Raw genomic sequence first — 57,671 nt, forward strand, 5'->3', positions numbered from 1 at the left:
ACAGGGCATTCATGGCGTTTAACCTTCACTTTTTTTTGGCGAAAGATCTGATCACCAAACGTCATGAATGTTCCCTTCTTTTTTATCTCACTGATTTACCGTAATTATTTGTGGGGATACCTCAGACCCTGACCCCTTTATTCCGCAAAAGGCGAGAGATAGATCGACTCAAACCACGCAGCGAGCCATGGGGAGTCTTTTAAATAAATCAAACAAAAAGTTGCGACTATATGGGCAACAATGACAAGCATATACGGGGGCCAATACCGACTAGCCTTGCGTCTATCAAAAAACATCAAGCCAATAAGTAGACTGATAATAAAGACATGGCTGATAAGAAATTGCACCTCAAAATCAAACCATTCCGCCAGGTGCAAGTCAAACCATGCCATTAAGGCAAAAGTGGCGCGATCTGTCGCGGGCGATAACACCCAGAACACTGTACTTATCATCCATCGACTATGCCGTTCTATTGTGGCTCGTTCAACCACGGCCATCGCAATAGCAAACACAAAGCCTGCAATATAAATAAAGTCAGTCAAACTGAGCGAATACCGATAAGCATAAATAATGTCATAGGCAGGATCTAAATCTTTAATATGACCACGCACAACAGCTAATGCCGATGCCGCAACGAATCCAGCTATTAGTAAACCCAGCAGGCCAAACGTACGGTGTGTTTTTCGGTTACCCTTCGCGATAAGGTAAGGCTGGATGATTAGAATTAAATACCATAGTGTCGCGCTCAGCGCATGAAAGTGCCAGCCGAGCGGTGCAGAACTAAAGTCGGACCAATAAGAGTTGTAAAATCCAATCAGCGTTATTGCAAATGGAACCATTAACCATAGGTGTATATTATGGTATTCATTTAGCCTGTTCGGCTTTTTTGTAGAGTCTTTCATGGGCTGACCTTTCTGAGTAAGGAAAATCTTATCTGTTTAAAAATCCCTTAACCTCTGCCCCCGTCATTCCAAAGACGTATTTAAGGAATTAGTATGGACTCATCCCCCAGATGCTGGCCCTTTTATTCCACAAATAATTAATGCAAAGATGCACAGCTGCCAGTCTGTAGGGCGTTCACAAGCAAATTGGCTAGGATCATATGGACAGTATTAGCCACACGAACCCCCTTTAGCCCCAAACTTACCTAAGCAGCTTAATGAGTATATCCAAATTTAGTATAACTACACTGATTGAACCAATAATACGTTAAACGGGGACGTTTTATCAGGAACCTCAGTTGTACAGCAGCCTCCGAGACACTGTGACTGTAAAAGCTGATTAGACTTTTTGACTCTCATGAAGGCGCGCCATCATTAATTTAGGAATGGAGTGAGATTACTTTTATAAAATTTGCTTTAGAAAAGTACTCTGACCCTTTATTCTCTTTATTCTCTGTTGTTTTTTTCGTTATCATTCAATCGACTAATTCTTGAATTGTCAGAATTGTTGTTCTACTTTCAATGTATTGCCGTAAACCAATAACGTTATTCATAAATGTGTTAGTTGAATAGGAGAAATAGTGGTGAGGGATATATCGCACAACTCAGTAACAGCTACATTCAATCGTATCGTTAAATTGAGATTATTAGTATGTTGTATGATGACAACACTACCTTTAATTGGCTGCGGTGGTGGCAGTTCTGATTCTCCAACTCCAGCTCCTACGCCCTCTCCCACGCCGACAACGCCTTCCTCAGATACCATATCCTCTTTTTTTTCAGATGTTTCTGACACGTTACCCAGTGGATTGGATCGTCGTTGTATGGACGGTGAAGCTGTAGACATTGATAACGATGGCGATCTGGACTTAGTTTTGGCCATCGAGTTTGGAACAAATATTATTTTGATTAATGACGGAAGTGCCCAGTTTAGCTTCAAAGAGGGGGTACCTGTTACCCGGCGAGACAGTGAAGATATCGCAGCTGCTGATTTTGATGGTGATGGGGATATTGATATTTTCTTTGCAACAGAAGACGATGTTGATGATGAACTGTGGATCAACAACGGCAATGGCGCATTTAGTCTCTCACAAAATCAGCTGCCTTCAGGTGTAATATCAAATTCTGCTCTTGCTTTAGATGTTAATAATGACGGAACGATGGACCTCGTTCTTGGTAACGCTGGCAATAATTTTGTTTGGTTAAACGACGGCAAGGCCTTTTTTACATCATCAAGCATAAATGCAGGCGGCGGAGTCACTCAGGATATCAAAGCAGGTGACATCGACGGGGATGGCGATCAGGATTTAATTGTAGGTAATGAAAAGTTCAACCAACTGTTAATTAACAACGGCGATGGCACGTTTAGTGATGAGTCAGATGCCCGCCTGCCGCTCATAAATTCAGAAACACGTGATATTGAGTTAGGAGATATCGACAATGACGGCGATCTAGATATGTACGTTTCCAACGTATCCTTTTTCCAAGATAATAGCTCCAAAAATTACTTACTACTAAATGATGGCGCAGGCGTTTTTACCGAAGTCGAGACCCCTCCTTTACATGGGAATAACGTAGATTCAAGTTTTGTAGACCTTAATCGAGACGGTTTACTTGATATTATCACTGTAACCGCGGGTCTCAACGACGAAATTGGGAATAGTATGACATTGGAAAATCTAGGCGATACAAAATTTGAAAACAGTGGGTTTGACGCCATAGGAAATGGTTTCGATATCGTTGTTGCTGATTTTAACGGAGACGAAAAAGTAGATATGTATTTCTGCAATCGTATTGGTTCAGCGAATAGCAATAACAATGGTGGAGGTGAAGATCAGCTTTTCATTGGTAAATAGCGTTTTTGACTTACAAATTTCTATTCATTGATTTCAGCTGAAAAAGCTGCGGTATTGATTCATACATATTTATCATAGTACCGTTTTAATATTGGGCATACTTCACGGTCATAAGCTACATCAAGGTGCTTTGCCAGTGCATATTCCACCATATAAAGATACGCTTCACAGGATATACTACTATCAGGACTATGCCCTACATGGGGCGCACTCGACAACATAACGAGCTTATTTTAGGAAACCAGCCTCACAGCAAAATTTCGAACATATTCAATAGCGACTTTTATATCTTTTTCACCCGCTCTTAAATAAGCGGCCATATTGATTTAAAACGAGGACGTTTCATCAACGAACTAAGTTCTACCGCAGTCTTCGCGACATTGTGCCTGTAAAGGCTGGTTAGATTTCTTGACTCTCATGAGGGCGCGCCATCATTAAATTAGAATTGGAGTGAGAGTACTTTTATAAAATTTCCTTAACAAAGGTACTCTGATCTCTTTATTCCACTACCTTGGACTCAGAGCTATCGCATGCCGTATACGGTTTACCATGCGGCAGAAGAAAACCGCACTCAAATGGTACAGCTCACTAGTAGACGGGCCAGGTCCGGTGGCACATGAATGCAAATTCGTGGGGATCCCTCAGACTCTGCCTTCTTTATTCCACACACAAAATCAGGACATTTGTTCTTTGCGCGCAAAAATCGGCTCAAGATCGCTCATATCGAGAGGTTTCACCAAATAATGATCAAAGCCTGCTTCCATGCCCATTTGTTTGTCTTTGGCCTGTCCCCAACCTGTCTGCGCAACAAATAGGGTATCTTTGAACACCGGGTTAGCACGAAGTGTGCGGCAAACTTCATAGCCGCTAATATCGGGTAGCCCAATGTCCAGCACTACAATGTTCGGCTGAAAACATTTAGCCTTTGCTAGCGCCTCCTCACCCGTGAATGCACTTTGGGTTTGATGGCCCAGCAATTCGGCAATCATGCACATGGAGTGAGCAGAAGGTTCATTGTCGTCTACCACGAGAACTTTGAGGCGTTTGAGAGGTGCAGCAGGCGCCTTTCTTTGCTTCTCTAGGTTCGGGCTCTGCTTTTGGTGAAGTCGGGGTAGCGTGACAACAAACTCGCTCCCTTTGCCTCGCCCTGGGCTTTTTGCAAAAACACTTCCCTGGTGCAGTTCGACTAATTTTTTTACTAGCGTGAGACCAATACCTAAACCCCCTCGCGAGTAGGTTGCCACGGAATCTGCTTGTACAAACATGTCAAAGATGGAGGTTAACTCGTTTTCGTCCAATCCCAATCCAGCATCCTGGATGCTGATGGTTACTTCATCCGCATCGGCTTTGACAATTATATCAATTCTGCCTCCTGACTCACTGTACTTGGCCGCATTATTTAACAGATTTAAAAACACTTGGGGTAGTCTGGTTGTGTCAGCATTTACCATAAGGGTGTCGTGCGGCATATCTAGGTTCAAACGATGTCGCTGCTGATCGATAAAAGGTTTGGCACTTTCTATTGCGGAATCGAGTAACACCTTTAAAGGCACTGCTTGCTGTTGAAGGTTCACTTTACCACGCGTTATTCGGGAGACGTCCATCAGATCATCAATGAGGCGTGTCATCTGACCTAACTGCGTAGCCATCATCTTGCGCACCTTGAGTAAAATTTGCGGATTATCTTCGGTGTGCTTTAGTAGTTCGATACAATTCCCGATAGGAGCAAGGGGATTGCGCAGTTCGTGCGCAAGAATTGCCAGAAACTCGTCCTTACGTTTGTCTGCCAGCCGCAAAGCTTCTTCGGCTTTACGGGCTGCAGCGAGTGTTGACGCCAATCGATTACGGGCTTTTTCGAGTGACTGTGCTAGAAGGTTGGCCGACATTTCTTTTTCGCGCGCCAACCTGGTCTGTGCGATTAGGGCTGTGGATTGACTTTCGGCCCTTAACGCATGAGCCAATAAAGGACAGAGCTGAAACAGTTCGTCACTGTTGTCGATAACGCATTGCTCGCTCACGAACACAATGATGATGTCGTTCAGGTCACTGATACCAAGTACCTGGACTGGCAGGGGAGAATCAGAGAACTGCAGGTGTGCTGTGGCGCGACTATTGTGGATACAATTCTCAAGAAAATGTTGCCATGCTTTGCCGTCTTTCAGATTTTGGGAAAAGCCGGGTGCCGGCAGAAAAAGCCCTACCTGATCATCGCGAAAAAAAATTATCAGGTCATCGGCTTGATAGAACTTCGCAAGTTGGCGCGCTGCATTCTGCCTTTCCGACGGTATCGCCAGCGCGGCAATCAGCTGAAGTTTGCGGTGGGGTTGCATAGATTTCATTCCGGAAAAATGCCGATCACGGCAGTACAATTGTGAAAGCCGCCAAACTGCCCCTCTGCCCGCGCTATTTGACCATAAGTATTGCAACCTACATAGGTAGCCGGGGATAGTAAATCGTCCAGTTTACCCAGTTCCAAACCAAAATCTTGGCCCGTGCGCAGCCGGGTCGCTACACAGTCAAAGAAAATGGCGGTTTTAGGCCGGTGATCTTCTAGTTGTGCTAATGCAGTTTTTGTGGCTTGAGCAGCTGCTTCCGCAGAGCACACGCAGGAGGTGCGCATGATGTAAATAATACTGCCGCTGGGTATTTCTGCGGCACAGAAAACCTCTCCCTTCGTATTTGTAGTTAAAGGCACCCGCAGACGGTACGCCCCTTGGTCTTCAATGCCAATTACGTTTGACAAAAAGAACGCCGTGGGTTTTTCAAGGTCAAGAATTTGTCCAGTGGCCTCTGCGTGAGCTTGGAACGCCTCGATGGCTGGCACAGCGTTCACGCTGATCAGCCGCTTTCCGTCCACTTCTGTAACCCGCATAGCTGCGCTCGCAGGTTCCCAACCGTGTTGCACGCCGATGCCAATCGGTTTGTTCGATAATATTTCAAGCGCTACGGCTGCATCTGTTATGGCGTCCTCACCGTAAAAGATATGCGTGCGTTTAAATTGGGCATCATCACCAGCCCCTCCACCGAATAGCTGGTACATTCCTGAGGTGGATAATGTGATCTCTTCAATGAGCGAATCGGCAAAACCGGCCAAGGCATCAGTTAACACCATAGCTGTGCGATAGGCATAGGTCTGATCATCGAGACCGTTGAAGCTATCAGTAATACTTTGCGCCGCCTGCTTGCGGTCCGAGCTTAAATTACGTGCAACGCCCACTGAAAAGACCATATCCGATGACTTGAAAGCCAAAGCACAGGCTGACCCTTCTTGAGGAGTAGCGGAAGAAAATTCGCCGGCAGAGGAGCAACCGAGCATGTGCGCAGGGTTGCATTGAGCGGCAATATTTCGAAGCAAAAGCTTAAAGTCATACAAAGGAGACGCGAAAACGATTAGCGCGTCTGGATTGCCGCTGATTTTCGCTTTGATTTCACAGCCCAGCTTTTTCCCCGCAAGAGTACTGTCTGTCTCATTCGTGTGAACTACGGCAACTTCGGTCATAACGATCCTTAGATGTACAATGGTACAGTCCGGTTAAATAAACATAGGTACAGGAGTGCGTTTGTGAATAATTTTTTTATGCGCTCACTTTTCGATTTCAAACCTCATGGCCACATTATCGTAAAGCAACCACTTACACAATAAAGTGATGCCTGCCACTGCTATCCGCCATAGCGACAGGTTGGTGCTCACGGGCACTGCCCAGTGTTTTGGGTAATTCCACTAAACAGAAACCTATCATTCGAGTGGCCGATCTTCGCCGCGGAGGTGTATTGCTAAACAAAGCACCGGGTGAGGACATGATTACAATGCCTTTTTTTACTTCATTACATCTCCCTCTTCAGCCGATGTAACTTAGTTTAGTTTTCTGACGATTTCTTTACTACAAAAAGGCGAGCTTTTCAGCTCGCCTTATAAACATAACTTCAAGTTTCCAACTTCAATTGCAGTTTCCAACTAGATTGGATCGGTTTCCAACTTCAATTGTCTTGATCAATAAGTGTGATTAAGCATTTAAAAAATAGACATTTAAAAATTTAAGTTGCTGATTTTTATATATTTTTCAAACTACTATTCAAAGCAAAATAGTATTTAAATTTTAGACATTTTAACTACCTGAAAAATAAGCAAATTATTTCTTGGCTTTTCTAGGCCAATAAATAGCTTGAACCCGTTCAGGAAGCAGCTGATACAACAATTCTTGTTCATGCTTATACAGCCAATAGTAGCTCGGTCTGACTTTTTTTCTAATATCATTGCGAGTAGAGTCTGGGTGTTCATCTATAAAATCTGAGATTCGTTTCGTATGAAACCTTTGCTTTTCAATATACCAGATTCGCTTTCTTAGCTCTGGAAGCCAAACATGTTTAGTTAAAACTTTCTCAACTGCTCCTACTGACACATTGAACTCATCGGCAATATCCTGTGTTTTAACACCAACAACTAACTTACGCCAAATAGCTCTCTCAACAAGTTCAGTGACTTTTGACGGCCTTAAATCAATGTTTAAGTTATTCTGCTGAGCTTTTATCTTCATGGTGCTTACTGTTGTTCCTAGAAAATGGGCCGTACTTCTTAAACTATTTCCTTCTGAAATCATTTTTAGCCCTTCGTGCCAATTAACACTTTTTAGAGTCTGTTGTTGGTCAGTAACAGGAGATTTTTCTTTGCTTTCTTCGATATTTGCACTTTGCTTAAAATCACCCCAAGAATCAAAAAGCGCAGATATAAAAACAAAATGTTTAATTGGTTGGTGGTTGCAAGTTGCTCTGTAGAACATACTTTCAGACAGTTTTCCATTTAAAGCTGCATCAAAGACAAGAGGGTATGGATAGTCAAGTTCAGACATACCATCCAAGTGTTTTATTAAATATTCCTTCAGTTGCTTTTGCTTTATTCTCCCTGACTGAGTTAATAATTCCATCTCACCGAGTCTTTTATAATAAGCTTGGTAAGTATCACCTTTGTGCCACTTTACATCATTATCAAATATCTCGCTTTGTATTAACTTGCTAAGTCTTATTTCAAACAAGGAGGATGGATGAATGCATCCAGATAAAGGCGGCAATTGTGGTGTTTTAGTATTACGTTTAACACTTAGTAAATGTATACCGTGTGATTCACATGCGGTAACACCCACAAGCTGATGACTTCTGTGCCAGTATGAAGTCCCAAACTGTTGAGCATCCTCTTCGGCACAAAGTGGACAATATTTTAGTAGTTGACCGGGAGTAATTCTGTTTGCAACAGCGCCAATTCGACTCTGCAAACTTGAGGTATCGCCTCTCTTAAGTCGCTCACAAATCTCCTCATACATGATTTGATCCATGAATGGTTGAAAGTAATGGGCGTTAGTGAAACAAAAAATAAGTTGATCCAAAGTCACCCCAGATAGTTCGGATAACTTTTGTAAATACGGGGGAAATTCGTTAGCTGGGCGATTATCCCTGATGCCTAATTTTCTTAATGTATCTCTTTTAAAGTCAGCATGGGCTGCAAAAAAATGGAAGCGACAAACCCAGCTATAAACAGTCTCATCTGGGAATGGAGAAGGAAATAGCTGGTTCATCATTTAAGGTAACGCCTGTTAAGTTGTTAGTTCATCAGGAAAAAGCCAATAACCTAGCAATATCCAGTGTATCGGAGATCTAATTTTGTAGGGGTTGTTGATCCCCCTATACAAGTTTCCTATTACCTTGGGATTGCCTTTGTTTGAAGCCCTCGCATAATCGGTATACAAATAGGCCAGCAATTCTCTTGGCAGTTCATTTTCTAACTTAAACGTTAACTCATCGATATGTTGCTTAAATTGATAATTAGCAATGTTATTCATACCTAGAGCAGTCGTTATTCGATTCTTTATTTCAATAAAAGGTAACGAATTTTTCATCAATTTTTCTTGAATGGAATATAAAAAGTTCTGCCATTTACCTAGCTCTGGTGTTTCCGCCTCTAGCAAGTTACACCACTTTTTCACTTGGTGCGGTAACACCCCTGTTTTTAAATCTACAACTGGATACTTTGCCTTTTCTAACATTGTGTTGTGCTTGTAACACTTATACACGCTTGGGATTTGATGCTGTGTATGCCAATAGCTAGTACCAAAACTATCTATATTCTCCTTTCTACATGTAGGACAACTATGCCAACTTCGGTCAAACTGAAATAACGTTTTTTCTCCGTTACTGTGGTGTAAATCAAGAAAACTATTCTTAAGTAGCTTTTTATGATCAAGCTCGTGAGCGACAGATATTTGCCATAAAGGAAATAAAGTGTGCTCTCGTAACAGGCTATCGGTTTGACCAAACCACTGTAAAAAACTTTTAACCGAAGGATGGATAACTTCATAAGCTTTAAATGTTTCAGAATCGATCTGATTACTAGTTAGGTAATGCTTAAATTCAGGGTAAGCACGAAATTGTGAACTCCTTACAAACCATGAAATATAGTGCTCATTTGGGAAGATATTTAACGAGGCCAAACTCATATTGGCACCCTCAAATATCCATCCTCTTCGATTAAATCAGTTGCTTCTAACTCAGCTTTCTTGAATAGCTTATCCAGAACTTTTTCTTCTGCCTTTGTAGGTTTATATTCAGGCAAGTACTTTTCTACGTGTTCATAAAGAGATTTTGCTTCAGCCTTACTTAAATTTGAGTTGTCACCAATTTTTATAAGTTTTTTAACCAGCTTTTGTACTTCTTTATCAATATATTGACCAGCACTCATCAAATCATCGAATGCGGCAACATTCCCGTGCCTTAGCGCTATTATCCCTGTTTTCATAATTGAAAAGCGTTTTTCAAACACGGTATCTAAAAGATCCAGAGAAAATTTAGCTTCACCACTTCTCCATCCCAATACATTAGCTTGTTCAATTAGGAAAAATAAGCAGTGTGGTATCCCTCTCGTCAATTCATAAATTTTCTTTTTATATCGTACTGTTAACTTCTCAAACTCAGGCAAAAGTTGATAACTCCATGCATATTCCACTAATGTATTCCAGTCAGTATCGTCTATTGGATAATTTTTCCAATCGTATGGAATACCTAAACGTCTAGCATTTGAAAACTCGCTGTCAGTAAGTTTATTTGCTTTTGAAGTACCAATTTTCAATGTAGGAACCTTGGCTTCGTTAGTCAGCTTGTCGAAAAACTTAAAAATTAGGTTTTTTTCATTTGCAACAGCGGTACATATATTTTGCATTTCATCAAAAATGATCATCCCAACCAAAAGCGTTGTGCAAACTGTTACCAAACCTTTAATACATGTGCTTCTAGTTTTGTCACGATACATTAAGTGATAGCTATCTTCCCCTTTCAACCCCAAAATTCCATCAATTTGCTCAAACAAATCCAGACAAATATCTTTGGTATTAGAATCACCGGGAATATTAACCTTAAGATATACAATCTGAACCCTTTCTTCATTCATTGAACCATCAGCAGGATGAATAAGGACTTGATCGATTAAACCTAAAACTGAATCAACTAGAGTCGTTTTACCTAAGCCTGAATAACCAGTGAATTTGAGAGATGGTGCGGTAGTGCGAGTCCTGTTATAAGTGGCTGTCGCAATTTTTTGTTGCCACTTTATAACATCATCATTTAAAGGGTTTCTGTTTTTATAACCAACCTTAATGGTTCCCAGTAAATCACAGTACACGTCATAATATATGGAAGTTGTACAAACGGAATCCATGATATTTGATGCCATCCCTTCTAGTGTCTCTGTACTAAATTTAGATAAATCTTCAGGTGCATAAGCTTCGTCTTGGACTCTTTCCCAAAAATCATCAGGATTAAGCCTTAACGGCAAACACTCAATAAATGGATTACCCTTATAGTCTGGATTATCCGAAGGTGTATATTTTGCAATTTTGTATGTCATATATTTATCCTCTTCTCCGTTTACTCATTTTTCTCTTTGTGGCAAATAGAGTTGCCGTCTCTTTAGTTAGGCTATTTTTGTTCTGAACTTGCTTCGAAGAAGATTTGTCGTCTATATCTTTCTCCTCGTGATAGTTTTGGTTAGTGGTTTTGTTTAATTGGATTTGAGATTCTGCAATTTCTCTATCTATTGCCTGTTCACGATTAAATGACAAGTCTTGGCTATTTGCCGAGTTAACAGTAATCTGGTCTTGCTCTTTTCTTGCGTCAACGACTTTGGCCTTTGCGTATCCCGCCGTTTTACTTTGCTCCTCATGGTACTGTTCCATTTGCACTTCATCTTCGTTCGCTTCTTCGATCTTTTTGTCTTGAATACACTCAGCACTCCACCATTTAAAACTGGCGTCATCTGCGTGTAAAACGGCTTCCTGAAAACCAAAGTCAGTAACAATCCATATTCGACTCATTGAATAGCGCATGAATTTACAGTCGTATGTCTTACCGACTTCCTTCTCATAAACGAAATTATTCAAAGCCCAGTCACAGGTGTAGTGCAAGCCCTGAGATGTTCTGCGCTTTTTAAAGGTTCTAATATATCGGCCCTGAAGGAATAAACCGTCTCGCTTGACAGTTACTTGAGCACTTTCAAGCAATTGCATGAACAGTTCATCTTCATCCACTGATTGTAAATCACCAGCCCTATGAACTAAGCCCCAAAGCCATTTTTGGTTAGGAATATTCTTTACGCCATCTTCTTTCATCTCTTTACTTAGAGGTAACGTTTTTAGCGGGTAAAATTTATTAAAGCGCGTTATAAAATCTATTAGTATTTGATATAGTTCTCTTATGTTAAGAACAGCGTTGCGTCTGACTCTTCTCGCTAGGTAATTCCTAACGTACTTTTTACTAATAGCACCCGGAATTCGCCCAAATAAAAACTCTTCCAAGGTTTTATGCCTGCGCTCTACTAGCCCTTTTTCCTGTGAATTTCCCTCTTTGTTGAATAGCACTTCGATATTTGCATCTGCGCTAAAAGCATCTGTTAAAGCTGAAGCAAACTCGGCATTATCTACATGGATCCTTGCAGGCTTGCTTTCAGGTAACCAAGGTTCATTTAGCTCTACCCCAATTTCTTTGCAGAACTTTTCTTTGTTTCTACAAGATATGAAAATTATTTCTCTTGCTGTGTGAGCTGATGGCTTAGCAAACGTCAGCAATAAACCTACCCATGCGCGTGAGAACATATCTATTACAGAGTAACAAGTTGGTCTGCCTAACCTTCTATTTCTGTCAAACTCATCAACAAGCTCTATAGCTAAAGGAGTTTCGTCAACCTGATAATCACTCCCCGGCGCATCGCCAAATATTTCGTGAATTTCACCACTAAGTCCTTTAATATTTTTGTTATATTCATCAAAAAGACCTTGTGCTTTCAGCACTCGGTGACGATTAGCACTTGTTAAACTATATGCATATTGCAAGAACTGATGTTTACTTAAAAATAGCTCACCTTTTCTTTTCTCATATTTCAAAAACTCCCCCGTAAATTGATCATAAACTGGGTCACATTGATGCTTGTTTTTGTATTCAATCCAACAATCAGTAATTGGAATGGGAAAGTCACACTCGTGAAATTCTCGGACAATAGACTTGATGTGTTTATTGTCTAGTTCATCTCTCATCCTACCGTTACAGACATTGCCCTCTTGACGCTTAGGCCCTGTTTTATTCGAGTAATTTTTATCCTTACCTTTTCCTGTTCCCGGTTTTCTAAGAAAACAGTTTTTATTGCTTCTGCACTTTAAATAACGATAGAGCCACTGATATACCTGATATCTAGTCGTTTTTTTTAACCCATTTTCTTTCGCAAATTCGAGACAATTTTTGACCAAACCTTTTCCATAACTCCCCTTGCGTAAAAACAGGCTTAAATTTTCAACAAGTGGTTTGATCACCTCAAATTTTATATCTCTCTGAGCACGCGCTTCATCATCAAGGGACTCCTCAACCTTTTTCCAATACTCTGTTTTTTCAAAAGCTCCCTTTTTAACCTTCCCTTCAATTAGCTCTTCTAACAGCAATCTATAGGACATTGCTTTTGGCTTAGTTTTTTCACCTAGGCTAATGACAAATACTTCATCTTCCTTGGGATCAATTAAGATAACGATAGAAGCTTCCTTTAATTCAGAATCTTGCTCAGGCACAATCAGGTCTTTAATCATTATATTTTGAGTAAGTTCAGTCATGAGCAACCACCTTAATGCCAAAGTCAGACACCAAGCTCTCAAACCTAAGCGGGATATTTAAATTTGCTTTAATCAATTTGTGCCAAAGACAATGATTGAATAACGAAACACTTTGTTGGTATTCAATCCCCATAGATTCTGAGGTTGCGGTGAGCAAAAAACTTAATCGTCTTTCACTAGTATTTCTTAGACAAAGTGAAAATGATTTCAGCCAGCGTTTTCGAATTAGCTCTAGTTCAAATGAAATTTTTAAACTCTTAGCAAGCTTTACCAAATTTCTTGCAAAGATAGATTTTTTGTAAGTTGAGCTATAAATTAAATGATATTTGATCCCTTGCGATTCCCAAAAAGCCCTCTGGATCTTTTCTTTATTTTCTAGATTCTTTTTTTGTCGGTCTGTTAATGATTTAATTTTCTCATCATCTTTAATCGAGTAAACAACTTCATTTCCATCGAATTTTCCACAGTAAAAATCGGTTGTCATAACGGCATCTACGTTTGTGCCGGGATATTTGGGATGCCTGATCTTCAACCTCTTAGCAATCGCAATGGATCTTTCAATAGGCAGAAGCGGATATTGCTCTTTCGACCATAAGATTCGGTCATCGAACATTAAAATATAAGCATACAATCTCTCATTGTTTGAGAGAACACGTTTGTCTTGGCCATTATTTTCATAGTCAGGGACTCGGCCTTTACTCCCTTCCGACTTGATATCTCTGGGATCAATAAAGGGGATGTACTTTGAACCTTTTGCGTTAGCCCCTTCCCATTGTTCAATTCTTCTATTGCGTTTTGCAACAGTAATGTTTTTGGTAGATTTTCCTCTTGCCATATTAATTAACCATATAAATGAAAACTGTGTAAAGTTTTCGCCCTTGACACCTCTCACCCCCGTAGTGAGTTAATGCAAGATCAATTCTTGATCATTTTAAACGACTTGTCAAATTCTCACTGCAAAAGTGAGTTTAAGGTGATAACATATAGATATTAATCAAAGGTGCGTGTCGATGACTGAAGAAAAATCAATAATAAAAGTTAGGACGGGTTGGACTTTTAGTAAGTCAATAGAGAGTAGTGACAAAGGTGAATATCAAGTCATACAGCTTAGAGATGTTCAAGATCTCTCGCTTGCGGGATTAGACTGGGCGAATATTACTAGAACCAATATCGATTCAACTCGCACAATAAAAACATTGCAAGATAATGAGGTTTTACTTGTTGCCAAAGGACACACTAAAACCGCACTTCTGTTGAAAAACTTACCCGACAATGTTGTAGCTAATCAGCACTTTTTGATTGTCACAGTTAATGACACTTCAAAACTATTGCCTGAGTATTTAGAAGTATTTTTAAACAGTACGTCTGTTCAAAATTGGTTTACGGTCAATAGCAGCGGGAGCTATCAGAGTACGCTTACCAAAAAAAGACTTCTCGAACTCAAATTGCCAACTGAACTGCCAATTGAACACCAGCAGATGCTAGTTGATTTAGACACCAGTATTAAGAAAGAAAAGTATTTACAACAGTTACTGATAAAACAAAGAGAACAAGAGATGGATAAATTTTCAGAAGCTATCTGGAGTTCACTAAAATGAATAATGATGTAATCGAAAGCCTTGTATCTACCGTCATTCAGTCCTACAAGTATGTTGGGTTTACCAACGATACAATCCATGAGCGAGATCTTTATCTTACTCTTCTCACTTGTGTATTAGTAAAGTCTCCACACTTGGATAACTTAATAACAGAATTCAAACAGAAAAAGTCGAACCATGAGTTTTTGGCAACAGTTAGAAAGTATTCAACCAATGAGTTACTAACTCCTGCTCTAAGAGCTTTTTTAAATGAACTTGTAGAGTTAACCAATAACAGCGATGGAGCACTTGTATTTCACGAAGTTTTTCAATTAAGTGATAATTCAGACATCCAAAAGTTTTCTCGGCAGGATAGTGTCACGCTTTACACTAGAGTTCTTCAACGACTTCAAGCGATGAACTTACCAGATCATTTTGCAGCGGACTTCTCATATCAAGCACTGCCTTTTAGTTTCGCCGAGTTATATTCCAAGCTATTGCAACCACAACCCAAAAGCCGTGTTTATGATCCATATGCAGTAACTGGAGAATCTATAGTTGATTTTGCCCTGCAAAACCAGAGTGTATGTATAACTACAGAAAGCGTGAATCAATCTTCACGTTATATTAGGCATCAACTTCTTATAGCGGGAGTTCCAGAACTAAACACCATGAACTCGTTTGCTCTTGATCCCGCAACTAATATCAAAAAAGGTGAATTTGATTATGCTATTACGCTGCTTCAGCCAAGCATTTATTCCGAAATAGAAGATATTAGGGGCGATAACAGCAAAGCTCTAAAAGGAAACTATGAAGAAAACCGAATTCCTAAAGCTGTTTTGAAGTCTCGCTTTTGGGAGCACGCGTTAATTCATCACATGCTTTATTCGCTAAATGACTCTGGTAAGGCCGTTATTATTACTGGCAAAGGACCACTTAGCAGGCACTCTGACTTTCATTCAAGAAAACAATTAGTAGATAACAATCAAATTGATGCTGTTATTCAACTTCCACCTAAACTGCTTGATGCGCGAACAGTTCCTTTATTCGCTATTGTCCTTAATAAGAAAAGGTCTAAGAACGACAAAATTACCTTCATTGACGCTGGAAATTGCTATACCCTAGATGCAGGTATTAACACTCTGACATCCATTGACGACATCACCGAAGCCTATCGAAACCAGAGCAGTCAATCAATAAAACTTGAATTAGTGACACCAGATATAGTTATCAAAAATGGGTATTCTCTTAACGTTGATACCTATGTAGCTCATGACAAACGCCATTATGAAGATATTGATGAAGACGCTGTGCAGCAAGCGCTGTTGAAACAACAGCGGCAAACCGATCTGATCATCCGAAAACTAAACTCCGCCTTTGCAATTGGCTAAATCATTTTGCAAAGACGCAACTAGTTCAACAGCAAGTAACATAGATGAATAAACCATGTGAAGGTTCATTTTTTCACCTTCTTGATGTTGCCCAAAATCACCAAATGGATACAGGGCGTTAATTGCAACATAAGTTGATTGGGAAACAACTTTTGCAAGAGGGTTTGATCGTTCTGGTGTCGTAAGAACTTTTAACAAAGAAAGTCGTTTACCACCTTGCGGGAAACTGGTTTTAAAATCTTGCAGTCGTTCACTTTCTCCATGATGTCTCCATATATCAAAGTGTCCATCTGGAACTGTTTTTCCTCCAAACTCGGCATTCCAGATAATATCAAAACATTTATTGATAAGTCCTCTCATACCTTCCAAACATATACTAGGGTGATTCGGTAAATGTTCTAAGTTTGTTTGTAAATACCTCATCAAGTCAGTGTCTATGTTGAGTATATGTGCGAGTCTCCTAGATATAACATTATTAAAATTCTGTGAAAATGCAGCTTCATTGCCGAAAAGACGATCTATCGCCCCTTTTTCATTAGCTAGGCTTTCTAAATAACTCTGCAATAAACGACTCGGCTTAATCAATTTGCTACCACTAGCCCTTGCAAACCCTTTCTCAACAATGCTCGTTTTATCCGAATGACTAGCACCTTGAATTTCCGACTCTTCAACTAATAACCTAATATTGTCTTGTGTAGCTGGCGAACAATCATGCCAAAGGTCATCTATAAAGTTTTGATTTGATTCAAATGAACATGACACTGCATCTTGTACTAAAGCGTTAGTAATCTTTTTTCCATCATGTGCATGTAATAGATAATTCAATACTTCTAACAATACAACTGGAGTTCCATTGGTTGCATTATACAATTCAGTTAACGCCCCCTTCTCAAACTCAACCTGACAGTAATTGGTTAATATGTCAGCAATCTCATTTTCATCAAAGCAATCAACACGTATTGGTGTCGATAGGAATATATTCCAAAAATCACTCGTTTGTGCATCTGGATTTCTGATCAACTCCCTGAGCGTTTTTCTACTAGCTGTAATTAGTGTCAAAGATTTATTCTGTGCCAATTCACGTAATTGGTCCCACAAATTCCTTGTTAATTTGTCACTAGATAGAGCTTTATCAAAACCATCAAAAATCACTAGAATTTTTGTTTCATCATTTAATAACTCTAAAACCTCAGCTATGTCTTGCTGAAAAGTATCTTCCGAAGCTTTTAAATGCTCTGCATATTCGCAATACTTATCCTTAATTGCATCAGATAGGTTGGCAGCAAATTGACTCAAGAACTCTAAGTCGTTTTTCGGTGTACTATGACCAAGATCCCATAGGAGTACACACGAATACTCTGTGCTACCTTCTGATGAAACAATTTCCTTTAGTTTTTCCAAAACCACTGTTTTACCTGAGTATCTTGGACCAACAACTTGAATGTGATCTGGTACAGGTTTAGTAATTGCTGTTAATATTTCACCAAGAATATTTGAACGCCCAATTAGCTTAGATTCATTACCCGTAACTGGAAATTTTCTATTTATCATTTATAGTTCCCTCTTCATTAAGCGCATTTTTTAATACTACTTCGCTATCTTGATGATAACTGATCCACTTAGCCATCAACGGCACTTCAATTGCGTAATAACCAGAACCGTCTTCTCCAAAAAAATTAACTAGTTCTAATTCTCTTAAGTAAGCAATATCAGCTTCTAACTCATTGTCATTCACATCAACGCCGTTTTGCACTAAATATTCTTGCAGCATTCCAAACGTGCACAATGGTTTATTATCAAAATTGCTAGATAATATGCATAACAAAACTTGCCTTCTATAGCCCCCGCTAGTAGGCCCAAGGCGTGCGTAATCCCATAAACTAGCAAAGTGTTCGTCAGCTACAATTAGCTCATCTGCAATAAAGTTTACATCATTGGTTTTGATTGAATGTGCAGTATTCCTTACAGCATAATCAAAAATACGATTACACATTTTTTGAATAAGATAAGGTTGTCTCGCGGTTAAACTCATAATCAACTCTACCGCTTCACCAGAGTATGCTATGTATTCTTTAACTGGCTCTATGACAACCTTTTCAGCGCTAGCCTGATCCAGAGCGCTTACTATTAGGCTCGTGCCTAGACCATATAATGCTGACCAATACTCTTCGCGAAGTCTCTTCAATCTTCGTGAACCTGTTAAAATAGCCGAAAACCTTGAGTAATTTTGAATTAGATACCGAATATTTTCAGGAAGTTGAGGAGAAGTAACACCATTATCGATGCCTTCTTGAAGCTTATCGAACTCATCTAGCATTAAAACTATACCAAGTTGTTTCTCTTCTAATACAGATAGTAGAACTTCTAAATAGTCTCTGAAATCAATAAATGGGGCATCTTCGCCGATACCAGCTTTACATGACCTTGCAATTCCAAGTGCTGGCTTTCCTGCTAATATTATTTTTCCATCCGGTAAAGGAACATCAACGCCCGTTTTTGTAATAGCAGAAGCGATTGACCGCGCCATTTCACGAAAAACTTCTACCGTAGGAACACCGACTTTATCTGATGCACCTTCTGCTCCCTGTAGGCTTGAATATACAACTAACCAATTTGGTATAGTTTTACTTCCCTCTAAATGTTTTAAAATTGACGTTTTACCAGCTCTGCGGTTGCCCTCTAATAAAATAACGTTTCCATTGCTTTCAATTTGACGAACTACCTGCTGAATAAATGTTTCTCTACCGTAAAAGACTAATGCGCCATTCTCAGGCTCAAGAGGGCTACCAGTTACATATGGATTACTAGCAGTTTCAAATGACTTAAATTCCTCACTAAGTTGCGTCAATTTTATTGCAAGCTCAGAGCTGCCAGTTACCTGTTTCCCAGCAAGTGTTTCTGCTCGCCACATTACGGTAAAGCTAACCCTGTCAGCGTCTGAAGTTTTACATGACAGTGAAACTTCCATCGAAGTGTGTTCGGCTAAATAATAATTATCACCACCTCCAAAGCTAGGTGATGTTTCTACCACTACATTTTTCAAAGGAAGAAAGCCTTGGTTATCTAGTGAAATAGAAAACTCAACATCGGAACTCTTTTCTAACTCCTTAACTGATGACGACACCACAATGCTGACATTAGCGAATATCATGTCGATGCATCTATCTATCCGTCCTCGAATATAAGCAAAAATGCGGAGCAACCTTTCCTCTAAATTGTAATTCCCAGCAGTTACCTCACGTAGTTGAGCTACTTGTTCACTTACATCTTGAAATATATTTAATAGAACAGGACCCGGAGGAATTTTGTTGATGTCCTTTAATACACGCAATATGTTTAAGACACTTAAATACCAATCTTTTTGCTGTGAATTTAGTTCATCTATTACTCCGTCAATGCTTAACGCTTTTAAAGAGATCTCACTCAACAAGTTGGTAGACTTTTCAATACTTGTATCATTACCAACTATTTTCTTAGCTACCTCCGTCTCCATCACATCGACTAGGTGCTCCACTGCATTTTCGTCAGACTGCTGACTGTTTTCTTTTAAAAACGTAATTACATCTGTTCCATGCTGTTCATACTGTGCTACAGCACGCTTCTGCATTTCTAGTGGCGGTAGTAAGATGGGTAACGTTTTTATTACGTCGGTATTTATGTGTTGCTGAACAGCCCCTCTTTTCCTGCTATCTAGCCAATCCTGACAAAATGAGGTCGATAAATAATACAGTAGGTATTCTGGTGAAACTTTCGCTGAATTTATTCGTAAAACGTAAAAGTTATTACCCGCAAAAGCCCCTTCGCCAATATCATCAACTAGCGCTAGCTTTCCTATGGTGCCTGTTTTCGATATTAGAATGTTACCTTTATATAATTTATTGTCGTAATAAGCTCTAGCTAGCTCCTCCTGTACCCAAGTAGTGATCTTCTGTATTTTAAACTTTTCAATATCTCGAATACGGATATAACCATATGGATTTTCTATATCAGTTTGTTCCGTACTTTTAACTGATTTACCTGTATTTATTTGTGCAACTTTAGATAAGTTTTCAACTTTAACTTCATCTCCCATCAACTTTCTAAAGTCAGTCAACAAAAGAGTTAACGCGTCATCTTCCTTACGAACAGGATTTAAGTCCCAATTATTGGTTGCGATTTCTTCGACAGATACATCCCAAAACGCACGAGTCGCCCCCCCTGTTCCAACCGTTCCTTCTTTCACTCCCGGAGGCAGAGGAATAGATTCGGGCAATTCTTCACAAAACAAACGTTCCAATATTTGCTCTAGAAAAATCTTGGGAAGACCCAGAGACGATTTGTAGCTATTTCGGTGAAAATACGACGACAGATCTGCAAACCGAACTTTTCGAGTTCGCCTCTTACTGTTGCTTAGCAACAGTAAGGCTCCACGGATTCCTGAGTCTTCAATTAATGTCTTTGGTGGAATTCTGACTACAGCTTCTAGGTAGCCGTGTTCGACTAAATATTGTCTTAATTCTATTTGATATCTATTTTTACCGAACAGCAATCCTTCAGGTATGGCTATTATTGCTCTACCACCCGGCTTCAATGAAAATACAGCCTGCTGTATAAACATTCCAACAATATCATTGGTGATAACCGGGAACTGTTTTTCATAACATAAATGACGGTAATCTTCCCTCTTAATCCCTACAGGAGGCTGAGCTAAAACAACATCGTATTTGTGGTGCAGTTCTCCTCTATTCGAGTCATATAAACCACTTCTTCTACTTAAATGAAAATTAAACGTTCCTGACAAAAAGAATCGCACCATAGCAATGAGAATGGCGTCTTCTGACAAGTCATATCCGGTAAAAGAAGTATGCGACAAAAAGTCCGTGTCTGCGGCTTCAATTGCGTTGTGAGCAGCGGTTAGGAAGTTACCTTCACCAGCGCAAGGATCTAAGATGGTTTCTCCGCTTTTAGGGTCAGCGATAGCCACTATCAGTTGTGAAAGTAACTTACTTGAGGAGAATTGTGTTGTTTGAGGGGTTCTAGTTTCCTGTAATAATATCTCAAACAATTGTGAAATATCTTTTCTACGGTATAAACGAAGCCCTCCCCATTGGTTGAACCAATTAAGGGCCTCCATGACAACTCTTTTGTCTTTGAATAAATGGTTCTTTGACGAGAAATAGAGTTCACTTAACCCTTCAACTTTTACAGAGTGTCTAAGTAAACTTAGGCTTTCATCAACATGTTGATCGACTTCATGGAAGCTGATGTTTGAAGTAAATAATGCGTTCAACCTAGCGGGAAGCTTCAAACTTTCCCTTTCACCAGTGTATTCAGCAAAACTACTCACCTCATCACGCAACCATCTAAAAAGAAATAGAAGCACTAATAAATTGCGTACATCTTCTCTGCTAACACCAAAAGAATGAAGGCGTGCTAAGATGCTTTTAACTGAACCAATTAATTCTTTATTATCCAAAACTTATTACTCTTTCCGTTTTCCATTTTCCATTTTATAGATTGCACATCCAATGCCAATTTAAAGAACAGGCTACAACCCTTTAATTTCAATAGGTTAATAAAACCAATCACTATCAAGATATAACATTTAATACATATATGTAATTTTATTTATTTCTATAATCTTCAAAACTAACCACATTTGTTTCAGCACCATCACCTAAAACCAAAGTGCGGCAATAAGCCAAGAGCTTTTCCACCGGGATCACTTTCTCTTTACGCTTAGTTTCTTTATTTGTTATCCGTTTTAACGAAGTGTTTAGGTAAATTGCTAGTTCAGTTGCTTGCTGAGCCGATAACTCAGAGGCACCTTGCTCCCTTAAAATTTGTTCAACCCACAGTCCGGCATCGCTGATATGCCCATTTATACTTAAATCAGTGTTTTTGACCCACTTAACATTAAATGTTAAGTCTGATAACTCACTCAATAACATGACTATTTCACTTCTAGGGATAAGTTGATAGCTTTCCAATGTTTCCGCCAACATTGCCTGCCACTCCATAATGAGTAACTTTGTTAACTCATCAAGAGTTAAACGTGCTGTAACAGGTATAAAGAAAATGAAACGACTGTTGGCTTCACAAGCAATGATGGTCTTTTCATAGGACTTATATTGGTTATCAATAATATGAGCTTGCCAGCACATTGTTGTGCTATCTGACTTCAATGTATTAACACCAGCTTGTTTACCTTGACGCGTAGGCAATCTCGGTAACTCGGCTTTTAGCCATTTGTTTAAACTGTTAGTTGAAGCAAGCTGGAGCTTCATTGCTAATCACTCCACAGCGAATGCAGGTCAACATCACCACTATCTGGTTGGGATTCTTTTTCTAAAGGCTTAAATTGCACGACCATTGGAATATCAAATGATGTCCCTGTTATTACCGCACAGCCTTTTGATAAATTGGGGATCATCGAGCGAGACAATGAATCAAGTGTACTAATAGTGTTATCCAGCAACATTAAGTCTCTGTCATTGACAAGTCGATGAATAAAGAAATTATGAATTTGCGACATTATCGTTGGTGATATATCTGCTGGGCGCTGACTAGATAGAGTCAAATAAAAGCCAAATTTACGGCCTTCTTTAATTATCTCTTCAAATAATTCAAGTCTGTAATCTTTCCAGCTTTCACTTTCACGATTTGATTGCATTGATAAGATATTGTGAGCTTCGTCAATAATCATGTGAAATGTATGGCTTGGAGGACTGTCGTTAATAACCTCATCCTTATGACTTCCGTAGTAATATTTAGCCAACAAGAGAGGTATTACTTTTTTAATTTCCTGATTAGATTTTCGAAGCGAAACCACGGTTAAAAGCTTATTTACTGGGTTCTCACCTATTTGAAATACTCTTTCTAAAGACTTTAGCGAAGCTTCAACTCTTTTCAATAATGGTTGAATATGATCAAATTGCACGTAGCCGCTAACAAGATCTGATAATAGTTGAATATTTACTCTTAAACGAAGCTCTTCAAACTGACTTATATGCCCTATAGTAATAGCTTCTACTTCTGCATCAAAAAACTGTAGATAAGTGCCATCATCATCACCACCATTAAGGGTATTTTGTGATGTTAAATAGTAAAAATTACTATTTTTGCTATGCCAACTTAATTGTAAAACTAAGTCTCTCAACCCATCAGCACCAACAATGTCCGCAATTTCTCTTACTAGCTCGGCGAACTCTTTTTTTGGTGATGTACTTTTTAATGCTCTAGCAATTGTCTTTTTAGCATAGTTATCAAGACTGTCAGGGGTATCTCTAAATCGTTCTCGACCAGAAACCACTCGCTTCAAGAAAGGTTTCTGTGTGTTTTCTGTAGCTTTGAATAAAATACCAAATACTTCTTCATCCCAAAAAACAGATTCACTTAGCGGAAACTTACTATCGCCGCCACCTCTAGTATCCAAGTCATAAACTTGTTTAAAATCTCGATCATTTATAAGTTGCTTGCCTGTGTACTCACCATTGAAATCAACAACAACAAAGTGACTTTTGCCATTCAGTGACTGTAATTTATTGGTAAATAAGGTGGTATATAAATTTGTAAGTGTATTAGATTTACCACTGCCAGTGTTACCAAACACACCTATGTGCGTGTTAAACAAGCTTGCCCAAGGAAGAGAAACTGGTAGCTCTTCTTTTAAAATTTCACCAATAACAAAACTATCATCAGCTTCTCCGTATATTTGCCTGACTTGCTGTTCATTCATCAAGTAAGCAACATCACGGATCATCGGTAAGTGCTTAATTCCCTCATAAAACTCACTTTGGTCATAATAGCCAATTGGTTTTAGCTCAACCTTCCTTACGTAACTTTTTCCGTCTTCTTGCTCAAACCTTTCATCTAAATATTCGCCTTGAACCAAAGCAACAATATCTTTGAAGCCACGTTTAATGAGAATATGCTCTTGTATTGATACTCCTTTAAACTTCTCGCCTTGATAAAATAGCGTTTCTTTATTGGATTCCTCATACAATTCAACAAGAATATTTACGCCTTTAACGGCGATAACCTCTCCAATGGCAATGCTCATTTACTCATCACCTTTTTTGAGGGTAAATACTCGTTTATTAAAGCGGGTAAAAGTTAAATCATCGTCAATCGCGATAAATTTAACGTTTGAATAGCCCTTAAATTTCTTCTTCATTTCTTGTTTTTCATCGTCGTTATAACAAGAAACAAAGACTGTCAGGCTAGGGTTGGATAGTGAGCGTTGAACTAAATGTAAAATATGCTCATCGGCAAACGAAAAACCAAAGGTGATCAAAACAGTATTAGGCCGCTCTAATTCAAAACTCAAGTGCCTTAAAATTTGGTAATAAGCTTCTTCAAAAACGGTTTCGTGAAACTTCCATTTGGTAGGGTTAACAATAGGAATATCGTTGTACTCATCCCAAAAACCTTCTACGTTTAATTTATCCCAGTCTTCAAATTCATCCTCACCATATTCGATGAGATCAGCTAGGCTTTTCGTATCATCTTTAACTAGCTTTTCAAACTCAGCAATCAATCGAGTTTGATCTTCGTCGAATGAAATTGCATAGTCTGATTCTTGATAGTTTACCGTAATCCCCTCGTTTATTTTTTTCCAATACACAGAGCCATGAGGGTGAAGTATATTTATTTGAGGAATGCATTCGGCATGATTATCAAATATGCCCTTTTGAACAACACGATTATTAAAATTTTTAGTGTGAAATCTACGAGTTTGAAACCCTGCACTACCATCATTAACAACACAACTAACTTCCTGTTTCGAAATTAATGAATCAGATGCTACTTCAAGACAGTTATCATAATTAGTAGTGTAAACATTACACTTCTTATCATTTGGTCCTTGTTTTTCTAGAACGCTTACCAGCGTCTGCAAAAACACTTTATACTGACCTAAAACCTGTGAACGATTTCTGCTGCGTGGATTACGCTTTTTAGGCAGCCCCGGTTCTATACAGCTTTTGTAATAGTACATAAACAACAAAGCATATAGGTGCTTATTATCGTTGTCTTTCCCCAGCTCTTTAGCTAATGTTTCAAATGTATACGCTTTCCCATCTGCATCTTTGATTGCCAATGCTAAGGTAGGTAAAAAACCAAATGATGCTCCAGCGCCGAACAGAAAATTTAGATTCTGCTCATAAACATCGTACAAATTAAACTTATCTGACATATCAACGTCCTTGTTATTCTAGTTTTTTAGTAAGAGCTATAATTCACCAGCAAAGGCTTTTTGGCTAATAGAATTAAATTTAGCTCTAATTAAGTCCGATGAATTATCAGTATTAGTCTTTAACTTATTTATCTTTTCAACAACATCAATAAACTGACGTTGCAACTCAATCGGTGGAAGTATTATTGGTATATCTCTTACAGCATCTTTAGTGATAGTTTTAGTGACAGCACCCTGAACCCTCTTTTCCAGCTCTCTTGCACCTGCGTTAGTTTTTAGCTGGTAATAGACAAACTCATTCAAGCAATGCTCGTTGCATCGAATCATAAATTGATTCATTGCTAGCGATACAGGGCGATGTAAATAAGGCATTAGATAAACTGCTCCTGCACTGCCTATTTTATTAATTACTAATTCACCGCCATAGACTTTAGTTTTAGATAAATGTTCGTAAGCATGTTGATCGATATACTTAACATTATCAGTGTAATTTTTCTTCTCTAAATCAGTAGTTCTCACCATGTAAGCATAATTTGGCTCATCTAAAAGTGTTACATTTTCATTAAGCGATTTATAGCTACCATTAGCATGATAATCCGTTAACACATCTATGACTGTACCAAACTTTTTAACTTCCCACCCCTTCGGATTCGTAACAGGATCGCCGAACATATCAAGGAAGACGCTGCGGAGGAAGTCGTCGGCGAGGTCAATGGCTTGTTGGCGTTTACGGCGCACGCTGTCGGCTTTATCTAAAATCGCAGCAATACGTTTTTGTTCGTCGAGTGGTGGTAGTGGCATATTCATTAGTTTAATATGACTAGGACCAAAATTGAGCTGAGCGGATCCGGTGATCAATTTTTGAAGTTGTTTTTTAAAAAAGTTCGTTTCCAAAAACCGACGAAAATAATCTAGATATAGAACTTGAGCATCTAAGGCTTTAAAGCGCATAGTACTAGTGTTCATACATAGCGGTAAGTGCTCTGCTTTTGCATACGCTATTTTTCCATTAAACTTTTCTACGACCACTCCAGAGCAAGCAATAAGCAAATCACCTTCATCAACTAAAAAATGATTATATTTACCTTCAGCTTCATCTGAAGAAATATGTCTATCTGTTGTTCCTAAATTTAGAATTCCATTATTAATGTTGCCACCATTAAGCAACTTTACTCCAACATCTTTATATTGATGCTTTCTAACACCGGGACCTTCTTGAAAAAAAACTACGTCCGCAATTGGTACTACTTTCCAATAAGATGGAAACTCTTTTGCATCAAGCATTAGATCATTCCTTCAAGTTCTTTTAAGTCAGCCAAGATTTCAGTTTCCAGTGACACTAACTTGCCTAAGATTTCTTTTGGTGGATCGTATTGTTCTTCTTCGTAAACCACTTCTTTATAACGGTTGATGGAAAGATCATATTTGTTTGAAGTAATGTCTTCTTTGCTTACCCAAAAATGCTTTTTGCTGTCTGTAATAACACGGTCGTTTGCTTCGGTTTCAGCTACAGCTTTATCACGGGCTTTGAACTGGGCAACCAAATCAGGAAGATCGTTATCTTTAATCGGTGTGCGTTTATCGTCTAGCGAGAAACCATCCGCTTGTACGTCATAAAACCAAACATGGTCAGTGGTGCCGCCTTTTGTAAAGATCAAAATTGCCGTTGAAACACCCGCATACGGTTTAAATACACCACTTGGCAGCGAAATGACGGCTTCAAGCTGGTTATTATCTACCAGTAATTGTCGCAACTGCTGGTGCGCTTTGGATGATCCAAACAATACACCGTCAGGTACGATAGTGGCTGAGCGACCACCTATTCGTAACATACGTTCAATTAAGGCAACAAAAAGCAGCTCTGTTTTTTTGGTTTTTACTTTGCGTAAAATTTCTGGGCAAACGTCTTCTTCATCCAATGAGCCTTTGAAAGGCGGATTTGCCAGAAGTATATCCATACCGGACTTTGCTTCATTTGGGAACTTCTCTAAGAAAGATTGGCTTAAGGTATCTTGGTAATGAATATCCGGCTGTTTAATGCCGTGCATCACTAGGTTCATAGCCGCAACACGAAGCATGGTGGCATCAAAATCAAAGCCGTGGAACATATCGGTATCGATATGCTTGCGGTCTTCAGGGTCAATCAAGTCACCTGAATACAAAACGTTTTCAAGTTGTTTACCGTCACTGTCTAATAGTGGTTTGCCTTCTTCGTCAAAAAGAGGTTCGCGCTCAATAGCTTCTGGCGAAGTGTATTTCTCAAGTAGATACTCGTAAGACACAGATAAGAAACCACCTGTGCCCGTTGATGGGTCACAAATACGGCTGTTTTTATCTGGGTCCATAATTTCCACCATTGCACGAATAATGTGGCGTGGCGTTCTAAATTGACCGTTAATGCCTGCGGTAGTTAGCTTGCTTAATAGATACTCGTATAAGTCACCTTTTGTATCGGCATTATCTAATGGCAAGTCGTTCACCATTTCCACTGCTTTGACCAATAGCGATTGCTTTTGGATCATCAATTGCGCGTCTTTCATAAACTCAGCGAATAATGAGCCTTCGTTGTCTTGGTTCGAGCTTGCAGCGAAGAATGGAAACAACTCATCTTTTACTGCTTTATAAAGCTCTTCTGCGCCCAAATGACGCAGGTTTTGCCAACGTAAATGCTGCTGTTCGTCATTAAAGCGGCGACTAAACGGCTTCTTGTTTCTGGCGAAAAGCCTTTCGTCTTTTTGTTCGTTCATATCAAGCATTCGGGCGTACATTAAAAAGGTAATTTGCTCGATTACCGTTAGCGGGTTGGTAATACCGCCCGTCCAAAATTCTTCCCAAAGTTTGTCTATTTTGCTTTTAAGCTGACCTGTGATCATATATCTAATCTTCCTATTATCGGGCTTTTAATCTGACTATAAAAAAATAAAGCCCGTACTACTGTTAAATTTGCTTATATTAATAAAGAACTTTATCTACTGATGTGGCTTTATGCCCAAGCTCCACATCAAACTGTTTTATAAACTGCTCTATCACATCGGCTTGCGCTTCACTAAACACGCCATCCAAGCCCATGTCATGCACTTGGGTAAATGGCGCATCATAAAGTTGCTCAATTTTGATAACGCCATATCGCACTAGGTGATTTTTTAATAAACCAATAAAACGCTGTTGTTTAGCATTCATATGGGTATGAGTTTGCTGTACGAATTTAGTAAAGCTTTGCTCGATTGCCTCTTTATCCATGCCCACAATGGTACGTAGAATTTTATCTAAGCTTGCCGTTGAATCTGGGTAAAACTCTTTTAAAGTATTTAAATCAACATTCGGGTTTTGAATGTGAACCAAGGCATTCAAGCGAGCAATGTCATCTTCTGAAACCGGATTACCTGCACGGATCTTTTGTAACACGCTATCGGTTTCAAATAGTGGCGCTAAGGTTTTCTCCACCTCTTGGCGGAAGATTTGATAGTCAATCGACACTATTTTGGTTGGGCGCTCTGTAACCTGATAGTCAGCTTCATTTTCTCTAATGTCTAAGATGACTTCTTGAGAAGGCGGTTGAATACCTTTTTCTCTTAGGTGGATAACACTACGCAACGCTTTACGACTAGTTTCCAGTGTTTCAAAACCGTCTATTGATGCTGTTAGGTTCTGCCAGTATTGCTCTTTTTGAATATCTGCAATAAAACTTGCCTTAGCACGCACCTCATTTAAGTGCATTTGTAGTTTTTCAATCTTCACCATTAACGCTTGTCTAGCTAAGTCGATTTGGCTTGGATCGGTGTATAGCAAGGTTTGGATAATGGCGATTTCATTATCAAATTTATACGCTTCTGACTGACCCATAATGTTGCGCCATTGCATCAACGGTGCAATATGCTCATAGAGACTTGCTTTAGTTTCTGGCGCAAACTGGTTGAGGTACTTTTCGTCTTTGCACGCTTCAACTACTTGCCAATTGTCACGCACCGCTATGGTATTCATATCAAGCGAACACACATCTTGATGAATGAGTTTTATAACTTCATCAAACGCTGCAACATCGGCTTTTTTAAGTGAGGTTTCAGCCAATAACAAGCGTGATTCAAATAACTTTTGAGTTAACGATTTTGACTGTTTAACGTCCTCTTCTTCTGGGTCCATATCGAAGTATTCGAAGTTTTCCCAATGATCGAAAATCAAGAAGTGGGTTTTGTCTTTGCCTACACCATAAAGATCTTTGCACAAGCGCGTGCCACGCCCAATCATTTGCCAAAACTTCACTTTCGATTTAATTGGCTTGGCAAATACAAGGTTGACACATTCGGGTACATCAATACCTGTGTCGAGCATATCCACCGAGACGGCTATGCGAATGCTGTTTTCTTCAGTCGATTTAAAATCATCAATTAGCTCTTCAGCACGTTCATATTTAGAGTGAATAACGCGGCAAAAGTTATTACCCAACTGCGGATACATTTCTGCAAATAGGTTAGCCATAAGTTCTGCGTGAGCAATATTCCGCGCAAAGACAATTGTTTTACCCGGTAATTGACCATCAACATCACGTAAACCTTTTTCCATCAGGTTACGCAGAATCACTCGGTTGGTATCTTTGTTTTTTACCGCTTCATCGATTTGTTTGGCGTCGAAGTCTAACTCGTTAGGGTCAATGCCTTGCTCCTCAAGTTGAGCAATTTGTTCGTCGGTTAGATTGTCCTTGCTAATGCCTTCGCGCAGGAATTTAGTGGTAAAGCTTACGATTTTGTAGGGTACTAAGTTACCGTCTTCTATCGCTTGTTCTAGCGGGTAATTCGCCGTTGGCATTTTAAAGTCACAACCAAATAACTGACAGGTTGAACGAGATACCATTTCAACTGGAGTTGCGGTTAAGCCAACTTCTAGTGCATCAAAATACTTAAAGATGTCGCCATAAATGTTGTAAATTGAGCGATGTGACTCATCGGCGACAATCAAATCAAAATAACCTACGTCGTACTTTTGGAAAATGCGCATCATGCCCGGATAGGTAGCGATGAATACACGAGCGCTATCAGCGGCTTCTTTTTTACTTTTACCAACCACATAAAGCGGCTCTTTGGTAAATTCGTTAAAGGCATTACCCGCTTGCTTACGTAACTCTTTACGGTCACATAGGAATAAAACGCGCTTTGCCCAACCTGCATCCAACAGACGTTTCGCTAGTGCGATAGATACTCGCGTTTTTCCCGTCCCCGTTGCTTGTACGATAAGAGATTTGCGATGTTTGTTGGTGAAACGCTCACAGACACGCGATATGGTTTCCATTTGGTACATACGACCAGCCACATCGGTATCGATAGGTGTTTGGTTGAGATCTTTTTTCAACGTTCGTTGCTTAATAAGGTATTGCAACGAGTCTTTTGAGTAATACCCGTAAAGCTTGCGGCTGTTATAGCCTTGCGCATCGTCTAAAATACGAATGTCGTAGCCATTTGAATAGAATATTACAGGGCGTTGACCATATTCCTTTTCTAGCGCATCAGCATAGATTTTTGCTTGCTCGCGGCCTTTCTCAACTGATTCACGAGTACGCTTTGCTTCAATAACCGCCAATGGCTTACCATCATCATCCCACAGAACGTAATCAGCTCTTCCGTTTCCACTATTCGTTGGCTGATGTGGCAAATCTACTTCTTTGCCCACTTCATCGGTGCTAGATTCGTCCAGTGAAACATTCCAGCCCGCTGCCCGTAAATCCATATCAATAATACGGGCGCGAGTTTCAGCCTCGTCAAACTTAAAGCTTGATGTGATTTTCTTATTCAGTGATTGCACTTGGCTGACTTTTTCAGAGTCAATTGCTTGTTTAAGCTTGGATGCTTCAATTTGTGCAAGTTTTTGCGCTTTTTCAGAAGCTGCCAGCTCTTCTAGTGCTTTCTTTAATCGCGCTTCATTTTCAGCTAGCTGTTTTTCAAGTTGCTTGTTCTTCTTAACAAACTCTGCCCCAGATTGGTCCGTTGGTTTTATTTGCTCAGGAACAGCAAACTCAGGACAATCTTCTTGCTGGCCTCCCGCATAAGCCATAAAGAGGTAACTAGCGACAAAGTAACTTTCTTTTAATATCCAGATAGCTTGCTGTTGATCGACTTTGCCTTCATGCGCAGCTTGGTTACCGCTTTTACGGATCGCATGAAGTTTATCTGTTATTAAACTAGGTACGACACTTGTGAAGTCGTCTGAGGTTAACTTGTCATAGATGTTAGAATTGGGGAATACAGGTAGGCGAAGCTCCTTGTACAAATAGCCAACCACTTTTTCAGCAAAACAGCGTAGTTTTACTAAAGCACTTTGTGGGTCACTTATTACATAGTCTTCTGCAAATGCAGCAAGCTTATGTAACTCAGGCCATTTGGTTTGGATGTGTTCAAAATTCATTGATTGCTTCATTCCTGATTATTCCTTGTGTCCTATATCGCAAGCGCAATGCCAAATTCGAAATTATTGTTCTTTTTCATTGTGAATCCCCAATCGCTTCATCCAATTTGTTAGCGTTTGATGGTCTTTTAAGCCCAACATTTGGGTAGCGTGTTTCTTAACATTACCGCTTGCTTTCAATGCTGCTTCAACATGCTTTTTTTGATAATTTTCAGTCAGTTGAACTATATCTACTTTGTCGTTAAAAGACAGCCTAACATCATTACTTTGCTCACCAAATCTTCTATTTATGATCGCGTCAGACAGTTCCTTTTCACCTACCAATTTTGCATCTGTCCAGAGAAAAGCCCTGTTCAATGTGCTCCATAATTCACGAATATTGCCTAGCCATGACTGCGATAAAATAAATTTAATTCCATTTTCGGAAACTTTTTTACTTATATAGTCTGGGTGTTTGGCCCCCGACGCATTAATTTGTTCTGTTAGTTGTTCAACTATGACTGGAATATCTTCAAGTCGATCTCTAAGTGGTGGCATATTGATAATGCCCACTGCTAATCGATAAAAAAGATCTTCTCTAAAAGTTCCTTGCTCAATTAATTTGGTTAAATCCTGATGAGTTGCAGCAATAACACGAACATCTACGTTTATGGTTTGAGTGTCACCTAATCTGGTAACTTCACCTTGTTGTAAAGCTCTCAGAAGCTTGACTTGTATATCCGGCTTTAATTCACCCACTTCATCTAAAAATAAAGTGCCACCGTTAGCTTGCTCAAATAGACCTGCATAATCTTTATCTGCACCAGTAAACGCCCCTTTTTTATGACCAAACAATGTTGAATCCACTAGGTTTTCAGCAAGCGCACCACAGTTTACAACTCTAATAGGCTTATTTGATCTAAGGCTCCCTTTGTGGATAGCATTTGCCATTAGCTCTTTACCAGTACCTGTTTCACCTAAGATAAGTGCAGGCACTTCAGACGAAGATATTCTTTTAGCTTTTTCAATCACTTCAGTCATTTTTTGTGACTTGGCAGTTAATTCTGAAAACGCCTTTTGTACCTTAGGTAATGAGGTCGCTGTATGAGCAATGTTCTTTGAAGCAGACTTTACGTATTCTTTACCGAAATCCAGTGGTATTTCGACTTCTTCAATAACGTTTTTCGGGGACGATTGTACAAAACGTGTATTGGACTTTCCCTTTCCATGAAGCACAGAAAGAGTTGTCATTGCAGGTGTACCAGAAGTTAGGTTAATTGAGAGAATGTCAGACTCTTCAGATAACTTTGTGATCCACTTTTCTGTTTCGATTGAAATAGATTGGTAGTCAATTGGACTTTGGATTTGCGCTAAGTGGATTTTAATATCTTCAGATGGTCGGCTTATCATCGCCATCCGCTTTTTCAGAAAGCGCTCAAACGAATCCCACTTAGCTTCATCTTTGTTGGAAAGAATGACTATTTTATCAAATGGAACTTCGGATTTTGTCGCAAGTGAAACAATAGCAGCATTCTGCTCCTGTTCCATGTTTTCAATATCGCGATTACCAAGCCACGTAAAAAGTGTATGCACTGTCCAATTGCTTATTTTTATTCATTTGTAAATCATCTTACATGAAATAAAAATTTTTACCTAGCCGATAATCCCTTAATTTAAACTCGTTTAACTCACACTTAACAGGTGTTTTGTCCATTCGGCTCTTTTTGAGCGATTACAGTTGTAAAGGTCTTCTAAACATTTGAAATACTCACTGAACACTTTCTTGTTTTTATACCAAATATCAATCATATAGCTTCTATCTCCCGGCAACGACTCTACCCCAGAAAAAGGCGGCGTATAAACAATCAAAAAATCTCCTCTTTCCATTGTTTGAGCATACCCCGGCATGTTTTCAACGACTAAGTTCTCACCATACAACTCAATTAGCTCAATAGCTTTTAACCCTAAATCTCGCACCTTTATCATATAAAGCACTCTCTATTTGTTTCAAAAACTTACGGTAAGAAATATGTCATCCCTGAACTAATATCTAGTTTTCTATACGGCGTAATATAGACAATGGAATTATGCTGGCTTCGGCCTTGTTTAGTTGCTTTTCAAACATGATTTTGACTTTCAACTCAGTTAGCAGAGTCATAATTTCATGAATATATCTGCTAGAAATCGCTTCATTAGGGATAATTACTGTATCAACTTGATTTACCGTCAGCACTTTACTCAACTTATCGACTAATTTTCCAAGAGGTAAAAAGTCAGGATCAACACACTGAGCGGACAAGTTAACTTGTAATTGCTTGTTGGTAAGAACGTCTTTACTAAATTGTTTGATACTTGAGAATGATTGAGTCTTCAATTTCAATGTTTTCATTTTATTCACCTATTAGTTTTATCACTTTAAAAGTAATATAAGTGAAAATCTCAAAAATCAAGTAAAAACCCCAACTAACTCGTTGTTTTTTATTGGAATTTAATAAACATTAAAATAATTATATATTTTGATATTTATTAAATCTCAATATTACTAACCCATTAATTTTAATGATTAATCTCATAGTAACGAAACAGTTAAACTTGGCAGCTTTTTAGGAAAACAGCGGTTTTAAGCCATTTTTTAGTAATAACAAAGTCAATGGGAATTACTTACCCCAGAGTTTTCAGGGAAAAAATGTTCAATCTCTTTTAGTGCAGCTAATACATTAGTGCTGCCAAAATACTCTGCTATACGCCAGCAATCGACACTCTGTTTCGTGTTTTTGCAGAAGTAAGTTTTTCGTGGGTCGCCGCCATTGCTAAGCATTTTGTTGAACAAACCAACTTCATCCAGTTCTGCCGCCAGCATCAGTGGGGTATAACCTGTGACAGGAGCAATGTGTTCAGCATTAACATTTGCACCAGCTTCAATTAACTGACTCGCAATCAATCTCATATTTACAATGTCAATTCTCTCGTCTAGCTTCTCGGACATTAAGTTAGTTAACGAGCGTGATATTTGTCGAAACCTTGGATCTGAGTTTTGAGCTAACAGAAACTGTAGCTGATCTTCCAGAGTGAAACCCGTCATGCCTGAGTTCGCCCTTCTAATCGAATCTAACACTTCAGGAGTTAACTGCATTTGAAGAACACTGTCCCAATAACGCTTTGGGTCCTTAGCTATACCAATCATCTTTATACAGGCATTCAATGCGGTTTGATTGTCAGTTAAACCTCTATTATTAACGTTTGCCCCCATAGCTAAAACTTTATCAACAATATCAGGTCTACCAGATTGAACCGCCGATATAAGAGGCTGTAGACGCTTTTTGTCAGTACAACGGTTCATAGTTTCTTTACTGTGAGGATATTCTGATAGTAGATAAAATAGAGTGTCGTCTAAAGACCTTAATGGCACCTCCCTTAAGTTTAATGTCTCTAAAGCCATTAAAATTGCGGTATCTCCAGAGCTGCTAGTCAGATTAACATCGGCACCTTGCTTTAAAAGCTTTTCAACTACTTCAGTTTTTTCCAACTCAGTAAACCAAACTAATTGAGGATATATTTTCTTCCAAATTTCTCCTATTTTCAGCTTTCTATTCGGGTGTCGATAATCTGGTTTTATCTCATCAATATCTGTAACAACATTAATTCCAATTTTAGCCGCAATTTCTGGAGTATTCGCTTCGGGAAACATTCCGGCTTTGGGGAAAACTTTATAAAACGAAGATCTCCAGATTTGTACTTCCCAATCTTCAATGATGTCAGAAAATTTATTCGATGATTCGCAACTTTGAACTGAAGGAATATCATAGTTGAACATCAGCAATGCGTTCTTTAAGTGTTTTAAAAAGACTTTATCCGGCTTTTCTTGGCTTGCCGCGACAACTATTGCCTCTTCAATTATATACTTTTGATTAATACCAGCTCTGTATAAACACTCATCAAACCCAAACTTATAAAGCGCATTAGCTTCTTCAAGCTGACCATTCAAGCTATACATCCTAGCTTTGTGCCACTGTAGCCAATATGCAAAGTGAGATTTATGCTCTTTGGGAGATAGTTGTTGCTCAAGTTTATCTATTGCGGCTTTAAAATATTCAAATTGCCCTTCGTTTTTAACAATAGTTCGCTTCAACCCCTGTTGAATTTCTCCGACCAATGGCAGCAAATAACTAATCCTATCCTTATAGGCTTGTTGATGTGATTGAATTAGTTGACTAAATTCATAGGTAGGCTTTGCTCCCCACGACAACAATCGGCACTCATCTATCAACAAAGAGCTGCCTTCTTCCTTAACTGTACGATCAATAATTGACGCAATAAAAAGTAGTACTCTCACTTTTTGCCAGTCAATATGTTCAGGCCAAGGACCTTGTGACCATGATTGTAGGAAGACTAATGATTGAATGTCAGGTTTATGTTCACCATCCTTCCAAGCTTTAACTTTTGCTTTGTTTTCTTTTTCCAGAGAATTGTAATAGTGTGTCCAGCCTCCCTCATTTTCTTCTAACCAAGCAAGTATTTGTGATGTACAGGTTTCTTGAAATGAAAAGAAGGCTACGCTTAATGGCTTTTTGCTTGAAACTAATCCCAACGCACTATCGATTGTATTTACGACGTGTTTGCTTAGTAACGTCTTACAAAGAGCTATTCCTATTTCTGTTCGAGATAGTCCGTCAGCGTAAATATTTGATACATGAGTCATGTATTCCGTTAAATATGCATGAAACCCTTGTTTGAGTATTGCACCAATATCATTACCAAATGTTTTTGATAAGTAATCGAAAACCTCCTTGGAAAATTCATTTATCAAACGATAATCAGCGGTTTTATCTTTGGCTTTATCATCAAGATATTTATTACCAGCTTTTACACCTAAAACCTTGGCAAATGTTCTCAAAGTCTCTATATGAGTTGGATACGGAAAATCAGACATAGTTGCGCTCCCTGCAAATAATGGTTCTAATGTCGTTGGAAAAATTTTTAAATGCTCTTCTATCACTTGGTGATGAAGGTACTGTTATTTTCTTTCCATTTGGGGTTATCAAAGCCCCATGCTTTTTTCTATTAATAAATCGCCAGCCTATTTTACACATTCTGGTAACTAATTTATTGATATCTTTATCGCTACTGTATTTTTTCATAAACAAATAGAGGGCGTCTAACACGCCCTCGCTTCCTTCTTATTTACCACCTTTTGCTGGCGCATTCCCGCGACCACCACCAGACTTACCGCCTGTTGTACTGGGCCAGTTGCCACCCGGTCCCGGATGTGAAGAAGGACCACGACCATTACCAGAGCTTTGATTTGAGTTATTTGATACTGTTACTAATGACATTGTTAATCACCTTATGTTTTCCGTCCGACATTGGACGGTCTCAACTTTAACTAACAACTCAGATGTTCGCGGTAATCCATGTGGCGGAAAAATTTCATTTTTTACAACTCAAACAAAAACAATTAGTTATACACTTTTGGGGTTAAGTAATATAAAAACTCAGGATTACCTCCACGATTTCGCCAAAGTTTTAAATTTTGTTCAGCTATCATTACCCCATCAATTCAAAGGCATGTGAGCAGTCAATGAACACAATAGTAAAAGACTGGTACATCGTTTCTATTTTTGACGATGAAGAACCGATTGGAAAAATTTTGTGGGGGATCTGTTGATGACATGACATACCGATTCGCGACTAACGATTACATTAGTACATCAAAAATAGTAGAAATCTCACCTAACAATCAATTAATCAAAACAGCGAGTGGCAGTAGCTAGCAAGTCATAGGTGTAGGCCAAAAGGCTAAAGTGCAAATGAAAGACTTCGAACTACTTCGCAACGGCTTCAGTCCAGAGCAGATTAACCACTTAAACACCGCTGTTTGTAATTAAGCCCCATTAGAACTTATCAATTTAGTTCGTAAAAGCATATCTGCGCTTTATTTAGGGCAAAAAAATAGACAAACCGAAGTTTGTCTATTTTTAAATACAAATGTCTATTTTTTAAATACTAGACTACATAAGCCTACTCCTCCAAATAACTCTCAATAGCAGGACATGAACACATAAGATTACGATCACCAAACACATCGTCAATCCTGTTCACACTGGGCCAGAACTTATTGCGGGCCACTTCGGGTACTGGGTACGCTGCAAGGGTGCGATCGTAACTGCGGTTCCAGTCGTTGTCGCAGATATCCGCTAAGGTGTGTGGTGCGTTGTGTAGTGGGTTGTCTGTGGCATCCCACTCGCCGCTTTCTACTTTAGCCACTTCTTTACGTATGCTGATCAACGCGTTGATGAATCGGTCCAGCTCGTATTTAGCTTCTGATTCGGTTGGCTCGATCATCAGTGTACCGGCTACCGGGAAGCTCATTGTCGGCGCGTGGAAGCCGTAGTCGTTTAGACGTTTGGCGATATCCACTTCTGATACACCTGAAGCTTCCTTTAATGGGCGCAGGTCTACTATACATTCGTGGGCTACGCGGCCATTACGGCCTTTGTATAGTATGTTGTAGTGTCCTTCTAATGACTTGGCTACGTAGTTGGCATTTAGAATGGCAACTTGTGTGGCTTTGCGTAAACCTGCTGCGCCCATCATTTTGATATACATATAACTGATGGGCAAAATTGACGCGCTGCCCCATGGTGCAGCTGAAACGGCACCACAGCCTTCGCCTGCGTTTTCGATATTCACTACTGTGTGGTTTGGTAGGAATGGGGCTAAGTGGGACTTCACACCTATTGGCCCCATACCCGGGCCGCCACCACCGTGGGGGATGCAGAAGGTTTTGTGCAAGTTAAGGTGCGATACGTCTGAGCCGATAAAGCCAGGCGCAGTGACGCCTACCTGTGCGTTCATGTTGGCACCGTCCATGTACACCTGACCGCCGTGGTCGTGGATAATGTCACAGATTTCACGGATGGTTTCTTCGTACACCCCGTGAGTAGACGGGTATGTGATCATGGCGCATGACAGGTTATCACCTACTTGTTCTGCTTTGGCGCGTAAGTCGTTTAAGTCAACATTACCGTTTTTATCACAGGCCACTACCACCACTTTCATGCTTACCATTTGTGCAGAAGCAGGGTTGGTACCGTGCGCTGAGCTGGGGATTAAACACACATTACGGTGACCCTCACCACGGCTCTCATGGTAATTCTGAATCGCCAATAACCCTGCGTATTCCCCCTGTGCACCAGAGTTCGGCTGCATTGAAAGCGCGTCGTAACCGGTGATATTAATTAACCACTCGCTCAGTTCGCTAATCATTTCCTGGTAGCCACCGGCTTGATCTAGTGGGGCAAAGGGGTGAAGCTGTCCGAATTCAGGCCAGGTGACCGGTATCATTTCCGCAGTAGCATTCAGTTTCATGGTACAAGAACCTAGTGAAATCATTGAATGGTTCAACGCCAGGTCTTTATCTTCAAGCGACTTGATATAGCGCAGCATCTCCGTTTCTGAGTGATACTGGTTAAATACTTCGTGGGTAAGGATGTCACTAGTGCGTACTAATTCTTGTGGAATAGACTTACTGCCCTGTGTAGTAACTTCCGCATCCAGCTGATCAACCGTAAAGCCGTGATCGTCACCTAAGAATACAGACAGTAAGGTTTCAATATCTTGTCGGGTCGAGGTTTCATCGAACGCTACACCCACCGCACCCTCTAAATCTGCCCGCAGGTTTACGCCTGCTTCATAGGCTTTTTTCAGTACCGCTTCTTTGTCTTTTACTTCTACGGTAAGGGTATCAAACCATGTGCTGTGACGCAGTGCCATACCTTTAGTAGTAAGTGCATTGGCAAGAATATCGGTCAGGCGGTGTATGCGTTGAGCGATGGTTTTTAAGCCATTCGGTCCGTGATACACGGCGTAGAAGGATGCCATGTTAGCGAGTAACACCTGAGCGGTACAGATATTCGAATTCGCTTTTTCACGCCGGATATGTTGTTCACGTGTTTGTAAGGCCATACGCAGAGCTGGACGACCTCGAGTGTCTTTACTGACCCCAATAATACGACCAGGTAGCGACCGTTTGTAATCGTCACGAGTAGCAAAAAAGGCTGCGTGTGGCCCCCCATAGCCCATGGGTACACCAAAACGTTGAGCACTACCAAGAGCAACATCAGCACCTAGCTCGCCGGGTGATTTAAGCATGACTAAGCTCATTAAATCAGCCGCCACTGCCACCACGCCCTTTTTCGCTTTTACTGCAGCGGTTACGTCGGTTAAATCTTTTACTTCACCTGTGGTTGAAGGGTATTGCAGCAACGCCCCGAACACATCATGTTCAGCAGCAGCTTCTGCTGGGCCCGAGACGACGTCGAATCCGAACATTTCGGCGCGTGTTTCTACTACGTCGATAGTTTGCGGGTGTACGTCTTCCGCGATGAAAAACAGGTTCGATTTTTTGTTTTTAGAAACACGTTTCGCTAAAGACATAGCTTCGGCTGCCGCGGTTCCTTCATCTAGCAATGATGCTGACGCTAGCTCTAATCCGGTTAAATCAATTGTGACTTGCTGGAAGTTCAGAATTGCCTGTAAACGACCTTGAGCAATCTCTGGCTGGTAAGGAGTATACGCCGTATACCAACCAGGATTTTCCAGCACGTTCCGTAAAATAACATTCGGCACATGCGTATCGTAGTATCCCATGCCGATAAAAGAACGATTGATTTTGTTTTTGCTGGCGACTTTCTTTAACGCAGCAAGTGCTTCCACTTCAGTGGCCCCTGCCCCCACCTCAATAGGTTTATCCAACTGAATACCGGATGGTACAGTTTGTTCCATCAAGTCATCCAGTGAGGAGGCTCCAATGGTCTCCAGCATGGCGTGAATTTCGTCTTCCCCTGGGCCGATATGACGACGAACAAAGGCATTTTTCTGCTCTAACTGAGCCAGCGTGATAGATGAATTCGACATAAATAGTTAAGCACTTGCGTTATGTTTAAAATACATGAAAGGGGCGTATTAACTGCCCCTTTCCAGTTGATTAATCGCAGCTAAAAAATGCGATTAGTCTTCGTCGATGCTGTTTTCGTATCCTTCGGCATCAAGCAGACCGTCAACTTCTGAAGGATCTTCGGCTTTGACTTTGAACAACCAGCCATCGCCGTAAGGGTCAGAGTTAACCTGTTCTGGAGAATCTTCCAGCGCTTCGTTAACTTCAACGATTTCACCGCTAATAGGTGCGTACACGTCTGAAGCGGCTTTTACTGATTCTGCAACTGCAACGTCTTCACCGGCACTGACGTGATCACCAACATCTGGCAATTCAACAAACACCATGTCACCAAGCAAATCTTGCGCATGCTCAGAAATACCAACAGTAAATACGCCATCGCCTTCAGGACGTACCCACTCGTGAGTTGATGCGTAACGTAATTCAGATGGGATATTGCTCATAATAATTCCTGGATGTTAATTGTTAATTATAAAACGCTCTTACCATTGCGAACGAAACTGGGCTTAACCACTTTTACTGTAACCCACTTTTTGCGCATTTCCACTTCTACTCTCTCACCCACGCCCGCTGGGACGCGTGCCATTGCAATTGCGTGACCTAAAGTTGGCGAGAAGGTACCTGATGTAATAACGCCTTCACCGTTTTCTGTACGTACTTTCTGACCTGCACGTAACACGCCTTTTTCTGTCATCACTAGCCCGATAAGCTTGTCGGTGCCCGCTTCACGCTGCTGCTCCAACGCTTTACGACCAACGAAGTCCCGATCTGCGGGTTCCCAGGTGATGGTCCACCCCATGTTGGCCGCTAATGGAGACACCGTTTCGTCCATATCTTGGCCGTATAGGTTCATACCAGCTTCTAAACGCAAGGTATCGCGTGCGCCTAGACCACAGGGTTTTACGCCAGCGTCTAGCAGCCCCTGCCAGAACTGGCCAGCGCGTTCTTTAGGCACCATAATTTCGTAGCCTGCCTCGCCGGTATAGCCGGTAGTCGCTATAAATAAATCTTCAGCCTGAACACCGAAGAACGGCTTCATTCCCGCCACTGCTTCTTTTTGGGCATCGCTAAACAAGCTGGCGGCTTTTTCTTTTGCGTTAGGGCCTTGTACCGCAATCATGGCAAATTCAGGGCGTTCAGTAATGGTAACGTCAAAGCCTTGCGCTTTCTCGCGTAACCAGCTCATGTCTTTTTCGCGGGTGGCTGAATTTACAACTAAGCGATAGTTGGTTTCATCAAAATGATAAACAATTAAATCATCTACCACCCCACCAGCTTCATTTAACATGCCGCTATACAGTGCTTTGCCTTTGTCTTGTAACTTGGCCACGTCATTAGCTAACAGAAAACGTAAATAGTCTTTTGCCTGACTGCCCGTGGCATCAACGATAGTCATATGTGAAACATCGAACATGCCTGCGTCTTGACGCACCGCATGATGCTCTTCAATTTGAGAGCCGTAGCTTATCGGCATATCCCAGCCGAAGAAATCGACCATTTTTGCGCCCGCTTCAATATGCTTGGCGTGCAGTGGAGTAGTACTAGACATTGGACTGTTATTCACTCTTTGCTGGATAAAAATATGGGCTGAGTATAGGAGTTGATCCGACAAGCAACAAATTGAAAATTCTTATCATTACATTTGAAAATGTAATATATTAAGCTGCATTCATCAGCAAAACTAATTACTATGAAACAACTTTCGTTAGATAATTTGCGCACTTTTGTTAGCGTTATTGAACAAGGGGGCTATGCCAAAGCGGGCGAATTCTTGGGTCGCTCACAACCTGCGGTTAGTCTGCAAATTAAAAAGCTGGAAGAACAGCTGGACCGCAAACTATTCACAAAAGTAGGTCAGCGTCATTTGCCTAGCGTAGATGGCAACTGGCTTTACCCTAAAGCCAAATCCATGCTGGAAATGAATGACAGTATCTTTCGCAGTCTCACCCCTGCCCCCCTAAGCGGTCGTTTGCGCCTGGGTATCCCCAATGAGTTTGCTTCAACCTTATTACCAGGCCTTATTGGCGAATTTTCTACCCGCTATCCGGATGTGGTATTGGAAGTGACTTCTGCTCTGAGTCGGGAGTTGTTGCACGAAGCAAAGCGCCATAGTTTTGATTTGATTCTGGCACTCGTTAATCCAGCGGAGCCTACGGAGGGTGAAGTAGTAATTGAGGACGATGTGGTGTGGGTGGGCGATGCCATTCGCCCTTTTGTAGAAAACCCCATCTCATTGGTATTAGCGCCAGACGGTTGCATGTACCGCAGTCGCGTAATTGATGCGTTAAAGCAACAAACCAAAGCGTGGAAAATCGCTTACACCAATGCAGATTTAACCGGATTGGCGGCAGCCATTAATCAGGGATTAGGCATTACCGCTCTAGCTCAATCGAGTATACCATCTACCCTTACTCCGTTGACCCACTCCTATCTACCCGTATTGGGAAAAGTAAACATTTGCTTGTTTAATCAAGACACTCAGCATCCGGTGGTAAGTAAAACGCTGGCCGAGTTTATTAAAACAAGATTACGCAAAGTGAATTAAAAAAGTATAGGCTGTCACGGATGATAGAAATCAAGGCCTCAATAATTGAAACCTTGATTAGGGAAAGGTTTACACCGTTTTTCTTCTCATAGTACACGCTGCCATTACAAGCAAGAACAACGAAGCAGACCAGTGTGAATACATCCCTACCTGCATACCAGCCAAAATCAGTTGTAAGATCAATAGCTTTAGGAAGATAGAAATCTAACCAATCTTACACATAATTCTAACTACTACGGTAAAAGTACTGAAACAATTTGGTCAAAACGTCATCAATAATATCAATTTAAACCTACAGCGACGATTGTTTTTAAAAGCGTTTATACAAGTGGAACCAGCTTGCCAATGGGTTTGTCTAGCGACTCAGGCGGCGACGTAAACCAATGGGCTTTTTCTTCTCCGATATAAAGGCAATCTTCCAAACGCACGCCAAATTCACCCGGTATATAAATGCCAGGTTCGTTAGACATACACATACCTTTCGTTAAAGGTGTGGTTTCGTTACGCACAAAGTTGATTTTTTCATGCCCTTCCATGCCAATACCGTGCCCTAGACGGTGGGATAGGCCGGGTAGTTTATAATCCGGGCCATAACCTTTTGATTCATACATACTCCGCACCGTATCGTCAATCTTACCAGCTGGCGTACCAACGGTAGCAGTTTCAAATGCGAGCATCTGGCCTTGGCGAACCAAATTCCACACTTGTTTTTGTTTTACGCTGGGCTCCCCATACACAAAAGTGCGGGAAATATCAGATTGATATCCGTGTACGTTACACCCGCAATCCATCAATACGATAGAGCCATCTTTGATTATCTGCGTTTGTCGCGTGCCATGAGGGTAAGCACTTGCTTCGTTAAACAGGGCCATGTTCCATACGCCCGCACCTCCCAACTGTTGTTGGGCTTCACTCATTAGCGACTTAACCTGCTGCTGATCCATCCCCTTTTCTAATTGTTGCCATACGTGCTCGTAAGCTTTGAGAGTAATTTCATTCGCTTTATGCATTAATTGTAATTCATGCGCACTTTTAATCAGGCGGCAGCCTAGCACGACAGGCTCTGCACTCGTATGGTGAAAGTTACCCAAAACTTTCATCACGCCTTTTAGCACGAAATACCGGACTGTACTTTCAAAGCCAATTTTACCCTGTTTGATTTTACGGTCGTCAAGGATCTGCTTTACCAGTGCAAAGGGGTTTTCGTGCTCCTGCCATACGCGCACGTCATCTCCCACTGCGAGGGTTTCTCTTACACTGGGTTCTTCAAAGAAAGGGGTTACAACAGCAATTTCGCCTTCACGAGGGATAATTAACGCGGTTAAACGTTCACTACGCCACCACTGTATTCCGGCGAAATAATCCATGCTAGCACCCGGCTCGATTACTATGGCGGCAATATTCTGCTTTTGCATAATCAACTGGGCTTTTGCAATGCGCTTGCGGCGTTCTTCGACAGTAATAGGTTTTATGTCGCCAACGATATTAGTTAACCCACTTTTTGCTGACGATTTATTGGTGTTTGCAGCGGCAAGATGACCAAATGACAAGGCACTAAGTGCCGTAACCCCAATACCTGACGCTTTTAAGAAAGTACGCTTATCCATGTGAACCACTTAGTTTACGTTATTGAATAAGCGCATAATGAAATGATAAATGCTATTTTGCAAATGATAGCGTTAAAAGCTTGATGCCTCAGCCATCCACTGTTGTTTGATGAACGAAAGTCTGTCCGTCATCACCAAGCCCGTGCCGCGAATGAATTTTTTAATAGGATCGTTTCCACTGAACAAAGATTGAAAACCACTCATTGCCGCAATCATTTTGGTTGCCTGTGTTTTTCGCTCGCGCTCAAACGGCCGTAAATAACGCAGTCTGGAATAGTCTTTACCTGTGCGCTGCAACGTTTCAATAGTCTTAGCCAATGAAAAAGCGTCTTCTATTCCCAAGTTTGCTCCCTGCCCTGCGAGCGGGTGAATAGTATGCGCCGCATCCCCTATAATTACGGCACCATCCCGCGCCCATGTTCTGGCGCACTGCATAATAAGGGGAAAGTGCGCAATATCACCTTCTACTTGCAGTAGACCGAGTGCTGAATCGCTCGCTGCGGTCAATTGATTAGAAAAATCCGCTTTATTTAGTTGTAAAAGTTGTTCTGCGTTTTCGGTATCCTGCGACCAGACTATGGAACATACATGCTCATCAAAGGTAGGCAGCAATGCCAGGGGGCCGGTGGGGGTAAAAACTTGTCGGGCGGTGAACCCATGGGATTGCTGGGTGCGTACGTTTGCGACCAGCGCCAGTTGTCCATAGTCGTGAAACGTCATGGGGAACTGACATTGTTTACGTACGAAAGAGTTGGCTCCGTCCGCTCCAACCAATAGCTTACAAGCGAAGTCTTCATCATTGTCCAGCATTAGCATGGTTTCTTGCTGGCCGGCCAAAACTTTGCTGATTTTCGCGTTGACGATATGCACTTGGGACTGAGTTTGTAAATACTCAGCCAAACCGTTAATGAATACCTGATTCTCAATAATACTGCCTAATGCCGGGCGATGTGTATCGTTGCAGTCAAAGCTGATCTCGCCAAAACTGTCTTTGTCCCATACATGCATACGCGTAAACTCGCAGCGCCTGTCAGCAGGTACATGCTGCCATACACCAACCGTGTTAAAAGCGTCGATATGCGATTGATTGATAGCACTTACCCTAAGCTCCATTTGCTCGGCTACAGTACGGGTGATATTACCGTCATTTATCACCGCAACTGACAACTCGGTTTGAGTGAGCGCACTAGCCAATGACAATCCGACTATTCCCCCGCCTACAATGGCGATATCGACCTTCTGCATAGTTAACCTTTTAATTGAACCCAGTAGTTTGTTTAACAAACTGTGACTGCACCGAATGACTTACATTCATGCCCAATAAACCTATGTTTCGAGCAATCCGCAAAGGCGCCAACGATGTAGAAAATAATGTCACCAGTGAATCTGTCAGGCCGATGGTATTTGAACGGTCAGCTTTACGAGTTTGTTGGTAGATATTGAGGGCGTCGAACGCGCCAGGATCTGCCACTGGCTTTAGCGCATCAACAAGAGAAACCGCGTCGCGTACGCCTAAGTTAAAACCTTGGCCTGCAATTGGATGAAGGGTTTGTGCTGCGTTACCCACCACCACACTTCGATGTTGAATGAGCCTATCAGCATGGCGTAGCGCCAGTGGGAAAGCATCTTTTTTACCCACTGTTAAAATTCGTCCTTTGCGATAACCAAATGCCTTTTGTAGCTGCTGAATAAAATGCCCATCAGATAAGTTTAGTAAACGATCTGCTTGATCCTTGGCAATCGTCCACACCACGGAATATTCGTTCTTTGTATTCTCCTGCGGGGACGATGTAAAAGGTAAAAAAGCGAGTGGTCCGTTTGCAGTAAACCGTTCAAATGCTTTGTTTTCATGCCTTTCAGACATTTTCACATTGCAAATGATGGCCGTTTGTTGGTATGCCGTTTGCTGATAGCTAAACCCTAAACTCTGGGAAACTGATGAACGTCCTCCATCGGCTATTATAACCAGCTTGCAATTTAGTGAGCTTTTATTCGCTAAATGCAATTGGTGGTTATTCTGACTTACTGAGATGTTTTCAACAGACGTTGTTATGCGTTTTAACCGGGAAGTTTGTAGCGACGAAAACAACGCTTCGCCCAAGCGTTGGAGTGCAACCACTTCGCCGAATTCGGTTAGTCCAAATTTGTCAGCACTTAATTCGCAAAGCCCGGCTGCCCCTTTATCACTTACTTCAATATGCTTGATTGCGACGGACTCAGGTAAAGTGACGCCCCAACGCCTAATCTCTTCAACTGAGCGTTTGGCTAAAGCAATCACGCGCGCATCAAAATCTACAGGCCGACGCATATTAGCCTCGAGCTTACTGTCAATTAACGTCACCGAGAAATCAGTTTGTTCAACAATCCCCTTAGCAACGGTAAGTCCTGCAATCCCACCGCCTATGATAACGATATCCGTATCTGTCATACGTTAGTTACTCATCAATGCTTCAATGTCAGCGATGGATTTGGGTACGCTAGCGGTAAGGATTTCTGTTCCTTGCGCGGTAATGACAATATTATCTTCAATCCGCACGCCAATGCCCCGGTAGTCTTCGGGCACCGTCTCGTGATTGGGTAAATAAAGTCCCGGTTCGATGGTTAATACCATCCCGGGTTTAAGGGGCCTATCTTCACCATCAATTTTGTACACACCCACATCATGAACATCCAACCCTAAGAAATGCCCTAGTCCATGCATATAAAAAGCGCGATAAGCCTGATTTTCCAGATTCTCTTCAACCGTACCGTTTAAAATACCCAGTTCAATTAGCCCGGCTATCAAAATTTTACTGCTTGCTTCGTTCGCCTGAGTAAGCGTTACGCCTGGCTTCAATAAATCTATTGCCGCCTCCTGCGCTTTAAGAACTATTTGGTAAACTTTGGCCTGAGCCTCCGTGAACTTACCGGAGACCGGAAAGGTTCGCGTAATATCAGCTGCGTAACCTTGATATTCGGCACCTGCGTCAATTAGCACCAAATTACCATCTTCGATCAGATCGGTATTCTCGGTGTAATGAAGAATGCAGGCGTTTTCACCACTTCCTACAATAGTGCCGTAGGCGGGATAATGGGCTCCGGCCATTGCAATATGATGGTGTATTTCAGCAGCCAACTGGTATTCGTAGCAACCGGGACGGGCAAATTGCATCGCACGGCAATGGGCTTCACTGGTCATCTTGGCAGCGGCCTTCATCGTGGCAATTTCAGCGGCCGATTTGAACACCCGCATTTCATCTAACAATGGACGTGGATCACTTAAATGCTGAGGTACTAAAAACTTACGTGGGTTGTTTCGCAAACGTTGGAATGATTCCATCACCTGCTTCTCTGCCCATGCCTCTTCGCCCAATGGGAAGAATACATGTGAGTGTCCGTCTAACCACTCATCTAAAATGGTATCGAGTTGGTCATTTTCATATGCTTCATCTAAATCAAATTGACCTAGCGCTTGCTGAGCTCCTAGTCGCCTTCCATGCCACACTTCAGCATGTTCATCTTTAGCTTGACAAACCATTGCCCGGTACGCTGAAGGATGACGGGAATGATTAGATAGCAATAACACGCTGTCAGGTTCGGCAAAACCGGTCAGATACCAAAAGTAACTGTTTTGGCGAAACTTATATTCTGTATCGCGGCTGCGCGTAACCAGTGTGGAAGATGGGATCACACACACACTATCTGGAGGACATTGGGCAAGTAGCCTGTCCTGACGGGAAGTAAATTCTTGCTGCGTTATCACAATGTTGCCTGTTTAATGCAATGAAGGTTTTTCTGGATGATCGTCTAATAACGTTTTGCCCAGTTCGCTATAACATAATAGTGCAGAAATTTTGACATATTCTATCACTTCGTACAGCGCCTTTTCAGACTCATCATCTTCGGACATAGGTTCTTCCATTTGCGCAATGTTGGCAAAATCTTCCAAAGCTTCACGCACTTCGTCTGAACACGGAACCAGATCCTGCTGAAACAGGCCAAATCCTAGCATAAACCCTTGGACCCAATTAATAATTGCCATACCACGATCGTTTATGGGGGACTGATCATCAGGCAGTAAAAGTTGCAGTGCATATTCTGATTCCAGCAGTTGTTCACAAGCCTGATTAAATAAATCGTTCAGGCATTGCTGCGTTTCCCGATTGAAGTCTTCTCCCTGATTGATGGTATCGCTCAGCACATTCATCCATTTACGATCCGTTAAGGACATACCACCACACAACATTCCACATAGAATACCGTGTACTTCTGCTCCATCGACTATCACTCCGTGTTGAGATAACAAGTTTGTTACCCCATCGTAATTGAGCTGATTATTCACACATTTAGTCCCAAAATTTTTCCACCATGCTAACAAAACATGGGTGCAAAACCCAGTTTTAGCAAGCATCGAAACAATGATAAACTTTCTCGATACATTATTCGCTTGAAAAAACGTCAACCGGTGTAGTGAAAGTTTAATTTAGTACATATTAACGGTAGATCTACTTCAACTCTGCCAACGTTTGTTATACTCTGTACTGCTTTTTTATAATAACAATGCCTCCTGGGATGTTTGCCAGTTCATTCATGTCCCTGGCCGATGCTTTTATATAAGGAAGTTGACCTCGTTACTATTGTGCAAGCTCGACTCGTATCGAGAAGCCTGCGGTAACGAATAAACTTCCGCCGTGATCCTTTCGGTTCACGGGCGAAAATGGACAGCGGCATTCTGGGAGGCGCCCTCTTTCGATGGATACAGAAATGGCAATAATAAATTTCGGGTCGATCAATATCGATCACGTTTATCAGGTTGATCACTTTGTTAACCCGGGTGAAACCCTAGCCTCGAATCACTATCAAACCTTGCTGGGCGGTAAAGGGGCAAATCAATCCATCGCCCTGGCAATGGCTGGCGCAAATGTCAAACACGTGGGTTGCATTCACGAAAATGACGCCTCCTTTAAGCAAACACTCATCCGTAAAGGTGTAGATTGTCGGTATGTAAAATGCACTGATACGCCTTCTGGCCATGCCATTATTCAAGTTACCCCTAGTGGCGAAAATGCAATTGTATTGTTTGGGGGGGCCAATCAAACCATCACTGAAAACATGGTTAATCACGCATTGGACGATGCCAAATCAACCGACTGGGTGATAATGCAGAACGAAACCAGTTGTATTGAAGAAGCAATGCGACAGGCGAAGAAGCAAGGTTTAAAAGTGGCCTTTAACCCTGCCCCCATGAGCGAATCGGTAAAGGCATTACCCTACAACTGTATTGACCTATTAATTGTGAATGAAACGGAAGCTGCGGCCATTACCGGTGAAGATGAGATTGATGCCATTCTCACGCACTTCACCGAAAACTGGTCCCACGCCAAAGTCATAGTGACACTTGGCAAAGTCGGCGTTGTAATGCTGCAAAACGGTGAGCGTATTGATGTTAGAGCATTTTCAGTAGATGCAATTGATACCACAGCAGCGGGAGATTGCTTTATCGGTTATTTCTTGTCAGCTTATGCTGATCATGCTGACGCTAAAAAAGCCCTTATTCGGGGTTGTGCCGCTTCTGCTATTGCTGTAACCCGCGAAGGTGCAGCCCAGTCGATTCCAGAAGAAAAAGAAGTCGACCGTTTTCTTGCTAAACACAGCCGATAAGCTAAAGCTTAGACAACTCCCAAACTTGATAAAAGAGCGAAAATTGGATTTATGAGTCATAAAATTATTTTGGATACCGATCCGGGCATTGATGATGCAATGGCAATCTTTTTTGCCTTTCAGGCTCCAGATATCGAAGTGCTTGGCCTGACTACCGTGTTCGGCAATGTTCCTGTTGAAATGGCAGCACGTAACGCACTTACTCTTTGTGAACTGGCCGAGCAGGATATTCCTGTTACTAAAGGTGTAGGCATGCCGTGGGTTGGCCCGGAGTCGACCTACGCGCATTTTGTCCATGGCGACGATGGATTTGGTAACATCGATTTTCCCGCATCAAAGCGCGAATTAGATCCCAGAAGTTCAGCTCAGTTCATCGTTGACATGGCTCGTCAGTACCCCGGTGAAATTACGCTCGTCGCTATAGGCCCCCTGGGCAATCTAGCGCTGGCTTTACGTTTGGAACCAGAGCTACCAAAATTAGTAAAAGGTGTCAGCATTATGGGTGGCGCCGCTTTTGTCCGGGGTAATGTCACTCCTGTTGCCGAAGCGAATATCTGGAACGACCCTCACGCCGCAGAAATCGTATTGGCAGCTGAATGGAATTTAACCATGTTTGGGCTGGACGTGACTAACGCTGTTCCATTCAAACCGTCTTTTATGGAAACATTAAAAGCAAAGAATGAGAAACTTGGTGGCTTTGTGTTTGATTCGTCAAAGTTTTACGCCGATTTCTATTCCGCTAATCGAGATGATCGCGTTTGCTTCTTTCATGATGCCTTTCCATTAGCTCACCTTATTCAACCTGAGTTGTTTGAGTTAACCGAGGGCAATGTGCGCGTTTCAACCGATGCTCTTAATCGCGGCCAAACTATTGTTGCCCCTGAAGGCACGACCGCCAGCCCGCTGTGGACAGAGGCGAACAAAATAAAAGTTGCCACCGATGTTGATCATGCCAAACTGGAACAGTTGTTTATCGACACTTACGCAAGATAAACACTTGCTTTCCCTTGCCACTCGCTAACATGGCGAGTGGTACATGCAGATAGGGACGTATCATAGCAATGAGTACAATGGAAAGCCGCAATACACTCAGACGTTACTTTCGTAATGCCAGAAATGCGCTGAGTGCGCAACAGCAAAAAAACGCCGCCGCGGCTATTCTCGACCAAATTAAACTTTTTATTCCCGCGTCGATAAAACGCGCCGCGCTATATCTGGCCAACGATGGCGAACCCGATTTAACACCGCTTATCATGTATTGTTGGCAATACAATATTGCGACGTCACTCCCCGTTCTTCATCCTTTTACCAAAAAGCATTTGTTAATGCTGAACTACACTGACCAAACCGTCATGCGGAAAAATCGCTTTGGTATTGCAGAACCGGCGCTTGAATGTCAGGCAATTCGGTTGACTGTCCACCATGATGTAATTTTTATGCCCCTGGTTGGGTTTGATAAAGAGGCCAATAGATTAGGTATGGGAGGGGGATTTTATGACCGCACGTTGGCGAATGTTTGTCACTCCCCCCTACGTCCTAAATTAATAGGTATTGCTCATGATTGCCAGCAGACCGATTCTTTGCCAATCCAGCCATGGGATGTCCCGTTGGATGCTATTATTACTCCCACACAAATTATTCAACCTAATAATTCACTGGAATAAATATGGAACAAAACGACAAGAAAAAAGCCGTCGCCGAAGCTGCAATTAAATATGTAGAGCAAGATGCTATTGTTGGAGTGGGAACTGGCTCCACCGTAAACTATTTCATTGATGCTCTCGCCAAAATAAAACATAACATTGAAGGCGCGGTTTCCAGTTCTACAGCCTCCACTGAGCGTATGAAAAAATTGGGAATTGACGTATTCGACCTTAATTCGGTGGATCAGTTATCAGTGTATATCGATGGCGCTGATGAAGTAACTGAGCATAAACATATGATTAAAGGTGGGGGCGCTGCGTTAACACAGGAAAAAATTGTCGCCGCCGTGGCCAAGAAATTTGTGTGTATCGTCGATGATTCCAAGCGAGTAGGTGTATTAGGCAAATTTCCCCTGCCTGTCGAGGTTATCCCAATGGCACGTTCATATGTGGCCCGTGAACTTGTTAAGCTGGGCGGTGACCCCGTCTATCGCGAAGGTGTGGTTACCGATAATGGCAATGTCATTCTTGATGTGCACAATCTGGAAATTTTAAATCCAAGGGAACTAGAAGCCCAAATCAATAACATTGCTGGGGTAGTCACAAACGGCATATTTGCATTGCGCGGGGCTGACATAGTCCTATGTGCGGCTGATTCAGGTGTAAAAACCCTCGATTAACACAATTTTGGGGGCAGCGTGCAATTTCGCTTTCACTCTGCCCCCGATTTTGCTAAGTTTGCCTTCCCAGACGTCCAGATGTCTTTTTAACTTCAGTTTGAGAAGCGACCATGAGTAAAGTTTCGTTACCTAAAGATAAAATCAAGATATTGCTGTTGGAAGGTGTCCATCCCAGTGCTGTAGAAACCTTTCAAAGCAATGGCTACAGTAACATTGAATATTTAAAAACGTCGCTACCGGAAGCTGAACTGATAGATAAAGTGAAAGATGTCCACTTTATTGGTTTGCGCTCACGAACACAGATTACAGAAGCTGTTGTCGATGCAGCCAATAAACTCGTAGCGATAGGCTGCTTTTGTATAGGTACCAATCAAGTAGACTTGGTTGCCACGCAAGCTAAAGGCATACCAGTATTTAATGCCCCTTTTTCCAATACCCGATCAGTAGCGGAATTGGTGCTGGGCCAAATTATTTTACTACTTAGAAAAATTCCGCAAAAAAATGCCAAAGCCCATCGGGGCGAGTGGGACAAAACGGCTGACGGCGCGTTTGAGGCGCGAGGTAAAACATTGGGTATTATCGGCTACGGCCATATCGGTACTCAATTAAGTGTTCTGGCAGAACACTTAGGCATGCGTGTACAGTTTTTTGATATCGAAGACAAATTGGTATTAGGTAATTCAACGCAAGTTAAATCACTTGATAAGTTGCTGGAAACTTCAGATGTGGTAACCCTGCATGTGCCTGAAACCCTGCAAACGAAAAACATGATTGGCGAAACCCAACTACGCAAAATGCGCAAAAACAGTATTTTAATTAATGCGTCGCGGGGAACGGTCATTGATATTAACGCATTAGTGGCGGCCTTGAAAAATGGACATATCAGTGGTGCGGCCTTGGATGTGTTTCCCGTCGAACCAAAATCAAATACTGAAGAGTTTGAATCGCCCTTACGTGAATTTGACAATGTAATCCTTACGCCTCATGTGGGCGGAAGTACACAGGAAGCTCAGCAAAATATTGGCATCGAAGTAGCAGGTAAACTCGCTAAATACAGCGATAATGGCTCAACCCTTTCTGCAGTTAACTTCCCCCAGGTTGCCTTACCTGATCATCCTGGCAGTTGCCGTATTCTGCACATTCACGCGAATCGTCCAGGGGTGTTAACGCAAATCAACCAGATTTTTGCCCAAAAAGGAATCAATATTGAAGCTCAGTACCTGCAAACCAGTGCTGAAATTGGTTATGTAGTAGTGGATGTAGAAGCCGATAAAGGTTATGACGCATTTAACGAGTTACAACAAATCGATGGTACGATCAAAACGCGGATCTTACATTAATCGTCGACCTCTCGTGGGGCGTAGGCTGCACGAGATTTCATTCCATTTATTGGTATTTTGCTCAGCCCACGTATTCGATTTTCAATGCTTTTGCAGTTTTGGGGTAATTAAAAAAAGCGTCAAAGAGCTTAGTATTAAATTTTCTTAAATTCTTCCGTCATAAGCGCTTCACAGTGGTCGTAAAGACGGATTTCTCCATATTTACTATTAATTCCCAATTGTGAGTGCTCCCCTAGCGAAGATTTTTCAATATTTGAAGAGACTTTTGGGGAGGGGGTAATGGGCTGAATCAGACGAAATTTGCGCAGGTCAAACAGTTAACACAGCCACGTCCTAAGGATAATAACTGGATTGCAGCTACTCTGCGCTATCGTGTTTTAAAGGACGAATGCTTTCCTTCATCAATACATAGTGAGCAGATTCATTCTTCTTTCGCCGTATTAATCACAATTAATTGCGAATTGGTAACACACTGTTCGACCAATTTTGGAGGTACCGCATGTTTTGGGCCCATGGTAACTATGAACTAAAAAAAGACAGTAACATCTTATACGTTACTGCCAGTGGACCATTCAACAGAGAAACGATTATTGCACTCAAGCGCGACCTGCCCAAAGTCATAAATGAGCTGAGCGGCTCACCGTGGGGAGAAATTGCAGTACTAAAGAATGAATGTGCTTATACGCCTGAGGCTTTGGAAGAGCTATTAAAATCGTTTCAAGATAGGACGCGTAAAAACCTCGTTGCCATTGCAATTGTGTTCCAAGAAGCTGAGTGTCGTGCACTTGCACGCTATCAGTTAGAATCGATTTTTAAGCTTTGCACGTACCTGAAGTGGAAGTTTTGCGAAGATATTCAAAGCGCGAGATCCTGGTGTGACGCTATACTTTCGGGAAGTGCAGTGCATTAAAAAGGCCTCGGGTGAGGCCCTTGTTAGACAAGCTAGCTCTTAAAAGAAACTATAAACTAACGTAATTGATGTTTCCGTATCCAGTTTTTCAATACCTGGATCAACATCGCTGTTATGGTCCAATTTTAGTGCTACTTTCAACGACAAATTGCCACTGATTGTGGCAGAAACAGCAGTCTCAGCCCGAGATTTCGTATTGTCTTCACCCACTTCCGTACTGACGGTTTGCGTAAATTTAGCAGTCTCTGAGATTAACCATTGGTAAGCCGCCGATGCACGCACGATAGGACCATCTTGCTGTTCCCCTTCTTGCGTCTCAGCCCATGCGTAACCCGGACCGACTGAGTATTCGAAAGACATTTTGTCCGTTTCCCACAACTTGTGGTTCCAGCCCACCGCAAGCGTCGTTTGGTACTCGTAATTACTGAGTTTATCTTGTTCGTACGAGGCGAAACCAAATACACGGTAATCAGGGTTAGTTAATTTGTAGTTCGCCTGAGACGATGCAAACAGTTTTTCCGCTGAGGTGCGCTCTTCATCTTCGCCCTCGTCATTTTGAACGGTTTCTTTTTTATACAACCCTTCGATGTTGTAATCGTTACTCCACTCAGGCAACTCCTGGTGCGCCACTAATGATGCACTTAGGGACGTGGTTTCAGTATTACCGGTAGTATAGATGCCTCCTACGCCGCCTTCCATGGTAAAGGGCTTCTTATCTTGTTGTGCGATTGCTATATTCGTAGCCAACGACCCTACTATCGCCACGGCTAATAAACTTCGTTTCATCAATGTGTTCCTACCATTAATTTTTTTTAACGTTGAGTGTTATTGCGTTTATATCTTCATGCGAATAAAAAAGTTCACCCATTCACTGGATCAGACATTCATTCGACGTTTAATTAAACAAATCAAAACCGTACAGGTCTCTACCCTCTATTTTAGAAGAACCGGTAAATAAGTGAAATTGAAGATTCGGTGTTCAATTCGGCCACATCCTCAGGGGTGTTTGTTTCATGGGTAAGCGTAACCGCAAATTTTAAGGCTAACGAACTAAATATATTAGCAGTGACAGAGGTTTCAGAACGCGTTTTAATGTTATGACTGCCCGCCTCAATACTGCCAAATTGTCGAAATTTTGCCCCGGTGGTCCAAAAGTAGCGGTACTCGGCGGATGCTCTTGCGATAAAGCCATTGTTAATAGATGTTTCGGTTTCTTCCTCGACTGAAACAAACGAGTAGCCAGGCCCTACACTGTATCGAAACTCATTGACTTCATTTTGCAGGAGTTGATGCGACCAGCCAGCGGCTATTGAAGACCGATAATGAAAACCGTTAAATTCATCATTCTCATAGTCGCCATAAATAAACAGGCGACGGTCTCGATGGTTCAATTTATAATCGAATTGAGCATAACCGTACAAACGCTCTGCTGTCACTTCTCGCTCTTTTTCGCCTTCTTTACCTTTTTCGCTTTCTTTATAAAGTAATTCACCGAAGTAACGATTACTCCACCAGCGCGTTTCATGTTCAGAAACTATCCCCCCTTTGATGGAGGTAGAAGCAGAATTACCTGTGGCAAATAAGACCCCTAATTGACCGTCGAGGGTAAAATGCGGCGCTTCTTCATCTACATCAGGGATAACGTCGGGGTGATAGAGCGTACTAATTAAGCTACGCTCTTTTTTTGCTTGAGCATGGCTATGCACGCAAAGAAATAACAACATGAACACCATCAAACGGATGGCAAACGAATTTTGCATAATAATGGTCTAATCTAATATTTAGCGCACAAAAAATCGTTCCGTGAAAATTATTATCTTACCAATGATGCAATCATATCTGTCTCTCTGCGAGAATAATGGATAGCATCGTCCAACGTATCCTGTTGAATCGTTATTATCTTTTCCAGCTCAGGAGGGAGAAATTCTATTTTATTGTCTTCTTCCTGCTGCTGTTCATTGAACATAGTTCTTACCGCTACTGCTAAAACGGCAATCTCAGCGTCCGCCACTTTCTGTTTTTTATCATGTAAGTGGATAACCGGGAAATAGAGTGCAAGAGGTAACCTCCAGCTTTCCATAATAGTGCCACTACATTGAGCAAAGGTGAACTTAAAGTGATTTAATTGTTTTTCCCATGGTAACAAATCGCTATCATCATTAAGATAGTTTTCATATTTATCAGGAGAACATTTTGCTATAACCAATTCACTTAAGTTCTGCAAAATACCCATCACAAAGAAACGTTCAATCCCCCGAATACGACAATTTTTTGCCAGGTACTTGGCTACCATTCCACAATAGACTGAATTACGCCAATGCTGATCCTGATTAACTAACGGTGAGTCGAATTTTGCAAACGCGGTATTGGCTGTCTCGGCCACCACCAGATTATATAGTGCTTCGCCACCAATCACATTGACAGCTTTTGAAATTGAACCAATTTGTGAGGGAAAACGAAATAACGCACTGTTGGCCAGTCGTAGAATCTTAGCCGTTAGCGAGGGGTCTACACTAATTAATTTAGCAATATCATCTGCATCTGAGCGATGATCATCGAGTATATCGCGAATACGCAAGCAAATGTCAGGCAGGGTAAACGATTGCGACGCATAGGTAACATACTTAGTTAGAGACATATTCAACACCACTTCGAAAGAATCTTAAAATTATATCAGGCATGTTTTAAATCGCAGCTCTTTTACGTTACTTTGCAGTATGCTGAGTTATAACTGAGTACCGTTAACCACGTGTATTTGCTTTGTTATTTATCTTTATCTTTTCCAAACAAATCATATTGTGAGGGTATAGGTTCAGCGACACTCGAACTCTGTTGATTACTTCGCTGCGCTGCCTTTTTTCTTCTGTGACAAGCGGCGATAATTTTTCTTTTGGTAGCATCATCA

General features: G+C 41.2%; 44 protein-coding genes and 1 other RNA gene (1 of these 45 running past the window's edge). 11 read left to right on the forward strand and 34 right to left on the reverse strand.

Going from position 1 to position 57,671, the window contains the following annotated elements:
- Nucleotides 1–137: 137 nt before the first annotated feature.
- Nucleotides 138–902 carry a hypothetical protein gene (locus OPS28_RS06985; RefSeq protein ID WP_265608738.1) on the reverse strand — a complete coding sequence of 255 codons (765 nt, stop codon included), beginning with the start codon at nucleotides 900–902 and terminating at the stop codon, nucleotides 138–140.
- Between the two features lie 698 nt (nucleotides 903–1,600).
- On the opposite strand from OPS28_RS06985, the gene OPS28_RS06990 reads away from it, so the two are divergent.
- The gene (locus tag OPS28_RS06990; protein WP_265608739.1) at nucleotides 1,601–2,797 is read left to right on the forward strand and encodes an FG-GAP repeat domain-containing protein; all 1,197 of its coding nucleotides are present in this window, start codon (nucleotides 1,601–1,603) and stop codon (nucleotides 2,795–2,797) included.
- 674 nt (nucleotides 2,798–3,471) lie between these two features.
- Here the strand turns inward: OPS28_RS06990 and OPS28_RS06995 are convergent.
- The 8 genes from OPS28_RS06995 to OPS28_RS07030 form a co-directional block, all read right to left on the reverse strand.
- A complete protein-coding gene (locus OPS28_RS06995) occupies nucleotides 3,472–5,127 on the reverse strand; it encodes a hybrid sensor histidine kinase/response regulator (RefSeq protein WP_265608740.1) in 1,656 nt (551 codons plus the stop codon).
- Between the two features lie 5 nt (nucleotides 5,128–5,132).
- Entirely contained in the window at nucleotides 5,133–6,296 is a 1,164-nt protein-coding gene (locus OPS28_RS07000) for an FIST signal transduction protein (protein WP_265608741.1), read from the reverse strand.
- A gap of 133 nt (nucleotides 6,297–6,429) precedes the next feature.
- Entirely contained in the window at nucleotides 6,430–6,597 is a 168-nt protein-coding gene (locus OPS28_RS07005) for a hypothetical protein (RefSeq protein WP_265608742.1), read from the reverse strand.
- Nucleotides 6,598–6,927: 330 nt separating this feature from the next.
- Nucleotides 6,928–8,367: a TnsD family Tn7-like transposition protein gene (locus OPS28_RS07010; RefSeq protein ID WP_265608743.1), complete on the reverse strand. Its 1,440-nt coding sequence runs from the start codon at nucleotides 8,365–8,367 to the stop codon at nucleotides 6,928–6,930.
- 15 nt (nucleotides 8,368–8,382) lie between these two features.
- Nucleotides 8,383–9,282, reverse strand: a complete 900-nt coding sequence (locus tag OPS28_RS07015; RefSeq protein WP_265608744.1) for a TniQ family protein — start codon at nucleotides 9,280–9,282, stop codon at nucleotides 8,383–8,385.
- A complete protein-coding gene (locus tag OPS28_RS07020; protein ID WP_265608745.1) occupies nucleotides 9,279–10,685 on the reverse strand; it encodes an ATP-binding protein in 1,407 nt (468 codons plus the stop codon). The genes OPS28_RS07015 and OPS28_RS07020 overlap by 4 nt, the downstream gene beginning before the upstream one ends.
- Nucleotides 10,686–10,689: 4 nt before the next feature.
- Complete coding sequence (locus OPS28_RS07025) at nucleotides 10,690–12,930, reverse strand: transposase (protein ID WP_265608746.1); 2,241 nt, start codon at nucleotides 12,928–12,930, stop codon at nucleotides 10,690–10,692.
- Nucleotides 12,923–13,765 (reverse strand): TnsA endonuclease N-terminal domain-containing protein, encoded by an 843-nt coding sequence (locus tag OPS28_RS07030; RefSeq protein ID WP_265608747.1) that lies wholly within the window; start codon nucleotides 13,763–13,765, stop codon nucleotides 12,923–12,925. The genes OPS28_RS07025 and OPS28_RS07030 overlap by 8 nt, the downstream gene beginning before the upstream one ends.
- A gap of 175 nt (nucleotides 13,766–13,940) precedes the next feature.
- Here OPS28_RS07030 and OPS28_RS07035 point away from each other — a divergent pair, with 175 nt between their 5' ends.
- Together OPS28_RS07035 and OPS28_RS07040 are read left to right on the forward strand one after the other, a co-directional pair.
- Nucleotides 13,941–14,528: a restriction endonuclease subunit S gene (locus tag OPS28_RS07035; RefSeq protein ID WP_265608748.1), complete on the forward strand. Its 588-nt coding sequence runs from the start codon at nucleotides 13,941–13,943 to the stop codon at nucleotides 14,526–14,528.
- Nucleotides 14,525–15,898, forward strand: a complete 1,374-nt coding sequence (locus tag OPS28_RS07040) for an N-6 DNA methylase (protein WP_265608749.1) — start codon at nucleotides 14,525–14,527, stop codon at nucleotides 15,896–15,898. Before OPS28_RS07035 ends, OPS28_RS07040 begins: the two co-directional genes overlap by 4 nt.
- On the opposite strand, the gene OPS28_RS07045 is transcribed toward OPS28_RS07040, so the two are convergent.
- The 16 genes from OPS28_RS07045 to gcvT all read right to left on the reverse strand — a co-directional run bounded on the left by OPS28_RS07045 (nucleotide 15,872) and on the right by gcvT (nucleotide 41,950).
- Nucleotides 15,872–17,449: an ATP-binding protein gene (locus tag OPS28_RS07045; protein ID WP_265608750.1), complete on the reverse strand. Its 1,578-nt coding sequence runs from the start codon at nucleotides 17,447–17,449 to the stop codon at nucleotides 15,872–15,874. The genes OPS28_RS07040 and OPS28_RS07045 overlap by 27 nt on opposite strands.
- Complete coding sequence (locus tag OPS28_RS07050) at nucleotides 17,439–21,353, reverse strand: N-6 DNA methylase (RefSeq protein ID WP_265608751.1); 3,915 nt, start codon at nucleotides 21,351–21,353, stop codon at nucleotides 17,439–17,441. Before OPS28_RS07050 ends, OPS28_RS07045 begins: the two co-directional genes overlap by 11 nt.
- Nucleotides 21,354–21,501: 148 nt before the next feature.
- A complete protein-coding gene (locus OPS28_RS07055) occupies nucleotides 21,502–22,164 on the reverse strand; it encodes an amino acid adenylation (RefSeq protein WP_265608752.1) in 663 nt (220 codons plus the stop codon).
- A gap of 2 nt (nucleotides 22,165–22,166) precedes the next feature.
- Nucleotides 22,167–23,939, reverse strand: a complete 1,773-nt coding sequence (locus OPS28_RS07060) for an ATP-binding protein (protein ID WP_265608753.1) — start codon at nucleotides 23,937–23,939, stop codon at nucleotides 22,167–22,169.
- A complete protein-coding gene (locus OPS28_RS07065) occupies nucleotides 23,940–25,073 on the reverse strand; it encodes a hypothetical protein (RefSeq protein ID WP_265608754.1) in 1,134 nt (377 codons plus the stop codon). It abuts the gene before it with no gap.
- Nucleotides 25,074–25,109: 36 nt separating this feature from the next.
- A complete protein-coding gene (locus OPS28_RS07070; RefSeq protein WP_265608755.1) occupies nucleotides 25,110–26,357 on the reverse strand; it encodes a restriction endonuclease subunit S in 1,248 nt (415 codons plus the stop codon).
- Nucleotides 26,357–27,946, reverse strand: a complete 1,590-nt coding sequence (locus OPS28_RS07075; RefSeq protein ID WP_265608756.1) for a type I restriction-modification system subunit M — start codon at nucleotides 27,944–27,946, stop codon at nucleotides 26,357–26,359. The genes OPS28_RS07070 and OPS28_RS07075 overlap by 1 nt, the downstream gene beginning before the upstream one ends.
- A gap of 79 nt (nucleotides 27,947–28,025) precedes the next feature.
- Nucleotides 28,026–31,478 carry a DEAD/DEAH box helicase family protein gene (locus tag OPS28_RS07080; RefSeq protein ID WP_265608757.1) on the reverse strand — a complete coding sequence of 1,151 codons (3,453 nt, stop codon included), beginning with the start codon at nucleotides 31,476–31,478 and terminating at the stop codon, nucleotides 28,026–28,028.
- A gap of 51 nt (nucleotides 31,479–31,529) precedes the next feature.
- Complete coding sequence (locus tag OPS28_RS07085; protein WP_265608758.1) at nucleotides 31,530–32,993, reverse strand: sigma-54 interaction domain-containing protein; 1,464 nt, start codon at nucleotides 32,991–32,993, stop codon at nucleotides 31,530–31,532.
- Between the two features lie 135 nt (nucleotides 32,994–33,128).
- Nucleotides 33,129–33,431: a hypothetical protein gene (locus OPS28_RS07090; protein WP_265608759.1), complete on the reverse strand. Its 303-nt coding sequence runs from the start codon at nucleotides 33,429–33,431 to the stop codon at nucleotides 33,129–33,131.
- Nucleotides 33,432–33,495: 64 nt separating this feature from the next.
- Nucleotides 33,496–33,834, reverse strand: a complete 339-nt coding sequence (locus OPS28_RS07095) for a hypothetical protein (protein ID WP_265608760.1) — start codon at nucleotides 33,832–33,834, stop codon at nucleotides 33,496–33,498.
- A gap of 258 nt (nucleotides 33,835–34,092) precedes the next feature.
- The gene (locus tag OPS28_RS07100; protein WP_265608761.1) at nucleotides 34,093–36,375 is read right to left on the reverse strand and encodes a hypothetical protein; all 2,283 of its coding nucleotides are present in this window, start codon (nucleotides 36,373–36,375) and stop codon (nucleotides 34,093–34,095) included.
- Nucleotides 36,376–36,622: 247 nt separating this feature from the next.
- Nucleotides 36,623–36,778 carry a hypothetical protein gene (locus OPS28_RS07105; RefSeq protein WP_237114932.1) on the reverse strand — a complete coding sequence of 52 codons (156 nt, stop codon included), beginning with the start codon at nucleotides 36,776–36,778 and terminating at the stop codon, nucleotides 36,623–36,625.
- Between the two features lie 685 nt (nucleotides 36,779–37,463).
- A complete protein-coding gene (gcvP, locus tag OPS28_RS07110) occupies nucleotides 37,464–40,361 on the reverse strand; it encodes an aminomethyl-transferring glycine dehydrogenase (protein ID WP_265608762.1) in 2,898 nt (965 codons plus the stop codon).
- 93 nt (nucleotides 40,362–40,454) lie between these two features.
- Complete coding sequence (gene gcvH, locus OPS28_RS07115) at nucleotides 40,455–40,844, reverse strand: glycine cleavage system protein GcvH (protein ID WP_265608763.1); 390 nt, start codon at nucleotides 40,842–40,844, stop codon at nucleotides 40,455–40,457.
- 26 nt (nucleotides 40,845–40,870) lie between these two features.
- Nucleotides 40,871–41,950: a glycine cleavage system aminomethyltransferase GcvT gene (gcvT, locus tag OPS28_RS07120; RefSeq protein WP_265608764.1), complete on the reverse strand. Its 1,080-nt coding sequence runs from the start codon at nucleotides 41,948–41,950 to the stop codon at nucleotides 40,871–40,873.
- A 141-nt stretch (nucleotides 41,951–42,091) separates the two neighbouring features.
- Here gcvT and OPS28_RS07125 point away from each other — a divergent pair, with 141 nt between their 5' ends.
- Entirely contained in the window at nucleotides 42,092–42,946 is an 855-nt protein-coding gene (locus tag OPS28_RS07125) for a LysR family transcriptional regulator (protein WP_265608765.1), read from the forward strand.
- 320 nt (nucleotides 42,947–43,266) lie between these two features.
- Here the strand turns inward: OPS28_RS07125 and OPS28_RS07130 are convergent, their stop codons facing one another.
- The 5 genes from OPS28_RS07130 to OPS28_RS07150 form a co-directional block, all read right to left on the reverse strand.
- Nucleotides 43,267–44,553, reverse strand: a complete 1,287-nt coding sequence (locus OPS28_RS07130; RefSeq protein ID WP_265608766.1) for a M24 family metallopeptidase — start codon at nucleotides 44,551–44,553, stop codon at nucleotides 43,267–43,269.
- Nucleotides 44,554–44,625: 72 nt separating this feature from the next.
- Entirely contained in the window at nucleotides 44,626–45,798 is a 1,173-nt protein-coding gene (locus OPS28_RS07135; protein WP_265608767.1) for an FAD-dependent monooxygenase, read from the reverse strand.
- A 10-nt stretch (nucleotides 45,799–45,808) separates the two neighbouring features.
- Nucleotides 45,809–46,981: a 2-octaprenyl-6-methoxyphenyl hydroxylase gene (ubiH, locus tag OPS28_RS07140; protein WP_265608768.1), complete on the reverse strand. Its 1,173-nt coding sequence runs from the start codon at nucleotides 46,979–46,981 to the stop codon at nucleotides 45,809–45,811.
- A gap of 3 nt (nucleotides 46,982–46,984) precedes the next feature.
- Nucleotides 46,985–48,295: a Xaa-Pro aminopeptidase gene (gene pepP / locus OPS28_RS07145; RefSeq protein WP_265608769.1), complete on the reverse strand. Its 1,311-nt coding sequence runs from the start codon at nucleotides 48,293–48,295 to the stop codon at nucleotides 46,985–46,987.
- 12 nt (nucleotides 48,296–48,307) lie between these two features.
- Nucleotides 48,308–48,874 carry a UPF0149 family protein gene (locus tag OPS28_RS07150; RefSeq protein WP_265608770.1) on the reverse strand — a complete coding sequence of 189 codons (567 nt, stop codon included), beginning with the start codon at nucleotides 48,872–48,874 and terminating at the stop codon, nucleotides 48,308–48,310.
- A 219-nt stretch (nucleotides 48,875–49,093) separates the two neighbouring features.
- On the opposite strand from OPS28_RS07150, the gene ssrS reads away from it, so the two are divergent.
- The 7 genes from ssrS (at nucleotide 49,094) to OPS28_RS07185 (ending at nucleotide 54,766) form a co-directional block, all read left to right on the forward strand.
- Nucleotides 49,094–49,275: non-coding RNA, 6S RNA (ssrS, locus tag OPS28_RS07155), on the forward strand.
- 21 nt (nucleotides 49,276–49,296) lie between these two features.
- Nucleotides 49,297–50,193 (forward strand): ribokinase, encoded by an 897-nt coding sequence (locus OPS28_RS07160; protein WP_265608771.1) that lies wholly within the window; start codon nucleotides 49,297–49,299, stop codon nucleotides 50,191–50,193.
- Nucleotides 50,194–50,244: 51 nt separating this feature from the next.
- Complete coding sequence (locus OPS28_RS07165; RefSeq protein WP_265608772.1) at nucleotides 50,245–51,186, forward strand: nucleoside hydrolase; 942 nt, start codon at nucleotides 50,245–50,247, stop codon at nucleotides 51,184–51,186.
- 68 nt (nucleotides 51,187–51,254) lie between these two features.
- Nucleotides 51,255–51,857 (forward strand): 5-formyltetrahydrofolate cyclo-ligase, encoded by a 603-nt coding sequence (locus OPS28_RS07170; RefSeq protein WP_265608773.1) that lies wholly within the window; start codon nucleotides 51,255–51,257, stop codon nucleotides 51,855–51,857.
- A 2-nt stretch (nucleotides 51,858–51,859) separates the two neighbouring features.
- On the forward strand, nucleotides 51,860–52,516 hold the full coding sequence (gene rpiA / locus OPS28_RS07175) for a ribose-5-phosphate isomerase RpiA (RefSeq protein ID WP_265608774.1): 657 nt from the start codon (nucleotides 51,860–51,862) through the stop codon (nucleotides 52,514–52,516).
- Between the two features lie 110 nt (nucleotides 52,517–52,626).
- Nucleotides 52,627–53,856: a phosphoglycerate dehydrogenase gene (gene serA, locus OPS28_RS07180; RefSeq protein WP_265608775.1), complete on the forward strand. Its 1,230-nt coding sequence runs from the start codon at nucleotides 52,627–52,629 to the stop codon at nucleotides 53,854–53,856.
- Between the two features lie 499 nt (nucleotides 53,857–54,355).
- Entirely contained in the window at nucleotides 54,356–54,766 is a 411-nt protein-coding gene (locus OPS28_RS07185; protein ID WP_265608776.1) for a hypothetical protein, read from the forward strand.
- A 39-nt stretch (nucleotides 54,767–54,805) separates the two neighbouring features.
- On the opposite strand, the gene OPS28_RS07190 is transcribed toward OPS28_RS07185, so the two are convergent.
- From OPS28_RS07190 to OPS28_RS07205, 4 genes are all read right to left on the reverse strand, one after another.
- Entirely contained in the window at nucleotides 54,806–55,552 is a 747-nt protein-coding gene (locus OPS28_RS07190; RefSeq protein ID WP_265608777.1) for a DUF481 domain-containing protein, read from the reverse strand.
- A 152-nt stretch (nucleotides 55,553–55,704) separates the two neighbouring features.
- Nucleotides 55,705–56,526: a DUF481 domain-containing protein gene (locus OPS28_RS07195; protein ID WP_265608778.1), complete on the reverse strand. Its 822-nt coding sequence runs from the start codon at nucleotides 56,524–56,526 to the stop codon at nucleotides 55,705–55,707.
- Nucleotides 56,527–56,579: 53 nt separating this feature from the next.
- On the reverse strand, nucleotides 56,580–57,404 hold the full coding sequence (locus tag OPS28_RS07200) for an HDOD domain-containing protein (RefSeq protein ID WP_265608779.1): 825 nt from the start codon (nucleotides 57,402–57,404) through the stop codon (nucleotides 56,580–56,582).
- Between the two features lie 125 nt (nucleotides 57,405–57,529).
- On the reverse strand, nucleotides 57,530–57,671 hold the final stretch of the coding sequence (locus OPS28_RS07205) for a DUF1289 domain-containing protein (protein ID WP_265608780.1). It continues 146 nt past the right edge of the window; 142 of the gene's 288 nt are visible here — the last part of the coding sequence; its start codon lies beyond the right edge, outside the window — the gene reads right to left on this strand; the stop codon is at nucleotides 57,530–57,532.

Origin of the sequence: Alteromonas sp. ASW11-130 (assembly GCF_026183735.1) — a bacterium.
Classification (GTDB): Bacteria; Pseudomonadota; Gammaproteobacteria; order Enterobacterales; family Alteromonadaceae; genus Alteromonas.

What these genes read in the sequence shown, in the direction of transcription:
- OPS28_RS07045 (WP_265608750.1), bottom strand. Translation starts at nt 17,449, where the DNA reads ATGATAAATAGAAAATTTCCAGTTACGGGTAATGAATCTAAGCTAATT.
- OPS28_RS07200 (WP_265608779.1), bottom strand. Translation starts at nt 57,404, where the DNA reads ATGTCTCTAACTAAGTATGTTACCTATGCGTCGCAATCGTTTACCCTG.
- OPS28_RS07035 (WP_265608748.1), top strand. Translation starts at nt 13,941, where the DNA reads ATGACTGAAGAAAAATCAATAATAAAAGTTAGGACGGGTTGGACTTTT.
- OPS28_RS07170 (WP_265608773.1), top strand. Translation starts at nt 51,255, where the DNA reads ATGAGTACAATGGAAAGCCGCAATACACTCAGACGTTACTTTCGTAAT.
- OPS28_RS07075 (WP_265608756.1), bottom strand. Translation starts at nt 27,946, where the DNA reads ATGATCACAGGTCAGCTTAAAAGCAAAATAGACAAACTTTGGGAAGAA.
- OPS28_RS07195 (WP_265608778.1), bottom strand. Translation starts at nt 56,526, where the DNA reads ATGCAAAATTCGTTTGCCATCCGTTTGATGGTGTTCATGTTGTTATTT.
- OPS28_RS07020 (WP_265608745.1), bottom strand. Translation starts at nt 10,685, where the DNA reads ATGACATACAAAATTGCAAAATATACACCTTCGGATAATCCAGACTAT.
- serA (WP_265608775.1), top strand. Translation starts at nt 52,627, where the DNA reads ATGAGTAAAGTTTCGTTACCTAAAGATAAAATCAAGATATTGCTGTTG.
- OPS28_RS07125 (WP_265608765.1), top strand. Translation starts at nt 42,092, where the DNA reads ATGAAACAACTTTCGTTAGATAATTTGCGCACTTTTGTTAGCGTTATT.
- OPS28_RS07130 (WP_265608766.1), bottom strand. Translation starts at nt 44,553, where the DNA reads ATGGATAAGCGTACTTTCTTAAAAGCGTCAGGTATTGGGGTTACGGCA.
- OPS28_RS06990 (WP_265608739.1), top strand. Translation starts at nt 1,601, where the DNA reads ATGATGACAACACTACCTTTAATTGGCTGCGGTGGTGGCAGTTCTGAT.
- OPS28_RS07040 (WP_265608749.1), top strand. Translation starts at nt 14,525, where the DNA reads ATGAATAATGATGTAATCGAAAGCCTTGTATCTACCGTCATTCAGTCC.
- OPS28_RS07185 (WP_265608776.1), top strand. Translation starts at nt 54,356, where the DNA reads ATGTTTTGGGCCCATGGTAACTATGAACTAAAAAAAGACAGTAACATC.
- gcvT (WP_265608764.1), bottom strand. Translation starts at nt 41,950, where the DNA reads ATGTCTAGTACTACTCCACTGCACGCCAAGCATATTGAAGCGGGCGCA.
- OPS28_RS07025 (WP_265608746.1), bottom strand. Translation starts at nt 12,930, where the DNA reads ATGACTGAACTTACTCAAAATATAATGATTAAAGACCTGATTGTGCCT.
- OPS28_RS07105 (WP_237114932.1), bottom strand. Translation starts at nt 36,778, where the DNA reads ATGTCATTAGTAACAGTATCAAATAACTCAAATCAAAGCTCTGGTAAT.
- OPS28_RS07090 (WP_265608759.1), bottom strand. Translation starts at nt 33,431, where the DNA reads ATGATAAAGGTGCGAGATTTAGGGTTAAAAGCTATTGAGCTAATTGAG.
- ubiH (WP_265608768.1), bottom strand. Translation starts at nt 46,981, where the DNA reads ATGACAGATACGGATATCGTTATCATAGGCGGTGGGATTGCAGGACTT.
- OPS28_RS07085 (WP_265608758.1), bottom strand. Translation starts at nt 32,993, where the DNA reads ATGGAACAGGAGCAGAATGCTGCTATTGTTTCACTTGCGACAAAATCC.
- gcvP (WP_265608762.1), bottom strand. Translation starts at nt 40,361, where the DNA reads ATGTCGAATTCATCTATCACGCTGGCTCAGTTAGAGCAGAAAAATGCC.
- rpiA (WP_265608774.1), top strand. Translation starts at nt 51,860, where the DNA reads ATGGAACAAAACGACAAGAAAAAAGCCGTCGCCGAAGCTGCAATTAAA.
- OPS28_RS07095 (WP_265608760.1), bottom strand. Translation starts at nt 33,834, where the DNA reads ATGAAAACATTGAAATTGAAGACTCAATCATTCTCAAGTATCAAACAA.
- OPS28_RS07135 (WP_265608767.1), bottom strand. Translation starts at nt 45,798, where the DNA reads ATGCAGAAGGTCGATATCGCCATTGTAGGCGGGGGAATAGTCGGATTG.
- OPS28_RS07165 (WP_265608772.1), top strand. Translation starts at nt 50,245, where the DNA reads ATGAGTCATAAAATTATTTTGGATACCGATCCGGGCATTGATGATGCA.
- OPS28_RS07010 (WP_265608743.1), bottom strand. Translation starts at nt 8,367, where the DNA reads ATGATGAACCAGCTATTTCCTTCTCCATTCCCAGATGAGACTGTTTAT.
- OPS28_RS07100 (WP_265608761.1), bottom strand. Translation starts at nt 36,375, where the DNA reads ATGTCTGATTTTCCGTATCCAACTCATATAGAGACTTTGAGAACATTT.
- OPS28_RS07055 (WP_265608752.1), bottom strand. Translation starts at nt 22,164, where the DNA reads ATGAAGCTCCAGCTTGCTTCAACTAACAGTTTAAACAAATGGCTAAAA.
- OPS28_RS06995 (WP_265608740.1), bottom strand. Translation starts at nt 5,127, where the DNA reads ATGCAACCCCACCGCAAACTTCAGCTGATTGCCGCGCTGGCGATACCG.
- OPS28_RS07160 (WP_265608771.1), top strand. Translation starts at nt 49,297, where the DNA reads ATGGCAATAATAAATTTCGGGTCGATCAATATCGATCACGTTTATCAG.
- OPS28_RS06985 (WP_265608738.1), bottom strand. Translation starts at nt 902, where the DNA reads ATGAAAGACTCTACAAAAAAGCCGAACAGGCTAAATGAATACCATAAT.
- OPS28_RS07000 (WP_265608741.1), bottom strand. Translation starts at nt 6,296, where the DNA reads ATGACCGAAGTTGCCGTAGTTCACACGAATGAGACAGACAGTACTCTT.
- OPS28_RS07060 (WP_265608753.1), bottom strand. Translation starts at nt 23,939, where the DNA reads ATGAGCATTGCCATTGGAGAGGTTATCGCCGTTAAAGGCGTAAATATT.
- OPS28_RS07005 (WP_265608742.1), bottom strand. Translation starts at nt 6,597, where the DNA reads ATGTCCTCACCCGGTGCTTTGTTTAGCAATACACCTCCGCGGCGAAGA.
- gcvH (WP_265608763.1), bottom strand. Translation starts at nt 40,844, where the DNA reads ATGAGCAATATCCCATCTGAATTACGTTACGCATCAACTCACGAGTGG.
- OPS28_RS07080 (WP_265608757.1), bottom strand. Translation starts at nt 31,478, where the DNA reads ATGAAGCAATCAATGAATTTTGAACACATCCAAACCAAATGGCCTGAG.
- OPS28_RS07190 (WP_265608777.1), bottom strand. Translation starts at nt 55,552, where the DNA reads ATGAAACGAAGTTTATTAGCCGTGGCGATAGTAGGGTCGTTGGCTACG.
- OPS28_RS07065 (WP_265608754.1), bottom strand. Translation starts at nt 25,073, where the DNA reads ATGTCAGATAAGTTTAATTTGTACGATGTTTATGAGCAGAATCTAAAT.
- OPS28_RS07070 (WP_265608755.1), bottom strand. Translation starts at nt 26,357, where the DNA reads ATGCTTGATGCAAAAGAGTTTCCATCTTATTGGAAAGTAGTACCAATT.
- OPS28_RS07015 (WP_265608744.1), bottom strand. Translation starts at nt 9,282, where the DNA reads ATGAGTTTGGCCTCGTTAAATATCTTCCCAAATGAGCACTATATTTCA.
- OPS28_RS07030 (WP_265608747.1), bottom strand. Translation starts at nt 13,765, where the DNA reads ATGGCAAGAGGAAAATCTACCAAAAACATTACTGTTGCAAAACGCAAT.